Here is a 57,671-nt window from a genome sequence, read left to right on the forward strand (position 1 = left end):
AGACGCTCAGAAGATCCACAAGCAACGACCAATCTTACAAGAGACGCTCGCTACCGCTACACAACCGAGGTGTGAGGCTTAACTAAAGACGGATGGTGGAGGGGTGAGGGTACTATCGTTCACGTAACAGACATTGTGGACTGATGAATAATAAGCTTCTGCCTGAATAACGTGTGTAGCAATTCGATGCCTTATATATTAGGTGGTGCTGGTATTGCCAGCCTCGGACGCACTCAACTCAACTGAGCCCCGCAATGTGAGCAGTCTATGGTTGGCACCTCGCTGGGGGAGATCTCGGCGTGAGGGCGGAGTTCTGCATCACAACTTGGACAGTGAGAAAGACAGACTCGAAGGTGGGCGAGCAGCTCTCGTTGTTCGGTGCTTCGAAGGTTGTCCCAGCCCGGGACGTGTCGCTGGAGGGCAATAAAAAGCCCCACATCGGCATCAACTGCGGCGACTGACGGCCATTCGCCAGCGATCCAGGTACCGTCCATGACGATGACTGGCTCGCCGGTCTCGATAGTGATGTTTGTTTTCTGCGTCTCAAGCATTCTGGCAAGGTATGCAACCCGAGAGGGACCACGGACCTGAGCGATCAGCCGTTGCCACTCAGCATAAAACGGTGGTGTCAGTCGGTGTTCGGCATCAACAACGTCGGCAGCGCGCAGCGACTCCCAAAGCTGGCGACCGCCGAGGCCAGCACCATCGCCGTTGCGGCTCGTGTCCATGCTTAGCCAACGAGGACCGTACTGAAGACTGCGACACCGATGATGGTGATGAGTGATAAAAAGACATATCGCAGCATGCCGGGTACACCCGCGATGGTGTCCCGATAAAATTTTTGGGAGGAGCCCTCTCGTCTCAGTAACGGTGCAAGAAGGCGTCCACGAGGTAATCGGGCCACCAGCGTACACGCTTGGCGGGTATCCGATCGAATATGCGGTCGGTCCATACCTAAGGTAGGTACCATCAGTATATATTGTTTTCCCAACAACACGGGTGGACGGTCTCGAAGGCAAGCCTCGTGCAGCACTATTTTGATACAGCAAGAGCGTGTCATAGAATCAATATCATAGCTTCTCACAGCCCGGTTTGTTCCCTCGCTCGGAGTGTGTGATTGCCACAACCAGTCGAAGACACAGTGCAAGGAACACTTCTGTTCGAGCGTGGACGCGGCCTCGGGCGCGGAAAGTCCCCGAAATATCGTGTGTTAGGCCATCCTACCCGGTATCTCCCACGTCGTTAGCCTATCCAAACGGTTCGGTAGGTCGGGCTTACAAAGTAGGCAGGGTATGTAGTGGGTAGTGAGCGCCGACGTCTTCCGGAGCAGTTCGGGAGCGATTCAGGGGCGCACCAACAAACGACAACCGAATCTACCAATGATCCCACAAGGAAAACTCCTCGCACTCGCGCTCGTCTTCGCGGCCGTCATCGGCCTCGCGGGCACGGGTGCGTTCACGACTGTTGAAGCGGACCGCACAGCTGATGTCGAAGTCGCCGGCGACGCCGAAGCGTTGCTCGGACTTCAGGCGACGGACGACTCTCCATTCGCCGATATGGACGATGAACAGCTCATTCTGACGCTGGATGAGGACGATGCAGAAGATGGCGAAGGATTGAATGTAAGAGCAACAACGTACGGTGCGGATGCATTCACTGTGACCAACCAAGGGAGTGAAGACGGTATCGAAATCGGGTTTGATTTCGAAGAGGGAGATGCTGCTGACAACATCTACTTCGTTGTGGACGATGGTGATGAGGAAGATTCGGGTGACGAACTCGGATTTGAGGAAGGTTTCGATCTTGAGCGTGATTCGGTGGTACCCAAGGGTGATCTTGAGGTAGTTGGTGCTGCTGACGATAGTGAGGACACCGCCACGATTGAACTCGACCCCGGTGAATCGGTCGACATTGGAATCATCTACGAGATCGATGATCCCGATGACGACGATTTCGATGATTTCGATGATTTCGAGGAAGAAGAGGTGTTTGATGACGACTTGGTGACCATCACCGCTGACGGGACTGAATAGAACGGCGACGACTAACGCAACCACGACGGCGCAGGTAACACACCCCCGCCGTGGGGGCTTCCCTGTGTGATTACAGTATGGCTATCGATTACTGATTTCAAATCAGCAGGTAAGATGCCTTCTTCTTCAATGTCGAATAGCACATAGGTAGTATCGAGGGTGTCATAGAACTCTTGTCACACCGTGATGATCGTGCTTCCTGGATTGTCCCCTCGTTCGTAGTTAGTGATCGCAATGACGAGACGTAGACACAAAGACAGGAACACTTGTGCTCGTGCATGGACGCGGCCTCGGGCGCGAACGTGCCCGAGGCCGCAGTCCTTGACTGCATCGTTAGTTCGTTCGACGCCTGTCCGGCGATTGTACGTCTCATCTAACGTCGATTGCTTCAGCTTCACGTTCTTGCTGTGTTCTTTGATACGGTCTTCGACTCTGTACTCAATGTCGAGTGGGTCGTCGGTGTTTCGTGCGTTGTACGGGGCGATTGGCACGACTACCTGCTGGCGGCAGGAGTCGTGCCAATCGAGTGTGTCTTGACATCCTCCCCGCCCTAAACAGTAGTTGCCGAACCTAACTGAGGTTCATTTTGGTTCGCTCTTGAGTTCGCGTATGGTCGAGACAGCTGAGGCAAAACAAGTCTGTCGTGCCGCTTCGATGGTGCTGTTCCCAAAGCTGGAGTTCGGGGTCAAACAGTGCGGGAAGTACACGAGAGAGGATTTTCTCGAAATCCTCTCTCGTATTGCCTTTGATCAGGAGTTTGCAAACACGGGTGGGAAGACGCTCCAACTGGATCGGAAAGAGCAGGTCGACATCACATCCACTGCTCGCAATTCCCTCGCCAAATCGCTGCTGCACCACTTGCGAAACCTCTCGACGGACGCCATCGACGACCAGTTCGATGGCGTCCGGGATCGACTATTCGAAGTTCTTCGCGCACAGCGGCGACTTCCTGCGTTCGTCGATGTCGCAATCGATCTCCATGAATGGCGGTTCTACGGCTCAGCCGACACTGACCACGTGGTAACGAGCTATCCTGATCTGGGAACAAACAGAGCGTTTTGCTTCGCAACGCTCTGTATCGTTGCTCCACGCGCTCGATTTACGCTTGATGTGCTTCCGATGGACGCGAACGGCTTTCGCGCGAAGCGCGATGCCGTTCGCTCTCTCATCGAAACGGCTCGTGAATACGTCTCGATTCGGCATGTCTACCTCGACCGTGGGTTCTATCAAGTTCATGTCGTTTCAGAGCTGGAACAGCTGGGCGTTGATTACATCGTTCGTGCACGCCCGAGTAGTGGGATGAAAAGCCGTCTCAGCGCCGGCGCTGAGACGGTCGCCGATGAGTACACGATGCAGCGAAAGCGTCCGCCGACAGCGACGGTCGATGTGACGGTTTTCGCGGTTCCGCACCGTTCGACCGATGATGAACACGTGTGGTTTGTCACGAGTTTGGATGTAGATTCTTCAACAGCGCAAGCGTACGCGGCGGCGTTCCGCCGCCGCTGGGGAATCGAAACATCCTATCGGCAGATCGGTGACTTCCTCCCGAGAATGTCGTCGCCGACGTTCTCAGTTCGGTTATTCTACTTTCTGTTCGCTGTCGCGCTGTACAATCTGTGGGTGCTCGCAAACATCCTTATTGCTGGGAAGATCCACCCGGAGAAACCGCCAATTTCGACGCGGATCTTTCGGCGACTCATCCTGACAGACTACGGCTAAGCTTGCCTTTCACTCCGACCGGGAAACCGGTAGGTGAGCGTTTTCTCGAGAGGTGTTGCTCGGGAACACCGCTTCAACGGCGTTCCCTCGCATCCTTCGTTTATCCAGCACTGGGAAAAAAGTCACACTCGCTGCGATCTCGGAACTAACTCTGTCGTGGGTGCCTCAACGAGAACTTGGTTCGGCAACTACTGTTCACGTCGGGGAGGATGTCATGTCCAAAAAAGCCGGCTACTAGCGGCGCAGGCGAATCGCCGCTAGGAGAGCGAGCAGCATCGCAAACGACGGGGGTGTCTCCTTGGACAAAAAAGAAGCTAAGAGCCTCAGTTCTCACCTTGAGAGTGAGAAGAATTATCGCAGTCACAGCCGCCTTCACGAAGGAGAGTCCCGACAGTAGAATCAGAGCCACATGCAGGACAGATGACGCGGACATCAATGAGGACATCATAATCGCTATGATCAAGACTACCGGTGGAGGCTGACGAAGAGATAGCAGAGTCGATCACAACAGCAAGACGGCCTTGGAGTTTTTTGATAGCCTCCACCTTTTTTTCGACCGTGTCCGTCGTATGTTCCGGGAGACTTGCCTCACGGTATTCCGTGAGATAGGTGTATATCGCCTGGTGTGTCACAAAATCTCGCAGGAGGTCATCGACACACACGCCTTCACGTTCCAGTCGACGTTTTGCACGCGTCTGTTCGGCTCCGGAGTCGGCGAGAGCAGTATAGATCCCACTGAGTTCGAACTGGGCCGGCGAAACGTTGGCAGCTCTGAGAGCGGCTTCAAGAATGGCATAATTGAACTCATCAGCAAGATCCCGGAGGCTGGTCCGCTCACCAGAAACTCCCGTCCAATCGGCTTCAAGTTGCGCGCCCATCCCGTCAAGATCGTATTTGTCAATAAGACGGGCTACTTTTGTACGTTTGTTATTTGTATTGCCTTTCATACGAACTATAACTAGAGGATCGTTACAAAATTGACGGTGTAAGCACACCCATGTCAATTCTACTTTGTAGGACTGCTACTCGAGGCCCTCGATCAGCGTGTGATCTGCAGAGAGAGGGTCAGCGTCAGCAGGCAGTAACGCTGCGATCAAGTAGTCGGTATACTCCTCAAAGTATTCAATCACGCGGGCAATACGATCAGAATCAATCGCTTCGAGTGAATCGAGAAGAATGAATGGAACCTCCTTGTGGACTTCATGGGCAAGGTAGCCAGCAAGTGCAAAAACGAGTCCTGTCACTTCCCGTTCGCTCTCAGACAGGTGATCGCTGGTATCCTGATAGGCCGTTCCGTCTGCTGTCTGGCGAACAATATGAAGTTCGAATACCGTTTGAGTGACTTTCCGCCGTCCATCACGGACTTGTTTGTCACGACGTTCAATCCAGATTCGTTCAAGATTCTCATATTCAAGCAGAGCAAGTACAGTCTCCATGTGGTCATTAAACGATTCAACCGCAGTCGCCTCAATTTGATCGACACGCGTTCGAAGTTCGACCAAGCGGTCAGAAAGCTCATCATGCTTTGCCATGAGTGATTCTCGCTCGGTGAGTGCCGTTTCACGCTCGCTGATTTCTGTGTCAAGTGACGAAAGAGTCTCTGTAATTCTGTCAATCCGGAGGTCAAGGGAATTAGCCTCCCGGTGGAGCTCAAGTGCCTCATCGTGATCCGCCGTATCAATCGATTCGGCTGTTTGCTCAAGCGCAGCGACCTCGGATTCTTTCTCAGTGATTTGTGAAGCGAGGTTATCAATTCGGTCTTGAGTACTCTCTATTTCGGATTTAACCGTGGAGAGTCGGCGCTGCATCTGTTCGCGTTCGCGAAGGGTAGCCTGAATTTGCGACTGTCGACTGGTGAGATCGTCGATCTCTGCCTGAATGTCGTTTCTGTCAGCAAGTTTGTCCGCCCGGAGATCACGGAGTTGCTCAAGCGTGGATTCAATTTGTGTCGACTGGACGTCGGAACCACAAGTCCAACAAGTAATTGCATCCTCGGCAACGAGCGCCGCTGTTGGATCATCTGTATCTGTAACATCACTTCCGACGCTATCAATCGTGACGCCAGCTCCCTCGGTCATTTCTTTGTTGAACTCAATGATGCTTCCGAGTTGACTGATCGTCTCATCTAACGACTCCTTGCGTTGACGGAGATGATCAATCTGCTGGGCAAGTTCGTCCGGGCTCCCATCTGGTGTGTCGGTATCTGCAAGCGCTTCTGAAAGCTCATCACGCTCATTTTTCAATTGTGCAAGTGTCGATTGTTCAGTTTCAAGATCGAATTCAAACTGCTCTAGTTCTGCGCGAGCGTCCCGTACATCCTGGAATGCTTCTTCTAATTCCTGCTTGCGCGTTCGGCTTTCTTCAGCACCAGTATCAAGCTCCGCAAGTTGGGCCCGAACCGTTTTCAACTGCTCTTTTGCCGAAGCGAGCTCATCACGCTTATTCTTTCGTTTCGCTTCCAAGTCTGGAAGTTCCTGCTCAAGCGTCTCCAACCGCTCAATTTTGGATTCGAGATCATCACGCTCCCGGCGGCACGCTGCAATATCGGCTTCTATGCGATCTGTATCGATAGGGCGCATGATGACATCACGGAGGTTCTCACCGCGAGCCACGGCGCGGCGTGCCTCATTGTTTTCGAGGAGGAAAGCAAAGAGATCAGCAACCGCTGGGTCCTCAAGATAAGGATCGCCACTAAATGTAACACGTCCATTTTCTCGGGAAAGTGTCCGCGTGTACGTGTCCCCGTTGAACTCAATGGTTACTGATCCCTCATCTGCATCCGCTTTGAGAGAACTCCGAGTGCTTCCAAGACCAGTCATCAATGCCTGAAGGAAAGATGTCCGGTTTGTCGCGTTTCGGCCTGTCAAAATCGAAATACCGGGTGACAACGTAACGTCTGTTTCATCGATTCCACCAATATTTCGGACATGTACATGAGCTCGTGGTTTGGATACTTGTGTATTTGTCATAGCCGCATTTAGTTAGTAGTGCGGTTAAAGATACCCCTCGGTGATGGCTTCTATGTGGCTTCAATATGCTAGAGGCGGCGTTTTGCAAATATTAGCCAGGAGAGCAAGTATCGCTGATACACACATACATCACAGCAAAAGTATATGTTATAACCATATATTGATAGTATATAAAATAATAAACATTATTCGATTTTCCCCGTCCGAGGGGCCGGGTTAACATCCTCCACGCGCTGGAGCGCAAGGCTTTCTGCTCGATCCTCGGTAAAATCGTGGGCTTCGGGCCTCCCAATCAATATGAAGACACAGAGGTGGGAAACGACCCCCTGTGATTGGTGCGCCGGCGACACGATGAATCTGGCAGATCAGTACGCCGGCAAGCAGATGTTTGTTTGCTGAACATAAAATAAGTGCCGATTTAACTGAAATAGGTGCTAAATCCCCTTCCTCAAGGAACCGTCGACGGGTCACGCGAAAGCGTACTTGAACCCCGAGGAAACGCGCAGCCTGAATCTCTACTTCGTGGAATCCTCGTCGCCAGACGAAGTCTGGCGGGCAGCCAGAACGCAAGGCGTTCTGGGGACGCCTTTTAAAATAGGGAGGCGGTCAATTATTTGTAGAATCTTGACGGACATACAGACCTTTATGTACCCGATCAAGATAATCAAGTTTTGCGAGCAAAGCTAACCGTGCATTAACGTATGCTCGATCTGCATCAATCAACTCAGCAAGCAGCCCGGCGGTATACCGCCGCCCATCGGACATGACGTCGAGGATCGCCTCGTCTGTCTTGTTGAGGGGGCCAGTCTGTTCCTCATTATCTATTGTCATAGGTAATCACCTCTGCTTGCGTCAGTCCACGCTTGTCACATGGTTATTGTAGACTCAGCGTAATATACTCTCGTACTTGGAGAGGGAGAGTCACCAACCCACGACTAAAGTCGTGGGCTTGTCGGTGGACTCCCGTTCTGGCCAACCCTACTGGGTGGCAGGCGAGTAGCCGCCATTCACGTTCAGCGTCCCCGACTTCAGGGCGAGGTGACGTGTCGCCCCTCCGTGCGGAGACTTTTGCCCCGCACGGAGGCGTCGAAAGCCGATGTTCTTCGCCGCGTTGTAGTCTGCGTGGACTTCGTAACCGCACTTCCGGCAACAGAACTTCGCTTGTGACCGGCGGTTCTCGTCCAGCGTCGTCCCGCATTTTGAACACCGCTTGGACGTGTACGCCGGGTCGACCTGCGTGGCCTCGATCCCTTCCGCTTCGGCTTTGTATGCCACGTAGTCGTACAGGCGTCGGAACGCCCACGCGTGGAACTTCTTTGCGCCGGGCATCCGCTCGCGGATGTCCGTTAACTCCTCGAAGGCGATCTCGTCGCACTCGTGCGCGATGGCTTCGTGGACGATGGCCTTCGAGATGCGGTGGAGGTACTCGTTGACCCACCGTCTCTCGCGGTCGCCCATCCGTTCGATAGTGCGATGGGCCGATTCTGTTCCTGTCCGTTGGAGGTCGCCACGAACGCGCTCGTACTCCCGGCGACGGTGGGTGAGGTAGTCGCCGCTCCAGAACATCCCGGTTGACGTGACGGCGATCTGCTCGATACCGAGGTCGACACCGAGGACTGTGCTGTGCTCGGCGTCGCCTTCGTCCGGTAGCTCGGACTCCACGTCGGCCTTCGTTCCGATGTGGAGGTAAAACGTGTCCGTCGCGTCGCGGTACTGAAGCGTCGCGCCCGTCACTTCGTAGGTGTCGTCGCGGAGGTATTCGGTCTGCGGGTTGTCGCCCTCCGGTGGGAGAACGTACTCGGCTTGGATACGTCCGTTCACCGTGGAGAGGGAGACGTGGTCGTCGTGGAACGTCGCACTCCGTTTGTCGTAGCGCACCGAGGGCGTCGTAAAGTGTGGTTGCGACGCCTTCTTACCGTTCTGCCACCGAGCGACGACGCCCTTGATGGCTTCGGCGGCTCGGTTGCGTGCTGATTGAACGAGATTCGCTTGTAGGCGTGTCTGTTCGCGCACGTCGGAGTACGTCCGGTCGTGGAGTTCCGTCTTGGATGTGGGCTTGTAGTCGTCCTGCCATGCGTCTTGGACGACGTAGTTGCACGCCCACAGATACTCCTCGACCGTTTCGTGGAGGAGGGTCGCATCGCTGTCGTCTACGTCGAGTTTGACGACGACCGTGCGACGCACCTCCGCCATACTTCATATGTAGAAGTATAGATTCATAAATGAAACGGTAACATGGGGGAGTCAGACTGCCGTTTTTCGGTGGTTTTTTGCTCTCATGTCGGCTTCCTCCCACGGCTAAAGCCGTGGGTTTCCGCCTTGAAATTGCTATGACATCCTCCCCGCCGTTCACGGTGGGGTTTCCTCGCGCTGGGGATATCGCTTACCGGCCCACGGAGGCAACTTGCGGGTTCGCATGCTCCTCGTTGGAACAAGAGCGTGATGACTCTGACCACTCGTGGTCGTTCCATTTGAGGCAGACAGGCCGTGCCATCGACCGTGTTACCGCTGTCTGCCGTTGACGAGACGCTCTGCGTCTCGTTCGCCAACCAGAACTCGAAGCGTTCTGGTGACGCCGAAGGAAGGTCTCTGACGCCACGAGGCCGGCGTGCCCCTCGAAGCCACACGGACACGTCAACGTATCACGGTGTCGCGTCGTATCCTCTGTCGAACCGCAGTTCGGACACTCCTGACTCGTCCACGCCTCAGACCGTACTTCCACCGAGATGCCGTATTCCTCAGCGGTACACATCAGTCGATTCACGAACGCTCTGAGAAACCGCCCTGGGTACGTGAACACTCGTATCCGTCTTGTGGATTTGAAGCGGACAGGGATGCGAACGCGGCGTGGAACATCCTTTCTCGCGGCCTCGAAGACGTAGGAGTGGGTCACTCCGAATCAACGTCCCCAGAAATCAGAGATTTCTGGTGTGCAGACGAATCGCTGTGCGATTCGTGAACGCCTGTGGAGACTGCGCTCCCTGTGGATACGTCCGTATCTCCAAAGCGCGTCGTGAAAACAGGAAGCCCCACTCTCAAGGAGCGAGCGGCGAAAGTCGTGAGCGAGTAGGGTGGGGTAGTTCACCTGCAAAGCACCCTTACCTCAGCGGGCGCCGATTTTCAATTAAAGCTCAATATATTGTGATTCCCACGCAACCCGATCCTCAAGTTCGCGTTCTCCACGTTGAGTGAGTACATAATAGTTCGTCCGCTCGTCTTTTTTTCCTTTCTTAATGAGACCCTTGTGGACGAGTGAATCCAGATTTGGGTACAACTGACCAGAGTTGATCTCCTTATGATAGTAGTCCTCAACTTCATTTTTGATAGCCAATCCATGCGGTTCATCAAGACCAGCAACAGTGAAGATTAAATCACGCTGAAATCCCGTCAGGTCGTGCATGCAGCCATATATACTAATAGTAGATAAAAGCATAGTGAATTACCGCGGTCAACCTAACGCTCGAGATATCTCACGCTTCATTGTGAAATGTCAACGATTAAGGAATTGGTCAATAACCTTTGCCTCTGCTGCTCGGAGATGTTGGTGTAGCGTCGACGAAGAGATGTCGAATCGGTCAGCAAGCTGAGCACCGTCGATCTTGCGTGGGTCTTCGTAGTATCCCTCACGGAACGCAGTCTCCATGATCGCCTGCTGTCTGGCTGTCAACCCAGCATCATTTTCTGGTGAGCCCTGACCACCTGAGGACTCAGAGGGATGGTATTTTGCCACGAGCGTGCACGAACCATGTTCTTCGGTGAGTCGCTCACGTACTATGCCAATCATGTCCGAATTAGTCGTCAAAAATCGGATCACGCCACCAGATGGCTGAGCGCGGAGGCCGGTGATGCGCGTGTTTGTCACTGTGGTAATTTCCTGCAGAGTTCCGAGTGCATTCGATTCGTGGTCGGTTATCGAGAGCTCGATCCCATGTTGTTCTTCGGAGAGACGCTCAACTGAGTCGATAACAATACCCGGTGTCTCGATAAGGTACTCACGGAGTTCCGTATCCTCGTACCCGTCGGCAGTTCCTGCAACGTGTACTGCGTCTGAACCGGTCATCGCCACGTAATTGATACTAATCGTTCCTCCCTTGGGGAGTTCCGGAAACAGCGGCGCAGGATCGTGACACTCGATAGAAAACACGACGGGTGACCCATCAGTGGGGGGCATCTCAAGAGCTGAGATACATTTTCCAGCTACATCCGCGACGGCACGGATCGCCCGCCGCTCAGGGCCCCCGAAGCGGTCAACAGTCGTACTCACAAGTTCGACGACGGCATAGACGGTTCCGCTGTGACTCACCGGTGCCGCCAACGACTCGCGATAGCCGAAGTACAACAGCTGGCTTCGCCACTCATCGTACGCCTCGTCCGCTGGCTGCGTGTCACTAACGTGTTCGACCGTGTTTCGCTTGCCGGCGATCACGGCAGGGAACTCTTCATCACGTTCGTACAGCTTCGCCGGACCGCCGACCTCTGAGGCGGTGACGACGTCGAGCAACTCATTGACCGGGTCGTACGTGCTGAGGTGTGCATAGTCTCCGAGATGCTCGCCAAACGCCTGAACCGCATTGAAAACCTCCGACTGCGTCCGTGCACTGACCACCGCCTCGATGGCGTTTATGACCCCCTCCCAGAGGGTTTGGTAGCGGTCAGCAATTTGTTGAGTATTTTCAACGTCACCTGAGAGTTCCTGGAGGGATGACGCCTGCTGAAGCTGTGTTAACGCGGCCGCAATTTGATTGGTGACAGCTTGGAAAAATGCTTCAATTGTTTCATTACGTTCCTCTACCACAGCAATCAACACACTCGTCTTGTCTAATGAGGTGACGAATACAGAACTGGTCGGCACAGCTGTTCCTCCACTTGGCCCAGAGTCGTCGGCCGGCTCCGTCTCCCTCCCCCCTCGGGTTTCGCCGTTCGACCGCGAGTCAATTACCGATGCAGCATCGAGCCACTGGAGTTCGCTCGCGCCGAGCGCCTGCCAAACCGCCGTCTCGCCGGCGGCGACCCGCTCAGGGAGATGGTACGCGTCAGCGTCTCCGGCAACGGCTCGCCGGACCAGAGCACCGTCTTCGGGATCCTGCACATAGATGGCCACCTCATCCGTGGTGACGGCCCCCGCGACGGCGTTGACACAGGCGTTATATGCATCCGTCACGGTTTCAGCCTGAAACACGCTGTTGCTCACGGCATAGAGGTTTTTCAACTTCCGCTGGCGCCGTAGTTCCTCATTGGCGCCGGTCAGATCGGTGATATCGTTGGCAACACCGAGGACTGCCCGTTCCTCGGTATCGACCGGGTCGAACGGGATCTTCCACGTTTCGAGTATCCGCTCGTTGCCGTCGGCATCGGTGAGCGTCTCCTCCGACCGATGTAACCGTGTTCCCGTCTCGAGCACGTGTCGATCATCCTCCGTGAACGCATCGACTTCCTCGGGGTCGGCCGAATAATCCGCATCGGTCGATCCGATCAGGTCCGACACTGTCGTCCCGTACGCATCGGCGACAGCCTCGTTTGCGAGAATGAACTCGCCCTTCGCGTTCTTTGCGAAGATCAGCTGTGGCACCGTGTCGATGATCTGTTTCAGTTGGTTCCGCTCGGATTCTGCCCGCTCTCGTGCGTCTTCCAGCCGCCGCTTCCGGTCGACTAACGCGATCGCAACCTCAAGATATCGGGCGATGATGCCGATGATCTCACGTTCTTCGGTCCTGAGATCGTCTCTCATAGGCGAGCCAACGATCAACACGCCGTCACGCTCCACCGGCACGATGATCTCCGATCCCAACCGCGTGTCCGGGTTGTGCGCGTCCGACCGATCGCCGAGGTTCGGGTAGTAGCGCATTTCGCCCGCATCGAACGCCTCCCATGCAAGGGATTCCCCCGGTGCAAACCGGGGGGGTTCATCGACGATTACGTCGCTGTCGGACGAGACCTTCAGTGGCACCAACCTGTTCTCGTCCTCGGTGAAGCTCCAGTAGCCGATAAGCGATCGGTTGAGGAGATCAGTAATCGCTTCGATTGCCACCTCGATGGCTGCCTCACGGTCCGAAGCCGCCATGAGCGCCCCAACGAGCTTGCGCGTTTCTGCGAGCCGCTCGCGCATACGTTCACGGTCGCTGAGGTCGACGTTCACACAGGCAAGCCCCCCGTCGGGAAGCCGGGCGAGCTCGACACGATGAGTGACAGCTGAACCATCCTTGCGGCGCCCGACCAGTTCCCCCTCCCAGGAACCGACCTCCATGACTACAGGGAGAATATCGGTGCGGATCCGCTCCACTACCTCGTCGTCGTAAAACTGCGTCCAGCTGCCGCCGATCAGCTCATCGGTCCGGTCGTAGCCGAACAAGGAGGCGTGTGCGTCGTTGAGATACGAATAGGTTTCGTCGGCATCAAGCAGTCCGATGCCGGCCGGGGAGATATCTATCGCCGTTGACTGGCGTTCGAGCTGTTCTATGCGCGCCAACCGATCTCGTGCGTCCTGAAACACACCCAGTACATATGTGGTTCCGTTGTGGGTGACCGTCGTTGAGCGGACGTCGACCGGAATCGTAGTTCCGTCGCGCCGGAGAATCGAAACTGAAGGATCCTCATCGGCGTATGTCAGTGTTTCATCACCCTGCTTTACCGATTCGAATCCCTCGCGGTGTTGCTGCTCAGTGTCGGTCGGATGGAGCTCGGTCTGATGAACACCGATAAGCGAGGACCGGCTGCGGCCGAATAACTCGGTCGCGGCCTCGTTGACCGCAACGACAGTCCCCGTCTCCGCTTCCGCTGCGATAATCGCTGTCGGAGCTCGAAGCATGAGCTCGGCATAAAAAGCCTCAGCCCCAGAGCGCCAGTTGGCTGGATGATCATTCACAATTGGTGACTGGTTGAGCCCGCAGGCGTTTTGTTGTATCGAAGGCGGCCACTTGTGGACTATCACATTAGTCAACTACCTCGGGATCAAGCTCCGAGGTATCCACCTTGTATCTTGACGATGACGGCACTGCATCCCCTCCCTGCACGCGCCCCCCGTTCGGTCGACGCTCGCTGAGGAAGGGGGCTTAGCGCCTACTTTCAGCTAATGTGATCACTGATCACGAGTCGAGTGACCTACGGTCTGACATCCCCTGCCAATAAGGGCGTATGAGAATGTCACTTCGGTCACTCTGACCGTAGGCTCCAATATCGGGTAGTCGTCGAAACGTGGGAGTCGAGATCGTCGTCGCTCGCTCGGAATCGAAGATGGTGCGCTTCGTGGTGGAGTCGGTGCGTCGATCCCCTCGGGATATTCTCGATCAGCTCGGAACGTGGGCGTTTCTGGGGCAACCCCACTACGACTTAGTTGTCACAGGCTCTAACGCGAATAGAACACACTCCGGATCACGTCGAAAGTGAGGGTACGGTGGAGCGAAGCGATACGGGAGAGTGGGCTTGTGTCGATCCTTCTGTTGCACAGCGAGCGTAGTCGATCCGCGTCGAACTATCGGGCGTGTCGTCGTACACTCGGAGTCGGCGATCGCGACGGCGACGTGGCACACACGGCGTCGAGCGGTGGCGAGCGCGGTCGCGAGCTGCGAGCGCGACGTGCGATAGCACGGTCGCGAGAGCGGCGGAAGCGAAACGCGCATCGAGCGCGAGTCTCGGTCTGCGCGACGAGCGCGACGGCGTGGGATATTGCGTAGAGCGCGTCGTGCGCTCGTTCAGCGTCTGTCAGCGCGACGTGGCGCTGTGTGTCGAGCGTGAGCTCGGCGTCTCTACGACGCGAAGAGTAGTGCGTGACGCGGCACTCCGCGTTCGGTCATCGAGGATGAAATCCTCGGTCGCGGTGTCGGCGCGATCTCGACTCCATCTCTCGAAGAGAGTCCTGTGCGTGATACGCTACGTTTCGATCGACGTCTCGATCCACGGGCTGTTCTACGCTCATTTTCTTTCCGCGATCGCGACGTCTCACTCTCGGCGTGTCGGCGTTCTTCTCACACTCCTGATACAGCGTTCGCATTGCGATGTTCACTCGGCGTCTGTCTCTCTCAGCGGTGCTCGGTCTGCGTTCGATCGTGTGTGATCTGCTTCGTCTTCGCGACTCCGACTCCGGGGTGCTGTCTCTATTCTGGGCGTGGGGTGCCCCTGATCTCGGAACCCCATCTATGACGCAGATTAGTCATGGGGTGGTAATCGAGTAATAGATGCGGTCAATCGGTGGGGTGGGGTAAATTAGGGGTCATATATGGATGGGTATTGGTTACCACTTGGTAATTTATGGGGGTATATGTAGAGGTATAATCGGCGTAATCTCTGTTGGGCGTCTAAGTTATGGGGCAATATTATAGATGGGTAACTGCTGTTTTTCTTGTTGGGTGGGTAAGTTAGGGAGTCATATTATGTATGGGTAAAGCTCGATTCTATCTGGGGGGCGTAACGGTTATAGGGTGGGGGTGTGAAGGAGAATTTAGTCCCGAGTATGAGCGTGATAACTGACTACAAGCTAAGAGATCCAGACATTCAATTTCTGCTGGCGGTGAAGGAAATATCAGAAAATCCAAATGAATATGAGTTCACTGATCAGGGGAAAACTCCGGCTAATGCTGCGGCCCTCCGACGCGAAACAGGGCTGTCGAAAACGCAGATCGACTACCGGGTGAAACGGGGTGAACGTGGGTTCGCTGAGGACGGGATGAAACTCCTCCGCACCCATGCTCCGATGATCAATGACGAGGGTGGTTACGATCCGCGATCGGTGGAGTTGACGGACAAGGGGGAGCGGGTCGTCGCTGAGATTCGGGATGTTTTGTCGGGCTCATCGGGCGGTGGTGATGGGGGCGGATTGGGGGAGGATGCCGAGGCTATTCGGGAGGAAATTGAGGCGCTCAAGAACGAGGTTTCTGAACTCCGTTCTGAACTTGAAAAGAAATCTGAAGCTCTTGACCAGATTGAGGCGTCAGAAACGGGGGCGCTCTCGTCTGAGTATGTTGATCGGTTGGAAGCGGTGTTGGGTGCGGTCCCGTTCCAACAGATCGCGCTGAAGCACGTCTTGGGTGTAGACATAGATCATCTTGAGGCGGCTGACAAGGACGACCGTGAGATCGAGCGGCTTCGGAAAGAGGTGCTTGCCACCCTCAATGATCAGGGTGGGGACGCTCCAAACGACCCCGACGATCATGCTTCTGATGGGGACTCGATCACTCAGACGATCGACCTCGATCCGTAATTCTCTGCTCCCGTCTCACGCTCTTTCTATTCGGCTCTGCGGGCTGTGTTTGTAACTCTGTAGCTGTGTTGAAAGTAAGTCCGGGTGTGACCGACTCTGCGAGGGTTGTTTTCGTCGATCCAATCGCGGATCTGGTGTCTCTTTTGGCCGGGATATTCTCCCTTTGTAGACGCCATCAGTAGGGGCGTTTTGTGTGCCTGTACCCGCGTCTGATCAGTCGCTCATATCTCCCTCGACGTCCGGGTCGTGATCGAAGTGGAAGCCGGTGTTGGCACCTCTCGGTTCGGCAGCGTTCGCGGTGATTCAGCTTCCCGTGAGCAACACTTCGTCGGTGGGGTCTTGGTCCATCGTCAGCGGTGCCTCTCCATCTTTGGTGTAGTCTTTGAGGGCGGCCCGTAGGAGCGCCTGTTGTTTCTTACTGATCTCGATGTTCCCTCTCGCGGCGGCCTCGATCTGCACCGGAGGGAGCGTGACCTTCGGATGGGCGGCAAGGTTATCGGGCGTCGGGGGTGTCGCGTAGATCGTCTCGTCGGACGTGAGCTCGTGGTCTTCGGGTGGCTGTTCGACGTGAGCGGCGGCCTCCTCCGGTGTCATACCCCCTCCGGTGTCCTCGGTGTCTCCTCCCTGCTCGTCGGTGCTGGTGTCTTCAACCTCCTCCACGACGATCTCCTCGGCGGGAACGGCGCTGGTCGGGAGTGACTGATCGCCTTCTATCAGGTCGTTGAGCGCGGCCCGGATACGGTCGAGTTCCTCCTCGCTCGGAGTGAACACCCCATCTGCGAGCGCGTGGATGGTATCTTCTGACAGCTCCACTCGGGGGTCGTCAGCGAGACGTGCGGGTGTGGGCGGTTCGCGGTATTCGACGGTCGGCTCTGCAAGCTCGGGGGCGTCGTCTCGACCGCTGCCTTCGCTCCCTTCATGTTCCTGTTCGACGTCGGCTTCGCGCTCAGGCTCGTACTCTCCCGTAGACTGGCCTCCATCGGCTTCTGCGCCCTGTTGGACATCTACATCTGCGACTGCTCTCTCGTCTTCCTCGCCGCTCTCAACGGCGTCTGTCTGGGCGCTCTGTTCGTCGGTGTCGCCCTCGACAGGTTCCTCGGGGATGACGATCTGCTCGGAGAGGTCCTCGACGTCTTCGATGGCATCGCCCGCGACCGGCGAGAGGTCCGTGATCGCTTTCATCAGCGCGATGACCGTGTTGGTCCCCGGCTCTTTCTCGCCGGTCGCGATGGCCGTGATCTCCTCAGCGGTGAGGTCGACCCGGCTGTCTTCTGCGATACGGGCAGGCGTCGGTATCTGGTCGGCCTCTACCGGCTCCTCCTCGTGGGCGTCGGCTGGCGTGTCGTTGTGTTCCGCGCTCTCGTCGTTCGCTGGCGGCGTCTCGTCGTGTTCGGTGTCGTCTGCGTCGTCTTGTACCTCTTTGCTGGTGTCGTCTGTATCGGCCTCCTCGTCGCTCTCAGCGGCTTCTGTCTGGACGCCCCCTTCGGGAATGACGATCTCTTCGCGAAGGCGCTCTATTGGGTAGTCGTCGGTGAAACCGGTATTGCTGAGAATGACGTTCCTAATCTTCTGCTCACGCGGCCACGGTAGGCTGAGGTCGCCGGTCACGTAGTCGGCGATCTGTTGGGCCGTCAGTTCAACGCGCTCGTCAGCGGCGATCCGCGACGGCGTGAGCGCGTCGTCGTCAACGGGCGGGCCTTCCATCGGTTCGTCGCCCGACTCGTCGCTGTCGTCGCTCTCGTCGGCGTCCTCCTCTCCTGTACCTTCGTCGCCGTCGTCTTCTGACGCCTCCTCTTCTTCTTCTTCTGTGTCTTCGTCGTCGGTTGTCGCTTCCACGTCGCCGTCTGTGTCGCCGATCTCCCCGACCGAGAGGTTCGACGCGCTGACGCCGAGCTCATCAAAGAGTGGTCGGCACTCGCCACGGTGGTATATCTGCGGCTGGTTGTACTCCTCGTTGTCGCTGTCGGGGAAGATGATGATCTCGAAATTGTCCGTGGTCGGCCACTCATCGAAGCGGGCTTCGGGAATGAACGGCCCACGGAACGGCACCCAGTTTTGGAGGATCCCCTCTTTGTCCGGGTAGTATTTCTTCTCGCCGTCGACGTGGAGGACGTATTCTTCTTCGGATTTGTCGTACTCGTAGTAGGCCGGAACCGCGTACTTGTTGCCCTCGTGTGCTTCTTCGGGCGTGTCAAAGCGGGCAAACTCGATATTCTCCTCTCCGTGTGGTGTCTCGACGGCGGCAACGACGTCTCCGGTGTCTTTCTCTCGATACCAGATGGTCGACCGATTCGTCTCACCGTCGCCATCGAGTTTAGGCCGGAGGGCAATCTGATCTTCACCTACGCGGTAGTCGCCTCCACCGTCGTTGTAATACCGGGGGTGGCCGTCCTCAGTCGGTGACTTCCGGAACGTAACCTCGTCACTAACTACCTCTGCACTTCTGGTGCCACCCTCCGTCTCGTAGATGACCTTCTCGGCGCGTTCCGCCCAGTAGGTGAACCCCCCATGCTTGGCCGACCCGTCTTTCACGGCGAAGACACACTTATCGCCGTTCTCCATCGCTTTCCGGAGGTTATTGAACGTCTGGAACGGGTACTTGATCGTCGACGTCTCCGCTTCGATCGCTACGTCGTCGGGCCCCGCAAAGTTCCACACGCCGGGGTACTTCTCGCGAAGCTCGTCCTGCCGCTCGTTGATCGCATCAAGCGTCTTACTTCGGGAGAGGTTGTCGTCCACGTCGGTCGGGTCGATTGGCACTTCTGCAACCCCGTCCGGCGCTTCTTCTCCTTCCTGTTCGGGAAGCCACGTCTTGTAGCCGATTTGTGTGAACGCGACGTAGGCTTCACCGAGGATCCAGCGGTGGTCGTCGCCCCCGCCGGAGCCGGCGCTTCCCGTATCTTGCTGAAGGACGATCCCCCGGCCTTGCGAGGTGAGCCGGATTGAGGTATCCCCGTCTGAACGCTGTGTCTCGGCATACGCTTCGTTGACCTGCTCGTAGATATTCGACAGCTCTGAGAGGCTATCTACGGCGGCGTCGGGGAGTCTGACCAGTAGCTCTTGTTTCGCGTCTTCAAGCGAAACGTACTCGTTGGGGTCTTTTCCGGCCCTGAGTCGTGCGGCGAAGATGCTCTCAAGGACGGCATCGAGATGGCGTTCCACGACCTCTTTCGCGCTGGTGGGCTGGCTTGCCTGCTGTCGACCGGGGGCGTTGGCGGGGGCATTGCCGGGCTCGGTCGACGGGAGTAGCCCGCCGGGTGAGGTGTCGCGGTCTTCCGCGCCTTTGATGTTCGGATCGTCAGGTGTCGGTGTCTGGTCGACAAGCTGTTGAAGATACATCTGCCTCTCATCTCCATCTGCCATCGCAGCGTATCTGCCGATGCCGGTTTCCCACCGGCCTTGTCCTTCGTTGAACAGAAGGTTTTGGTAGACCTCTTCGTCGCTTCGCCGTCTCCGGCCTAACTTCTTGAGGCTGGCGTCGATCGCCGCTTGGGCCTCGTCTGTCGTTCGGAGAGGCGGGAATGGCGGATAGATATACACGCGGAACGCATCGGAGCGTTCCATGTTCTCGCTGATCGTCGTTCGCATCCACACATGGTAGTTCACCTCCTCGGTGAGATCCTGCGGATCAAGCCCCAACTGCGTGTTGTAGGTTCTCGCGGATTTCTGATCCCCGGGGTTGAACGACATGATCGTATCACAGTTGGTCGTGATCGCTTCCACGACGTTACTCGGGAGTTGGGCGGGGTACTGGTTGGCGAGTGTCATGGACAGCCGGTATGACCGGCTCTCGGAGATCATCGCGGGGATCGTTTCGTCCCCGAGTGCGAGGTTGTCAAACTCGTCACAGAACAGGTAGAAAGGTTCGCGCTCATACTGTGACTTCATCGACCGGGCACGGATATGTGACCAGATACGCCGAATGACGGCCATGCCGAGCATCTGTTTGAGCTCGCGTGGCTGTGAGCCCATCCGGACGATGATGATCTTATTGTTGTCGATCGCCTCGGGGATGTTGATCCCACCGGAACGGAAACCGATCATGCGCCGGGCGACCGGGTTTTGTATCCACGGGAGGAACCGACCGAGCAGCGGCTCAAGGTCGTCTTCGCTCATTTTCGAGATGGTATCGAGATGGGGAGCGACGAACCGGAGGTCTGCCTTGTGTGCCCGGGCGGCGAACTCGTAGCGTGACGCCTCGGATTTAAGCACATAATACATATCGACAAGGTTCATCTCCGGGGCATCATCGGGCGTCTTTGCGTTATACAGGTTCATCGCGGTGATGAGCGAGCCCGCAACGCGGTCCATGCGTGGCCCCCAGTAGTCGTCGCTGGCGGCGAGCATCTTTTTCAAATCATCCACCAGCGAAGCGAGCGCGGCGTCGTATTCGTCGTCGTCGGGATCGAGATTGAGGGTGATGAAATTGAACCCGGAGAGGTAGTCACCGCTGGCTCCGGGCTCGATCCATACCACGTCGTCAAGCCGGTGTTCTGGGATCGTCTGCATCAACCGGAAAGAGTCGTCACCCTTCGGGTCGATGAAGCACAACCCGGCTCCCGATTCAATGAGTTGTCGGGCGTCGTTAGTCAAGAGCGTGGACTTCCCGTAGCCGGTGACGCCGAAGACGGCGCGGTGTCGGAAGAGGTGGTTTTTGTCTATCGAGGCATCTCGACCGTTCCGAGTACCCTTCCCGACGAACAGCGGGGCGTCTGGATGGTCGCGTGGTATGTCTCGGAGGGCTTCTTCGGCCTCGCCGGTCGCATACACTTCGACCCCATCTTGCCCGGGTGGTAACTCATTGGGGTCGATCTCCTCGGGGATACCGAATGATTGGAGTTCTGCGCCGTACCGTTTTTTCCGCTTGACCTCGGTGTAGGCGTACTCAAACTCCTCCATCTCATACACCATGTCGATGACGCCGACGAATTCCCCGTGGATCTGGTGAATATCGTCACGGTCGCCACCGGAGATGTTGTCAATATCGAGTACCTCTTTCCCGCTTTGTAGGCCACTAACCAGTTCTTCGGGTCTGGGGTTCATGTCCGGTGGGACACACACGGGGGTTTTGCTATCTACCGTGATCTGGTCGACATGAAGGAGTACGGACCCTATGTGTTCGCACAGCCGTTTCCGATCTTCAAGGCTGAGATTTTTGCTCCTGATCGCTTCTATCGCCTCATCAATTCGCTGGCGTGTATGCCGGACGTCGATTTTTCGGATGGGCTCACCATCGGGCTCATCGTCGTCTCCGCCGAATATATCGAACATAGGTCGTCGTTAGAGTTACCGGCTGTTTTCGGAGTTCTTCTGCTGGTCGACGTGATCTACCCCATCGTCTGCGGCCCCCCATGACGTCTCGGGCTCATTATCGCCGCTCTCACTACCTGTGCCGCGTCTGGTTATACCGAAGACGTCGATTGTCCCGTCCGAATCGTCCTGTGAGCCCGCTGGCTCGGGCTCCGTTGGGAATGGGCCTTCCTGATAGATACTCTCGACAGGCTCATCGGGCGGTGCACCCGGTTGCGCTTCCGAGCCTTTAACCAACGGATCGGAATCGTCAGCCCCATTCTGTTGATTAAATTGCTCTGCGTCAGTTTCGAGGGCATCGTCTCCTTCGCCTACTGCATCGGCCCCTGACGCAGTTGCACCTTGCTCGGGGCTTTGCCCGTTTTGATTCGCGGTCGGGTCTGACTGCCCGTTCTCTTGTGTACGCAGTGGGTGGCTCCGGGGACTCGTCCTATGTCTGCTGTGGTGTGTTTCATTGCTCGCCTGAGTCGCCCATTGGTTGACTCCCGGGTGCCGGTCGCCGTTGCGTGTTTCCTCACGCTTTTCCTCGTCTCTCCGCCCGGCCTCGGCGGGCACACCGGGGCCAGTCTGCTGTTTCGCCCAATCCACGACCGGCGTGTTGATCTCCTCATTCGGTATGTGGGCGATACTTCCGAGTGCTGAGACGGGTTGGAGAACGGTGGGCGCTCCCGGGCCGAACTTAACGCGACTCAGCCAGCTAATGTCGTGGGTTCGCCCGGCGACTTGCTTGAGGTGATACGGTATATCCTCGGGATCAATCGAGTACGGCTCAAGCCCCTGCTCGGTGAATGAGTTGTAGTATTTCTCAAAGTCGCTCGCGACCGTGTTGCAGCGCCGCTCGGCGATCTCCTGATACGGCGAGATCGCGACGACGCGGATAGTCATGTAGTAGCCTTTCGCGCCGTGGAGTTTGTCGACAATTTTGGCGCTACGCTTCCGTTTCGATCCGGGGTCGCGAAGCTCCCACCCTTGGATGTGGTTGCCGGTGAGCTCGCCTTCTTTGATCTGGGCGGCGGCCTCGGTGACGTTCCGCCCGTAGGGGAGCTTCTTGGTCCAGACGTCGCGTGCGGGCTCGAAGATGGTCTGGACCATGACTCGACAGTCTTCGGCGGTGACGCGGATGCCGTCTGAGGTTTGGTCTTCTTCGACCACCATATCGGAGGTAATGTCGCCGTAGGGGTCGACCTCGAACTCCTCCTCTGAGATTTTGCACTTGATCGGGTAGAAGAACGGCTTTTTTAGCCGCATCCCGGCCATTGCGACGTAATCCCCTTTCTCAAATTTGGGGAACATGTCGTCGGCTTCGGCGATCTGGGAGTTGGGGTAGTTTTTGCGTATCTGCCGCTCGAATTGGTTGGCGTCGACGCGGGTATCGGGTTTGAGGTAGAATTGTAATTTCCCACCGTCATAGACCATTTCGTAGGAGTGTTGGTGGGAGTCGGTCTGGATGAATTTGAATCGGCCAAAGCCAATCTTTCTCTCGCGGGGGTCGTGGACGGTTTCGTATAGGTTGATGCTGGCGTCCATGCCCTCGTTTTCTCGGGGTGGTCGCACGCGGAGGCGTGGCCCGGAGGTTTGTTCGGCAAGTTCGATGCCCTCTTTGTAGGTTTCGTACAGTTCGTCGTCAACTTGGATCGCCGGATAGACGCTCGTCTCTTCAACGAGGGCGTCGGCGATCTTGTTCAGGATTTCCATGTTTATTCTCACCATTTTCCAGGAGTTGATGCTCTATTGGACTCAACACCGACGCTAACAGAAGTCCTAAAATCTGGCGTTCTGTTAATTCAAAATATCTAGGTGTACCGGGTCGTTTATACTGTTTCACTGGTTTCATCATATGAATCACAACTCCTTTTCATACGTTTTCAACCAATGTTTTACAGAAAGAGATACTTAGAACATTTTCCCCGATTATCACAGTTGATTTTTTTCTGAGCGTTAAAGAAACAGAGGTGGCCCTAGGCCTTTTTCTTTATGTATATATGAGAGAAAATTAGACAGTGACTCAGGGATTAGAAATTAATTAAATCCTCAAAAGGTAGAGAATTCTGTCAGCTATTACCGGGAGGATAATACCCACATATTCTCAATTTTAACATTCTCATACGGAATATAGATCTTCGTGTTTTTGTCTTTCTCTCGATAAAAAATAATCTTATACTTCTCTAACAACTGAATATCGTCTTTCGTTTCCTCGACGGCTTGTCCGAGATTCTTTGCAAGTTCAGGGATATCCACATTAGAGTTGTTTAGCAGATGACGAATGATATCTATACGATGTGGGGAAAAGATCTGTTTGAGATGGTTGGGATCCTCAAAGCTGATGACGTGAGGTACCGCATCATCCTGTTCCCAACGCTGGATCCGGTCAAGCATATCTCCCCTATGCTCTTCAGTGGATGAAGACACAATGTGGAGCGTTGGGGGGGAAAGTACCTCCTCTGGACCCGTTTCTCTTTCCAATAAACCCAACCAATCTTCGCATGGTTCTTCGTCTGTCAATTAAATCACCTATATTAGCTGTGCGTTTTTATTTTCTAAGTGTTACCTTTCCTTACGACAAATATTTAGGTGGAATGAGGCGCTTAGCGCCCTTCCACAGTGAACGTCGAAGACACGAGAGCGCAGATGCCTCTGGTCGGCGAGATTCTGAAGCTCCTCGTTGATCGTGCTCCAGGTGGAGTCGGCCTGCTCGCTGATCCACTTGACCGACCGCGGTTCGCGAAGGGTCCCGGCGGCCGCCCGAATCCGGTTGCGGGCACTCATCGACTCAGTCCACGACTGGACGCTATCTCGCGAGGATCCGGACATACGTGGCACCGCTAGTCCTGATTCCGATACGGGAGCGTTGTCACGTCGAACGCATCGTAGTGCCGGTCGTATTTGAGGATGTGATCCACCTCTAAGGCTTCCATATGCGCTGCAACAGTGAAATCGGTGAGCGACGCATCCAGATCCGTCCACTCAACGAACGTTGCTTTGGCGTCAGCAAAAACTTCCGCAGAGACGGATTCGAATTGATAGAGCGTGCTTTCGTCAAGCGTCGTCAGGAATAACGCGGCGTTCCGCATCGACGCTTGCTTTTTCAGCCGGGTAGCGGCCTCGTCGACGATGTGGTCGTTGACGATGAGACGACGATACGGGAGGTCGCCGTCGAGAACGAACGTCATGAACGCCCGCGAAACTGCGTGCATCTGATCCTGGGGGTTGAAGAGCGCGTACAGGAACTTGGGGCCGATGACGACCTGATGACGGACGTGACCTGGGCGAAAGTGCTCTGGCGTGACCGTCCCGATCGGGGTGTCAACTGATTTAGCCATCCGAACTCAGGATTGCGCAGACGGGTCGTCGGCGAGCGTGAACGGTTCGTCGCTACCTTGCCACTCGTCGACGAGATCGTCTTCCTCGCGAGCGTCAGTAGCCGCCGACGATGGGAGCGATTCGTCCTCGAGGTCGTCGAGGACGGTGAACGCCGGGTCGTTGGGATCGGCTTGCTGCTGGCGTTCGATCCACTCTATCAGCGCCTCGTGCCCGGCTTCTTTGAGCGAGAGCCCGTGTTCGCTCGCGAACTCGCGGAAGCGTTCGTATTCGTTCTCGTTCAGTTCCGTTTGAACGTGCTTGGTGTCGTTACTGCTCATGGGGACCCCAGTTGCTACTTCCATCTATTTGCTCATGAAGTATAAGATGTTCGCATGACGTATTTCATGTATCGTACTCAAACGGGAGACGGAGCGGACCCTGGCCCTGACAGTGAATTTCGTACTCAGTCGCCAGCTTCTGAAACTCGTCCCACTCCGGGAGCTGCTCATCATCAACCTCACCGTGCGTCTTGAGGTAGCGGAGCAAGGCGTCGACCTCGCCTTCGAGTCCATACTTCGCCGCCTGCTCTCGGAGGGCCGCCTCGTCGACGTCGACGTCTCGTCCGAGGGGCAGATGGACCATAACGACTTCACGATTCGGCGAAGACATTCGCCAGATGATCGAAGAGCTTGAAGCGAACCTGAAAGCCTGATTCACGCGCCCATACCGATCAGGTCGGCGACAGCAGTTCCGAGGGCGAGCGCAACGATCGCGACGCCGATACCGAGACCGAAGAGTGCGTAGTTCGCGATCGGATTCGACGCCTTTGCGATATCGAAAGTGTACCTCCGATCACGCCACGGCGCCAGTGGGCGGATGCCTGCCGGCGTGAGCGCGTCCGCCACGAGGTGACCGATGACAGTCGAAACGCCGACAACGAAGCCGAACCCGCCAAGGACCAACGCGACGCCGGTCCCAGAACTGGCCCCGAGTACGCCCGCCACGATGCCGAAAACGACGCCGACGAGCAGCGCGAACCACACTGTGTGGGTGGGTCCGCGGTGGGTAATGAACGGGACGCGAAGATCCCAGTCCGGAACCATCGCGGCGGCGACCGCGGCCACGGCACCGGCGACGGCCAACTCCACAGCACCAATGGCAACCGTAAGGAACCCGATCGGGGAATAGGCGATCAGGGACGCGCCGTAGTGACCGGGACGATGCATCGTGTGCCATTCGAGTCGCGGGAGTGAAAAGACCTCTTGCGATGTGTATATCGGCCGGATCACGCCGGACGATCTACCACGGTGATCCGACGGGAGAGAATCAGCACCTGCGTTTTTCCCTCTTCGCGGGATACAAGGAAGCATGAGCCAAGAACCCCCGATCGAGAACGCGCTTTCGCTTGAGGAGTTGAGCGACGTCCTCGCCGAGGCGACGGGGACAACCCGCGAGGAGATCGAACGTGGGGCCGAGGAGTTGGAGATCGCCCCACCGAGTGAGGCGACTGTCGTCGACCGGGACTGAGAGTCGCTCTTCTCGTGATCACCGAACCACCGTTCATACGAGCGGTATGTATCACCTAACAGCGCCCACACCAAGCAGGCTGAGTGTCTGTTTTCGCTAGTCAACCGTAGCTCCGAAGGTTCCTGGATCTGTCCAAGCAGGGCTTGGAACAGGCCGCTCATACATGTGGCACCGTGAGATCGCTGAACCTCTCCGGTGCATCCGTCAATATCACCATCGACTGCTTGTTATAGGGCCTCCCACAGTGCTCGATGAGAGTTCGATGTATTAACCAACAGTTCAGCTTTTCCGGCGACACTGTTGGTTAATCTCGGAGATATAGTGCAGTTCTCAATAGACAAGTACCCGCCGCTCGAGTCGAGATCGCGACGCTCAGATTACTCTTACTCAGGTTGAGATACGGGATCGACGATGTCGTGACATCCTGGACATTCCGCCCAGACGCCCTGCTCCCCGGATGCCTTTTCATAGTGAATGAGCACATGTCTATCCGCGACTGTCTCACCACAGAACGGGCAAGTGCCAAGGGCTGCTTCGGGATTGGGGGTCACCATACGTGGCCTCGCTGTTGTGGGGGAGGGACACGTGTGACACATTGTTGATGCCGGCTCTCCACACCTCAGAGCCTATTTTAGGTCCCTCAGGCTTGTCAATGAAGCCCAGTATAATATAATTCAGGTGACCAGAGTGGAAGTAATGGAGCCGTGGTAGCTACTCTGGGTGATCTGTCGCTTCAAGCGTTGAAGCGTCGATATCTCCCGTTCAGTCTTCCGTTGACGTCGTCACGTCGTCGCACTCATCGCCGCTGGAGTTCTCTTCGGCTCGCTGTTCGCGCTGATCGGGGCAATCATGGAGTTCGTGCTGATCGAGTCGCTTCGGACTGGCGAGGTGTCGCTCCGGCAAGAGTGGAGCCAACGCTGGCGGCAGGGTCTTCGCCTGTTCGGGTTCCGGATCGTCATCGGGCTTCCGATGATCGTATTGTTCGTCGGTTGGGTTGCGTTCCCATCTGGCTGGTTAGGTGCGTGATTTCCTCTTCCGTTTAGATATCAATGGCCAGCAGCGGGATGTGTGTCGTCATCTTGATCGTCCTCAATAGGTTCGTAGTCGGCGTTTCTACCCACCGGGGTGAATCCAGGGACGTAGCTGAAGCGTTTCCCTGGTTCTCCAGAAAACATCCATGGAAACGAGCCCCGAAAATCGCGAGCCCGATATTCTGGACGCCACTCCTGAAGTTCCAGTGTTGGTTTCGCCACTTGTGGGGCGGGCAATTCCGCGCGCTCAAGATCTTTGAGCGTGAGAACCCGCACTTCGAGTTCGCGTGCCAGTTTCTCTGTCCGAGGCGTTAGTTCCGTCGTGTGACAGAGAATAGGCATCGCCCGGCAGGCAAATGCGACTGTACACAGTCGGAACAGCGTCGATGGGGTGATCAGGTTGCTCGTCCAGTCTTTGCACTCCCCGACGACCCAGTCGCTGGGTGTCTGTTGCTTTTCACTTCGCCTTGCGACCACATCAATCTCCAGACTGAAGAGATGTTGGCGTGTATCCGCATGGTACCCCCAGCGTGTAAGTGCTCGTTGGAGTTGGTACTCAAGCCACCGACCCTTATTCTCGCCACGGCCCCCGATATGTGGGTCGACATTGTTGAGACTCACGTCTTCCAGGTCAGCGAGTACTGGACTCTCTGTCGGTACTGCGGGTATGATGTCGCGTATCGCCGTGGCGTACTCAAGAGCTGTTGTGAACTTCTCATCGGGGGCGTCATCGGAGTGGTTCGCCGCCGGTTGCTCAGTCTGGAGTGAGTGAATCAACCAGCACAACTGCCGTTCGATGTGAGTGAGCATCTCCGCGTAGTCGTCCTCCGGATCCGAACTTTGACTCTCCTGTGAGTCAGCGTCGTGGGTTGGTTCAGGAAGAATCTGCTCAGCCTCGTTAATAGGCTTATTAGTGTGAAACAGAAGCCGACGAGCGAACATCCGTTGGTCGGTGGTAAGCGTGTGGTCGGTTTCGAGTGTTTCACGAAACGACTCGATTGTTCCCGTGAGCGAGAAGAAATGGTCGGCGTACCCGTCCGGGAGTGAAGGTGCATTCGATGTCATTCTGTGAGTGGACTCGGCGTAAAGTGCTGCGGTGTCAGGGACGTTTCTGAAAGCGACTGGACAGCTGGCTGTCCCTGTTGCTTGATGTGATGGTAGAGATCCGTTTCATCGATGATACGACACCAGTGGTCGCTGTCGGCCTCTCTGTACCGCAGTTCGCCGTCGACAGCCACAAGGACACCCTGCTCGGTTTTCGCCGTCGCATCGAAAACGAGTGCCGGTGGATCAGGATTGTGCCAGCTGTCACGAATCCACTCAAGCAGCGTATCAATCGTCGGTGGATCAACAGGATTTGGATATCGTGGCTCTGCTGGAGCTCGAATCGCGACAGCGTTGACGCTGTCGCTCCCACAGACTCGCCAGCTCTCACCTGTCCACTCGAGTTCACGGCGGGTCCAGCTGTTGCCGCCACTATTGGGGTCGAAAACGAGTCGCCGTGGTGGGGTAGTAGGCGGATCCCACTGGAGAACACACGAGCCACCGTCAGGGAGTGTTCCGTCAGTTGTTCGGCGGTGGTGCTCGAACAGCACAGCATCGATCTGCGCCCGTGTGCGCCGTAATGTGGCGATAGGGTCTGTAGTCGGCGTGGTTGTTATCTCGTCAGCGTCAGCGACCGCCTCAAGCAGTCGGTGGAAGCGGGAATCGATGTCTCGTAACACTTCGAGCGCGCGCTGGTGACTCGCTGTCATGTGGTTGCCTCAGTGTCCGGCTTGTAGCAGGCTGTCTGCAACCTGCGGATGTATTCTGCGAGTGGTTCGGTTGCGTCAGTTGAGGCGACTGTTTTCGAGCGAGTGTCGTAGTCGACAGCACCGACGTTATCGAGCTTCTTGAGATGTCTCTGTGTGAGCGAAACATAGACTGTTGTACGCTGGTCACTGCTGATCCTACTGGGATCGGTCCCGTTTTCGATCGCGGCGATCTCGACGGCAAGATCGCCTGCAGTAATTGTGTCACTGGTTCGTGATAATGAAAGAAGCACGCGACGCCGACGGCTGTTCGAGAGTGCCTCGAACGCCCTGTCAGGATCCATTGGGATCGCGAGCGATGCCGTCGAGTCTTCATCAATCATACTGTCCTCCCAAGGAGAGTTTCTCGTGCGTGACCGGGAGTCCGCTCCTAGTCCAGTCTGTCTGGTGCACCCGCTCTGTTTTGCTCGGAATAAACCACTCAACGGAATCGACGAATTCCTCAAACACCAATCCGTCTGCGACGCTGTCCAGTCTGAGCATGCCGCCGCGTGATTGGGTTGTGTACTGTCCGGTCTGGTCTGTTAGCGGGTCGTGTTCTGAAGCGGTTTCCCCGGTCTCGATGACCGTCAGATGCCGTCCAGAGGTAGAGTTATCACTCCTGACCCTGTCGTTTTGTCCTGCTGTCATTGGTCGGCAGCACGGGGCTTCCGGTGCCCATACACCGGAGGTCGCTTCTGAGGCCGTGCTAAGTCTCACTACTGTTGGAGCTATCTTCTATATGGGTAGCCCAAACTGTGAGTGATGAATTCGGTAGTTAGAGTAGCTGTTCTGCTTGATAATACTCTCCGAGTAACTCAGTCGTTAAGATCACCTCACTCACCCCTGGTGAGCAAAAATAAATCACAGCAGCAAGCTCACACCAGTCCATTATCTCTGCTCTCTACTCAGCCTTGTCTCAGTACCTCACAAAGCCGGTTAGTTAGAACGTCTGCTTGCAGAAGGTGTGTTCAAAACCCAGCAAGCAGACAGTAAAATCCACGAGGACCAGCTTCTTAACTTCCTCGTCAACCGGCTTGACGAGGAAGTTGCACTCAACCTCGCCAACAACGCTGAAATCGATGCTGAAGACATCTATGAGGTCCTCGTCGGCGCTACCGCCGACGGGACCTCGATCTCGACGCTGTGCAACTCCAGTGAAGACTCCCCATCTGCAAACACGATCCTCTACCATCTGCGGACGAAGTTCGAGCCGGAACGGCTCGAACGAGTCGCAAACACGCTCCTCCGGCGAGATATCGTCGAATTGCTCCCCGAGCAGGTGGAGGTCTGCGCAGACCTCCACCTGCGACCCTACTACGGTGACGAAGACGACACAGACAGCCTCTACCACTCGGTGGCGAAGCGTGGAACCACCGCCTTCCACGCCTACGCCACACTCTACGCGCGTGTGAAGAACAAACGTTACACGCTGGCGGTGCGCCGTCTCGAAGACGGCGATACCGCCAGCAGCGTCCTCGCTGAGTTCCTTGGTGTGCTTGACGGCCTTGACACCGAGGTCAAGGCCGTCTACCTTGATCGCGGATTCTACGACAGCAAGTGTCTCACGCTGCTTCAGGCGCATAACTACGCGTACGTGATACCGATCATCCGATGGGGTGAGACGATTCAGCAAGAGCTCTCGGAGGGGTGGAGCCGTGTCATTCAGCATGATCTGACAGGGAAACTCGACGGTCATAGCTGGACCGTCGAGTTTCCCGTCTACATCGATTGTACGTACCTGAACGGGAAGTATGACGAGAACGGCGTGGCGCGTCACGGCTACGCCGCTGACGCACCGTTCATCAACTCACCACGCGACGCCCGATACCACTACTCGAAACGGTTTGGTATCGAATCGAGCTATCGATTATCCGAGCAAGCGATAGCGACAACAACAACACGAGATCCAACAGTACGGCTGCTGTACGTCGTGGTGAGTCTGCTGTTACAGAACGTCTGGCGGTACCTTCACTACGAATATGTGGCGACGCCCCGCCGAGGCGGGCGTCGCCTCTGGTGGTGGCCGTACAAGGAGTTCGTCAATATGATTCGACGTGCCGCGTGGACGGCCCTCGCGGTTCGTCGGGCCGTCCCCGCGAACCGGCCACCTGACGACCGGTTCCACCGGTAGTCACTGACCGGGGACGCCGCCTTGTGAGTGGCGACGCTGTCGCGTCGGCGGCTAACCGCCGCCGACAACGACATCTCTCCGCCTCTCCGTCTGTAATTCCCCCGTCGAAACCGGCAGTACAACTGCTTCGACACAGAACTCAAGCCGCAGAAACAGCCAGCCGAGGATGCTTTGTGAGGTACTGCGGCTGGCTTCCCAATCGCAGAGCGCGAAGACAGGGTACCAATATCTATCAGCTCGCTGGTAGTCCACTCTCGTCGATCCCCTGCGGAGCCCCTGTTTGGTGTCGATCCCTCGGCTCCGCCCTGAAACCCCCGCTACGCGGCCGACTACCTCTACGTTCAAACTACCGTACCCTAATTGTGTGAATTCGAGTTGAACGTAGAACGGCCTCAGATTCCGTTATAGGGTCTCTAAGTGGTCTTAGCTCCGATAGCTGAACGTAGAAGCAAAATATATTTGACTTGTCTCTATATGAACATAGCCAAAATCCGCTGCCGTCTTGCTATATGAAAACTTATTGGCCGCCATACATAATATATATGATAACGTCCAAAATCCGCCGCCGTCTTGCTATATTACCGTCTCAAAACAGTATTTTGGGGAAATATATGGGGGTTTTAAAGAAGTTGCTGCCGTCCTGCTATATGAGAAAATATATGGGGGTTTTAAAGAAGTCGCCGCCGTCTTGCTATATGACGAATTTCAAAAAGTGGCGTTTCGAACCGATCGGGTCCCGAGATGCTCCTCAAGAAAATATATGGGGTTTTTAAAGAAGTCGCTGCCGTCTTGCTATATGAGAAAATATATGGGGTTTTTAAAGAAGTCACCGCCGTCTTGCTATATGACGAATTTCAAAAAGTGGCGTTTCAAACCGATCGGGTCCCGAGACGGTCCTCTCGAAAATATATGGGGTTTTTAAAGAAGTCACCGCCGTCTTGCTATATGAGAAAATATATGGGGTTTTTAAAGAAGTCACTGCCGTCTTGCTATATGAGTGGTTTTCTCCCTGACTAACACTCGCTATTGTGATAGGTATGTGCTGATAGCTGGAGTGAACGGGTGTTGAGAGGTACGATCTCCCACCTATTTCTATCCTTCACGGTATTTAAATGGGTCGCGAGAATTCTTCTTCAGTTTCGTTTTGCGTAGGAACTGCGAAGGCTCTCTCTAGGATTTTCTCTGGCTTGCGTAGGAACTGCGAAGGCGCTCTCTAGAATTTTCTTTGGCTCGAATAGGAACTGTGAGAAATTCTTGAAGGATCTAGAACCATCTCTGTTGGGTTCTTTGTGTTAACGCTTGGATGAAAAACCGCACGAAATGAACTGCTGCGACAGACCCAGTTTCTACGTTTTCACGACTTGATGCCTACAGGTAGCTCGTCTATCGACTGGTGTTTGTCGCTATTGCTCGATTGGTTTTAGCTCGATGGGAACTCTGGTTCTTGGTCGAGGTCGATCCTGAGACCGCCATCCACGTTGTCTCCGCCGAGACTTTCGTCCCACTCGGGCCGGTACCGTATCGTCTGTTCCGGCATCATGCCTCGATCTTTGAAGAATCCGCTCGCGGCTATCACGGCGGAGTTGTCTTCGTTGTCGATCTTCGTAACGAAGTCTCGGTCAAAGTACTGGTCGAGTGGGATCAGCGCGATCTCATTGTCGTCTTCGTCGTAGGTGAAGAGGACTGCCTCTTTGCCATCGAAGTATTTCCGTCTGAAGAGTGGCGTGAGTCGGTCGACGACGAGCTTGGGGCCTGACGCGAACGGCATGATCCTCGGTTCGATCTTCCTCCATGATCTTCGTCGCGACGATCCTGACGCCGTCGAGCGCCTCTACGAGCTGATCGGACGCCCGCAAGCCGGTCGCACTCTCTGCACTGACTGTTATCGAGGTCGGCGTCGGACTCCGCGGTGAGGCCGACCCATCCCGGACGCAGTGTGCCGACGTCATCGACCTCCTCGAGGTCGTCCCACTTGGCGTCGATGTGGCTGGGGCAGCCCTTGAGATTCAGCGCGCTCTCTACCGTCTCGCTCTTATGGAGAACTGCGGAAACTCCCTACCAAGGGAAAGAACGGAACACATCCACGAATGACGAAGTTACGTGCCCTCGATGAGTCGCTTCAGCTGTTCCGGCGGAACTGCACCCCGAGCGGCGTAGCCCTCATAGACAAACGTCGGAACGCCCGTTACACCGTCCTGCTGTGCTTCAGAAAATTGGTCGCGGAGACGATCGCGAAGCTGCCCGTCTGCGATCGCCGTGCGAATTTCGTCTCCGTCTAATCCGGATACATCCGCAATATCGGCTAAGACATCGACATCGCTGATGTCTCGTCCATCGATCCACAGCGCCTCGAAAATCGCTTCATCGAAGGCGAGCCATTGCTCAGGATACTCTTCGTGTACGTAGAACGAAGCACCTTGTGCCGCGAAGGAATCCACGTCCTCCGGAAGGTCCTCGAGGTCAAGCATCTCAGTAGCGTCGTACTCCTATTTCAATCGGGCGACGTTCTGTCGTACTTGATCGAAGTACGCTTCGTTCTTTCCATCGTCGACCGAGTGATCGATCTCGCCGTCGGGGCCGCGCTTTTGACTCCGAAGATCGAACGGCTGCCAGTCGATTTTGAGGGCACTGTCGCGTGTTTCCTGATACTTCTCTAATGACCGACGACCAAGGTAACAAAATGGACACACGTAATCGGAATATACTGTGATATGACCGCTGTTCTCAACCATCGTGTGTCATATAAGAGTGACCACGGGATAAGAATTCCAGTAAGCAGGAGGTTACGGAGAATAGCCAGGGCGTCATTGAAGACCACAACTCCTCGCAGCAGAGGAGACTCTCCAGCAGATCTACTACACTAGCTCTGACAAAACCGAAAATTCCTCGACCCGTGACGAGCCGTCCTTAGGTTAACCAATAAAATTCACTTGTGTACGCGCTCTGCTAGTTAAAGCGAGTGACTGCTGATGTCCAAGGAGCCACCAACGCCGCCAGCGGAACTCCCGGCAGCGATCGTTACCGCACTCAACGGCTACTCGCCCACCCAGCTCCGGCACGTCGCCAGATACGCGGAGGCACTAGCAGAGTACAAAGCTCGCGAGGCCCGCTTCGAGGAGGAATTAGATGAGAACGATGTCGACGAGGTGCCTGATGACCTCCCAGACGACGTCCCGGCGAAGGCGACGATCACGATCAAGGAGATCAACGACAACCGCTACTACTATTGGCAGTGGCGGGAGGGAGACAAAATCAAATCCAAATATAAAGCGCCAGTGAGTCCCGACAAATAGTGGGGGTGTCTGTGGCTATATACGCAAAACTACACCCCGTGTGCAAAGTGAATTTTTCACCCAGAGAACTCGGATGAGTTGCGACTATTGAGCTGAATATGTATCGGATTCATCTCGAAGCGATACGAGTACGCGCACGCTCTGGTCCACTTCGACGTCGACGACGACACCGAGCGGGCAAAACGCGAAGTCGAGGCCGAAGCCGTCGCGTACGTCGTTAGGCGGTACTGCGGGCTCGACACGAGCGGATCGGCGTTCCACCTCGCTGCGTGGAAATCGGACGATTCCGAGGTCGTTCGCGAGCGGCTGGTCGTCGACGAGAACGCAGAGTCACAGGACGTTCTCGAGCCCCGAACGAAGCGTGCCGTCGCCGAAGCGATGGACGTCTCGCTCCTCTCGAAAGGTGGCCGCTACGAGGTGCAGTCCGCGTCCGGGAACCGGTACGAAGTCGACTTCATCGACGAATCGTGTACCTGTCCCGACTGACAGCAACGTTCATCCGAAGGCGGCTGCAAGCACCTGCGCCGCGTCGATCACGAGATCAAACGGGGCCGCGTTCCCCGACCAGACGGCCGCCTTCCCTCCCCGTAGGTAGTGAGTGAGCTACTCCACGGGACGGATTGTCTCGCCATCCCGACGAATCCGGTCGAACGTTGAGAGATACGCGATCCGGTCGTGAACCTCCTCGTCATCCAGCTCCAGTTCCGCGGCCAGTTCGTCGACGGTCATCGGTTCACCGATTGCCTGGAGGACTTCGAGTCCCCGGTAGTACCTATTCGTGAGCTCTTGGACGCGGCCCTCGATCGGCGTGGTCACTCCGTACCGCTCCTCGAGTTCGACCAGGGCCTCGTTCGCGAACGTGGCAAACTGATCGTCCCCCAGGCGTTCGATCTGGGCTTCGAGTTCAGCCCGGAAGACGTCGTAATCGAGGCCGGCCTGCACGAGCATATTCATGTCCTCGATATCATCATCGCGGCCTGCGATTGCCTTGAACAGGAAGATATCCTCGTTGCTGACCAGCCGAACCGTCAGTCGATCCGTGTCGAGGAACGGCTCGCTGCGCTCTTGCATCCCGTCGGTGAGCACGAGCTTGTTCGCGACCTGCTGGTTGAAGATGTCGAGGCGACACCCGTCGTCGTTCTCGACGCAACTCGTCGCCCCCAGCGCCCGGTAATCTGAATCCAGCGATTGAACCTCCGCATACCCGAGGTCCATCAGGACGGCCCACAGCTGGCCGTACGCGTCGCCATCCGGGACGACCAGGTCGATATCTTTCGTCGCCCCTTTGAGGTCGCGCAGCGACATCGCGCCACCACCGATCAGGTAGACTGTGAGCGGTTCAGATAGCCCGTCCCCGATTCGCTGGAATTCGTTCTCGATGTACTCACGTCCGAATGTTGGTCTCATGGTAGTGGCACCTCGTAGTCAGCCGCCAGCTCCTGGAACTCGTCCCACTCCGGGAGCTGCTCGTCATCAACCTCGCCGTGCGTCTCGAGGTAGCGGACCAAGGCGTCGATTTCGTCTTCGAGGCCATACTTCGCCGCCTGCTCTCGGAGGTCCGCCGCGTCGACGTCGACGTGGCTGAGCAGGAGGAGACAGTACGAGCGGTGGCGGCTGCCGTCGTCAATCAGCAGCGTGTGACAACACAGCTCCGCCGGCGTGACTGCGTCGAGCTCCTCGGAGTAGAAGTAGTAGCGATGGCCGGTAAGCAGGAACTGGAGGTCGAAGGCTGCGAACCGAGCAAGGCCGGTTTCGTGGAACGCCTCCGCGTCGATCTCCGTCTCGGCCTGGGCGAGGAATTCGTCATAGTCCTCCCAGAGAATCGTGCCCTTCGGGGCGACGGCTTCGAGGCGTTGACGATGCAGATGGTGTGCGAGTTCACGGGCGAACTCGTGGAGGCGGTCGAAGTCGGCGTTGAACTCGTAGCGGCCGTCAGCCGTCCCCACGAGCCCACGGTCGCGAAACCGCTTGAGGACCCGGTTGACCGTGTTGCGGTAGTTGTCGCTCCGGTCGGCGATCTCCGAGACGGTTCGCGGCTGGTCGAGGTAGTACAGCACCTCGAGTGCCTTGCCGGTCAGCAGTTCGGGAAAGTCGATATGGGAATGCTGGCGAACGAGATCCTGGTAGAGTTCGACGGCACGAGCATCCGATGGGACGACTCGTTTTCGGCGGCCGTCGCGTTCCGTGTAGACGAGCCCCTTCTCGACGAGGTCGCCGACGGCACGAGAGAGGTAACTCTCGCTGTGATCGAGCTTCGTCGCGAGTTCGGAGATCGTGTCGCCGCGGTCGACCGTGGCGAGGACCTCGAGTTCGATGCGCCGGTGCACGGTGTAACATAGTACGAAACTTGTATATAAAGAAGTTTCGAGTAGTGTTACAGCCAGCAATCGCGAGAACCGTCTCCATCGTCTTAACCAACAAAACTATGGGTTCGTGGGCCGTGTTGGTTAACGCGAGAATAGCCGATGTCCTACAAACCCCCGACCCCACCAACGAACCTCCCGGCGGAGATCGTCAACACGCTCAACGAGTCGGACCCGGAACAGCTCCGAGACGTTGCGACGTACGCTGAAGCGCTCGCCGAGCACAGGGAACGAGAGGCCCGTCTCGAGGAATCGGCAGATCAAGAAGAGGTCGAGGAGCGGCCAGACGATCTCCCGGACGACGTCCCTGCCAAAGCGACAATCACGATCAAGGAGATCAACGATAATCGCTACTACTACTGGCAGTGGCGGGAGGGTGATTCAGTGAAGTCGAAGTACAAGGGTCCGGTCAACCCGAACGAGTAAAACTCGATGATGGAGGACACCCACCCCACGTTTCCGTCGTAACTGGATGTCGGTGGAGGGGGTGACGCTGATTTCGAAGAGACCACACCCCCCGCGTTTCCGTCGTTTCTCCACGACGGCGTAGGGAGAGGCTACGATAGTGCTATGCAGCCACTAATTCTGTTGACTTGGAACAATCTAGAGATGAACTAACTTCTGCAACACATAGATTAAAGTAGTATAGCTGAGAAGCGCTCATTAAGTGTACTTCGACCAAGGAGGGGGCGAAGTACTTCGCCCCCTCAGATGAAACGATCCTTTCCAGCTGCTTCTGTAGGCGGCCAGTATTGGACGGCTAGGCCGCTCTCGTCTTTGGTATCTCGTCGTCGATGTCTTCTTCGAGTCCCCTCCCCACCTGTTCAGTGATTACGACGGAAACGTAGGGTGTGTGGGTTCAGGATTCGACATCGAGGCGACGCTTCCGTCTGCGGGTTTCCTCTCTAACGTCGGAAACGCGGCTATATTGTCAGCAATCCAATTCCGCCGAATTACGGCATTTTTCGGCTGATACCGGACAAGGAACGTCGGAAACGTGGGGTGGCGTTCTCCACTAGATTTATACTCCCCCCGCTCACACCGTGTGATATTCAATGACGCCCGACTCTTCACCCAGTTCTGTCGACGATCCACTCTTTGAATCCGGGCATCGCATCTTCGCGAACAAGGATCTCCTGAAAATTGGCCACGTGCCGGAGGCTGACCGGATCGTCGGTCGCGACGAGGAAATCTCGAAGCTCGCGAAACGTCTCAACGGTGCTGTCCACGGGTACTCCCCGGAGAACGTGATGATCTACGGGAAAACGGGGACCGGCAAATCTCTCGTTTCAAAACACGTCTGTCAACGAGCTCAAAATGCCGCTCAGGATGGCGTCGAGATTGGGACAGCGTATATCGACTGTGCTGAAGACAACACGGAGACTCAGGCGATCTCCTCACTGGCCGCGAAGCTGAACGATGAATCTTCGACTGGAATCTCCGTCCCACATACCGGCCTCAGTACGTCGAAATACTACAAACTCCTCTGGAAGACGCTCGACGCTCAATTTGATTCTGTGATCATCATCCTCGACGAGATCGATCTGATGAACGACGACAGCGTGTTGATGAAGCTCTCGCGCGCTGAGGAGGCGGGGAAAATCGACTGTAGCGTCGGCGTCATCGCGATCAGCAACAAGATCCAGTACGTCGACAACGTGAACGAGCGCGTGAAAAGCAGCTTCCAGCACAAGGAGTTGTTCTTCAAGCCATACGACGCCAACCAGCTCCGGGAGATCATGTTCAACCGCGAGGACGCCTTCCAGGACGACGTCCTTTCCGAGGACGTGATTCCGCTCTCGGCGGCTTTCGCCGCGCAGGAACACGGCGATGCTCGGAAGGCGATCGACATTCTTCGCCACGCCGGGGAGGTCGCCTACGAGGCCGGGGCAGAGCAAGTGACGGAGGAACACGTCCGCCAGGCACAGCAGCACGCCGAAAAGGACCGGTTCAGAGAACTCGTGAACGGCGCACCCACGCAGGCGAAGGCGGCGTTGCTGGCGCTCACGGAGCTGAGTGTCAACAGCAACGATGATGCGTTCCTCACGAGCCGGGTGTACGACCAGTACGAACGCATCTGCAATCATCTCGATATAGATATCCTCTCCGTCCGCCGGTTCCGCGACATCCTGAAAGAGCAAGCCTTCCTCGGGGTTGTCGAAATCGAGAAGATCAACAAGGGAAGTGCGGGCGGCATCCACCTCCAAAACCGACTCATCGAAGATCCCCAGGTCGTCCGCGAAACGATCCTCGAGGACAGCCGGATTCAGGACTGGACTCGCAAGTAGTGACCCCCTACTACTGAGTGGGTGCGGACGACGGAAATCCGGGGTGGGGCGTGAGGAAACGACGGAAACGAGGGGGGTCGAAAATCACGTCGGAAACGTAGGGTTCGATCGAAACGACGGAAACCAGGGGTGGGGTCCACTACGACAGTTCGTTGGTGGCTCCGAACGAGTTCAAAACGGCGTCCCTCTCACCGGAGAGCTCTCGACGAATGTCGGATCGGTCCCATCCGAGCGGTGAAAGCACGCTCTCGATTGCTCTGACCAGCTGTGTCTCGTAGTACGAGGCGTCGTAGGACTCGATCGCTTCGTGGGCGAGGGCGACCCGATCTCGCGAGGATTTCTCGTCGTCGACGACCACGTACTCAATATCCTGGCCCGGGTGGACTGCCAGGTCCTGCTCGCGGGCTCGCTTTAAGGCGGCCACGTTCTGGGTATTCTGTGAGTAGCCTTCCAGCGGTTTGGAGACACGGTTCCGCTCGACGAGCCGCTCTACTGTTATGTTTCCCGTCTGCAGTTCGTCGATTGCTCGTTCGAGCCGTCCGAGCACCGCGTCCGGTGATCGCGTGGCATCGAGCCGGTCGAGACAGTCCCGCTGGACGTCCTCGATGAACGGCGGGGTCGAGCGTTGCCGGGCTTCGATGCCTCTGATCTTGAAGTCGTTGTCGCCAGCGACCTTCCCGAAGTACTTCGTCAACGCCCCGGCGTCGCTCTCGCACTGAGGCACGAACGCCACCCAGTCGTAGTGGGCTTCGTGTTCGAGCCGAATCTCGACGCAGTCGGTGATCTCCGTTGCGAGCGTCTCGAGATCCTCACGGTTTTCGTCGTCGACGTCTGGATCTGGAGTCACCCAGATCGAGTCGACGATCCCATGGACGACGTGCCAGCCGCCAGCTTCCAGCCGATGCTTTGCTTCCAACAAAATTTCGCGAGCGAACGCGTTAATCGCCTCGTGGCATTCGATCCGCCCGAATTTGGCGTTGCTGAACCCCTGATACCCGAAACAGGCGACTAGAATCCACTTCAGGGCCCCTGACCGACCTTCGAGTTCGTCGAGCCGGTCTTGGTCGGGCTTATCGCCCTGCTGTTCTCGACGAATGTCGGCTTTGATTTCGTCGCGCGCCTCGATGATCGGTTCGAGAACGTCGACGAGGTAGCCGCGCTTGTCACAGATCGAGTAGTCGAGTTCGGGAACATCGCTACGGTCGCGATGGCACTCACACCGGATGACGTCCGGTGAGACGTTCCGCGTACAGATGATGTTCGGGTATAACGAGGAGAAGTCGAGTTCGTGGACGTTCTCGTGGATGCCGACCTCGGGGGCGAAGATGAACCCACCGCGGTCGGCGTCGTGGAGCGTTCCCATCGGTTTGTAGAACTCGTGGCGCCAGGAGTTCCACGGGACGAGTACGCCGCGGTCGTGGGCCTCGCAGATCTGAATCGCAGTAAGGACGTTCCCGATCGATGCCCAGGCCAGTTCTTGGACGGGTTTCTTCGAGCGTGAGACGAGATTGAGGACGCCGTCGAGGTTCGTCTCTCCGTAAAAGAACGTATTCGACTCGTCGATGATCGCCCGGCCAGGGACGTTGTACCGTGCCGGCGAATGGCCGACACGTCCGTAACTCGAGTACGTCGACCGACCGGCGAGCTGCTGGTAGTCGACATCGGGCCAGCGACTCAGCGTGAAATCCTCAACGCTGGTGGCCGCGGCCATCTCATAGAGTGTCGGGATAATCTCGCTCGTCGAGCACGCGAGGATATCAGGGTTGGTGTCCTCGAGTGCTGCCTGGACGGTCGTCAGGATCTTTTCCGCCGATCCGGTGACGGTGTCGCCATCGACAGAGAACTCTGTGTACGCGTCGCGACTCGTTTCGGCCACTGGAACACTCAGGCGAAGCGTCGACAACTCAGTAGCCGGTATGGGATCGATCCCGTTCTCGAGGCAGTAGCGGAATTCACGAGAGAGGTCGATGTTAAAACAGGCGAGGTCACCGACCGGATACTCCGATAGCTGGCGGATCTGCCGAGCGAGCGGGACAATTCGGCCGACGTGGTTGACGTCGACTGCCAGAACTGGCTCCTCGGTACGTCGGAACCCGGGCTTCCGGTTGAGACGGTCGACTCCGACCACGTCTGGATGCTGTTCGTAGACCTCACGAAGTGTTGAAAGGTCTGCTGGAGCATCTGGTGACTGATATCCAACGTAGAAGCGCGGGGTGTAGTTCTCGACGACCGTGGCCTCGCTGCCACTGGCTGCTGGTTCCCACTCGAGCACACGTCCATCCTCGAGGAAATCAATTTTGTATGGCATTGGTCTCGGAGAGTTCAGACGACTGGATCGAGCGACTTCATCGAGAAGTCCGATTTCGAGCAGTACCGTTCGGCCAGGTTCATCAGTGCCCGAGTACGCCTGATGTCGGCGAGGTTGTGCAGCACGAGCGGTTCGAACGTGCCGTCGTTTCAGGCCTCGACCGCTTCGGCACTGTCAGTGAACGGATCGAGTTCGTTCAGCCCACTGCCGATGAGTTCCTCGTAGACGCCGGTCAGTGTATCTTCAGTCGTATTGAACCGCTTCTGGAAGACGTCCATTGCATCGACGTATGGGAGAGTTGCGAACGGCCAGTCAACTCCGTGATGACACAGCCGGGTCCGAAGGAACGGCAGGTCAAACCCGCCACGCCAGCGCTCTCCATTGTACGCAGCGATCTTGATATCCCGGGGAGTTAGCTTCGATGTCGAGAACGTCTTGACGGCCTCGAGAAGCTCGAGTTCGCTTTCGTGCGTCGTAAGGGTCACGAGCGTCTCTGTCCTCTCTTCGAGACGGTCTTGGAGGTCGGCTGGACACGGTTTCCCGTCCGTATTGAGTAAGATTCGAGATCCGATGTCCGAATTGAACCCAGCCACTGTCAGCTGGTCATCTGTTTCGAAGCCGGTCGTTTCGATGTCGAAGGCAACGGTCGCGAGTTCTGTCATTGTGATCCCCTCGTCTGGTCGTTCTCGTGTGGTTGGTCAGGCTGATCGCCGAGTGCCCGAACTGCTTCTTCGAGCTCCTCGAGACGATCTTCGTGATCGTCCAGCCGAGCTTCCTGCTCGAGGTCGATACTAAACAGCGCTGGCAGCAGTGAATTCTGGTGATTCAACAGCCCGCTTGCGTCGGCGTGCTCGCGTGCGTAGGCAAACAGCCGGTCGAAGTGTGGCTGGTCACGACGGCGAAGTGCCCGGCGAAAGTCCGTCCATCGTTCTTCGATAGCCCGGAGCGCATCCCGATACGTCGGGTTTGTTCGCCCCATCGTTATCGACCTCCGGCGTTGGCCGCAACCCACGCGTCGAGCATGGGGTCAGCAGCAACCGGGACCGTCTTCCCCTCGATGGTGACACCTGTGCCGATGCCCTCTTGGTTCGGTGTCGATGGCGAGGGCGTTGCCGGTTCCATACCGGTCTGTGTGGCACGGGCCTCGAGCAGCTGGCGCCAGTAAGCAAACGTCGTCTGGTAGTACGCACCACCGTCGACGGGATAGAGACGCGTCTCGAAGTCGTCGCCGAGTATCCGTGGGCCCAGTCGGGTTTGCTTGCACTCCAGGTGGTGGTCAGCAGCCGTCGCGACTGAGGTCGAAAATGTATCGCGCTCGCTTCGGGTGACGAGGACTGGAACGTCGTAGCCGTCTGCGTAGCTCGTTAACCGAGCGAGCGTTCGTGCCTGCAGTGTCTTTGCATGAGCCTCGCCCAGGGTGTCGTCGGCACGGTACTGGGCGTCGACGGCCGGAGCCACGATGAGAGAGGGAGTATGCGAAGGCGAATCCGTACGCTTTGGTGGACGTCCATTCCGCAGTCTATCATCGGTTGTTGAATCCTGAATGGACTGGTTCACTGCCCCCGGAAGATCACACACGGCGCCGTAGTGCTGGTAGGCAGTGAATCCGCGTGCAACGTGGATTCTGTCGAGCAGCCGCTGACTAGGGGCGATACGGGAGAGTGTGGTCGTTGTTGCATGCCCGTTTGCATCGACCCAGAAGGCGGGACCATCGTGCAACAGGAGATGATCAAGCACGAGCGACTGCAAGAGCGGGACGCCGCGGCCACCTTCCACGTCGAGCAGCGTGATGCCGTCATCGAGTGAGGGAAGCAGCATCTCTTCGGTAACCGGGTCGGACTGATCGGCGAGGGAACGATTCCGATCAGCGTCCCGTTTCGGTTTATCCACCGCCATGTGCTTCGGCGCTGGGATATTGGTCATACTCGATTAGATGGGCGCGTTCACGATAAGCCGCGGCGTGGCGTTTCCGAGTTTCAGGGAACGAGTGGATCTGACGGAAAGCCCGCCTCAGATTCTAGGTTTTGTTGGAACTCGACTGTTTCCGGGATTGTTTCCGGAATGGGGGCAGAGTTAAGACGTTGGCTCCTGAACCAACGATTAGAGGATGGGTTCAGATGCAGACGAGCTTGATGGATACGAGCGGGCCAATGTGTACGAGGACGGGACAGTCGTCCGCATCTCCGTCCGACGAACATCGGATGCAGCGTACCCGTCTGGCTGGCGATACACCTTCCACTACGGCTCGCTTTCACCCAGCGAAGAGACACTGGAGGATGGAACGATCTGTCGATACGACAATGCTCACGAAGATACGAAAAGGCACGAATTCCACGTCGCCCTGGACCCTGACCCGGAAATCATTGACTTTCCAGGCATCGAAGCGCTGTACGACCGCTTCTGGAACACCATTCCCAAACCAAAATTCGGCCCTCCAACAGAGGACTGATACCCATGACCGCAACTAACGTACTGCTGGTGACGATCGACGGTGGCACAGATGTCTATGAAGAGGGATTGGAGGCCATCCAGTCCCTGAACGAGGGCGAGGCTGTCAATAAGCCCGCTCAGCTGACCTTGCCCAATGAGGAAGTCTTGGGAGAAATATTCAATGAGCGGACGTATGCGCTCCTCCGGGTGATTCGCGAGGAGGAACCGGCAAGTATTCGTGAGACTGCTCGACTCGTTGGCCGAGACAAAAAGAATGTTCACGAGGAACTGACTCGACTGGAAGCACTTGGTGTGATCCGATTCGAAGATGATGGACACGCGAAACGGCCTTACTTTCCCTACGATAATCTCTTTATTACGCCGTTTCGGGGCGACTCTTCGACATCTGCAGTTGCATGAGACGGTCCGCACGGTTCGCCATTGCTCCGGGGGAGCTGTGGTATTGTCTTTTGATTTTGCTGGTCGTCAGCCGTTGGGAGTAGCTGTTTGACCCTTCGCCTTCGCTACATCGGCGACGCAGCCGCCGAATCAACGAGTGAATATTCACGATCTCGACTTGTGCCCTCCGCCTCGAGGAGGTTGTACTGGGTCATCTTCGAGAGGTACGTCCGAACGGTTCGGAGCGTTCGCGGCTCGTCGACTTCCTCGAGATAGCGCTCGTGGATCTCGCTTGGTCCGAGTGGGCCGTGGTCGCGCACAAGATCATAGACGACTCGCTGATGTGGAGTGAGTGAATCGAGACTCTTCTGCTTGATCTGGGCTCGAGCGTCCTCGGCAGCGTCTATGAGGATATCGTCGGTGATTCGGTCGCAGTTCTTTCGATCGGCCTTGCTGGCCGCTGCCCGCAGGATGCCGATTGCGAGTCGGGCGTCGCCGGCAGCTGCATCGGCGATGCGGTAGAGTTGGTCGTCGCTGGTGACGCCTTTTTCGAGCCCCCACTTCGAACGGGCCCGTAGAATGTCGTAGAGTTGGTTGTCGTGGTACTTGCCCATGCGGATATGCTCGCTGGAGCGCAGGCGGCTTACGAGCCGGTCGTCGACGCGGCTGAAGAGCTCCTCTTCCTTGTTCGCGATACAGACAATCGCGAACTGCGGGAGGTCATGCAGGTCGTAGATGACGCTGGGATCTTCGAGTTGGTCGGCCTCGTCGAGGATGACGACGGTTCGAGGGCCGTCGTGCTGTTGGAGTCGATCGATGAGTTCGTCGTGCGGTGTCGACTGCCGGTGGATGTCGATGGTTGCCCCGAGATCGTCGAGTATCTGGTAGAGTGTCCGGAACCGGGTGTAGTTTCGCCAGCAGTTGACGTAGGTGGTTTCGACGTCGAGGACCTCTTCGCGGAGCTTCTCGGTGACGAATTTCGAAATACAGGTTTTGCCCGCCCCGCTTGGTCCAGTAACGATAGCGGTTTCTGCCGGTTCACCGTTCGTGATCGGCTCGAGGACGCTCGAGAGGTGATTGACCTCGGCGTCGCGATGCTCAACTTCTCGAGGAACGAAGCCGGCACGAAGGACACGAGCATCGCGGATCATCAGTTACTGACAGAGTGGTTTTCCGTCAATTCACAAAAGCGTGACTGGGCCAGTTCCGGAAAGTCCAATTTTTCTCCTCTGTATTTCGTTAGGTCCTCCCCGTGATGCGATTTACTCCTGGAACTCGAGCACTTCCGGAAACTTCCGGAAACGGTTCCATTCGTACAACCGTTGGGGAAGTATCGATGGTGGGATTCCTCCGCGTTCACGCGGAAGAGGAGGCCAATCGGAAAGCTGTAGGACACCCGCCTCTACGTTCGAAGCAATGGCTGGTGGCACTCACTCACGCCCGTCCCTCCCCGACTGGATCCTCGAGTGTTACGACTGTTTGCGCCAGCAACTGTGCGAGCAGTTTGAGGATGCTGCTTCCAGGCCGGTGGGAATCGAACGACCAGCAGCAATCGAGCTTCTACTGACAACCACTGATGTTACTCTCGAGCCAGATGACGCAGAGTACGCGATTGACCGTCTGCTCAACCGTGGATATCTCTACGAAGTCGAGAGCGAATTACGGCTTACCGAGCCCGATGAACAGTGTGCTTGTGAAACGTCGTCACCAGGATGATGTCGAAACATCACTGCCAGCTTTGAAACTCGTGAGTTCGTCAATTCGATCCTCGAGCGCTTCGATCTCTTGACGAAGTTCGTCGGCCTCACTCCCTTCAGTTGCGGCCAACTGGTCTTTCAGTCCTTGCAGGCGTGAATCCTTGACTTCCTCGTCGACCTCTGCCTTGCGGACGTACTCGCGTTCGTCGATCTCGTAGACATCCGACTCGGCGAGTTCGGTTACCTCGAGAGCGTCATCGACTTTCTGGCGGTCGACACCGAGGACACGCTCACGATCAATGCCCGCCGCTTCGAGCGTCTCGAGGACCTCGTCTTCGTCTTTGAGCGAGCGATTGCGACGCGTCGTGCGCGGGACGGAGCCGTAGGGGCCGTTGACAGGCCGGTCGTGGTGGAGCCGTCCCAAGAGGACGTCGGAAACGTCCTGTCGAAGGTCGTTGGCATTGCGCTGGACGTCCGACAACAGGGTATAGAGGTTGACGAGTGTCCCTGTTTCTACCTCTTCGAGTCTGGTGACATCGTGACGCTCGAGTGCGTCGACGAGCAAGAGTGCATCAGCGTAGACGTCCAGATCAGGCTCGGATCGCTCGTCTGGTTCGGCCTCGACGTCGTCTTCGAGGAGTTGGTTCGAAGCCGGGCTGTCGGTCTCGGCGATCACACCGGCGTCTTCATCAACCTCGAATTGGGGATGGAGGCTCAACACGGCCGGAAACGGGTCACCATCCGGTGGGAGCCGCTCGAGGTTGAACCGGCCGTTGCTGTCCCAGATGCGCTGGAACAGGGTTTCGAACTGCTCACGTTGAAGTGGGCGTTTCTCACCGTTCTCGTCGAACTCGATGATAACACGATGTTCCTGCACATCGGTGACGCGGAACTGCCTATGCGAGAGTGGGGTGACGAGCGTTGCACTCTCTGGAAGTTTCTCGAGGGACTCGAGAAGGTTTTCCAGTTGACGGTGAATGTAATAATTTTCCATTTAATGAAAAATAAAACAGTAAAGCGAACCGGACTCTAGACGAGATTGGGACAGGACCAAATAATTGAGCCTGTTTAGACGTTCGAGATCTCTACAGAGGAACCTTCACTAGTAAGTTATAGGGTTCTATCAAGAGTCGCTACTTGTCGAACGTACTAGGGAATGAAGCGAGAAGGCGAATTTGTGTCCAGCAAACTCGCCAGCTTCACCAGACAAGTTGTCTCGCTCGCTCAAAAAAGCCGTCGTTGGAGAGCCGGATCCAGCGTTTCAACCCGGCGAAGGAGGCTACGCTGACTGGCTGATCGTCGCATTGCACGGTCTTCGGGAGTATCTCGATCATCCGTATCGGCGGTTGATGGATGTCCTCTACGAGATGCCACAAATCGTCGGAATTCTTGATATAGAACCGTCTAAGTTGCTCGACTTTTCCACCGTCTGCGCCCGGTATCAGTGACTCAAAATGCCGATCTGGCGCGTCTTACTATGTTTGTCGGCGGAGCTGCACGACACCGGTGAGATCCGAGCGATCGACGCAACCGGCATGGATCGAATCTCGGCCAGCCAGCACTACGCCAAACGAACGAATTACACGTTTCGTGCGATCAAGACGACCGTCTTGGTCGACTGTGTGACTGGTGTAATTCTCGACATAATCTGTTCGATGAAACAACCGCACGACTCCCAGATCGGCTGGCAACTGCTTAAACGAAATCTCGACAAGGTGCATGTTCTCACCGCCGACAAAGGATGCGACTGGTGGCTATTACGCCAGAAATTCCTTTCAGAGGGCGTAAGGCCGGTTATCAAACATCGTGAGTTCGGCTGGAACAGCGTTGCAGGCAATATATTGATTGATGATACAACGTATCATCAACGCTCGAACGTCGAATCGACGTTCTTCGCGCTTTGGCGCAAATACGGCGAGACCGTCCGCTCTCGAACCTGGTTTGGACGGTTCCGAGAACTCGTCCTCAAATGTGCTGTCAGAAACATCGAACTCGCGCTTGACGCCTCAAACGCATGAACCCAGGCATCTAAACAAGGGCAAATAATTACTTATTTCTGGTATAGAGAGCTGGTCAAGTGCTATACCAATCGCCCTTGTGAGATCGTCGATTGGCTCGAAGAAGCAGTTGCTGAGAGCAGCTTGGAGTTGTCTCCAGCACTCCTCGGCAGGATTTAGCTCCGGCGAGTGTGCAGGTAGCGTGACGGTCGACACCTGGAAATACGACGCTCCATCCGATACAATGAGCAACTCATATACAAAATCTTTTTATAATGCAAGAATGAAATGTTTGGCGTGTACAGCGGTGACGTACTCTTCGGCCCGGGCGAAAAAGCAATTACCGTCTTCGGTGATCGCGCCCAAGAGACACGTTCAGTCACATTGGCCGCATAATTCGACGGACAGTCGCGTGCTGCGGGGAAACCACGTGGCACGCGGCTCAACTTGCACGGATTCCTTGGTTTGATCGATACAGACTACTGTGGCGTCCATCTTCCGCCATTTTTTGATTCTTCGCTGAATATTTCTTGCTCGTCAGCATCAGATTCGGCGGTTGTAGGGTGTAGTTTTTGAAAGCTCAATCCGCTTCTTCGAGTAATCGCCGGCAGCTCGGGATTGAGTATTCGACATTGTAGGTTTCCTCAAGATACTGCTGGACGAGCGCCGGCGTCCACGCCGGCGCCTCAAGCCCCACTTCCTCAGGCGATTCGTGGACAGTTTCTTCAAGCTGCTCTTACTCTTTTTCCGAGAGCTTTCGATTCCTATCAGATCTGTGAATACCAGTCTCGGAATGTTCAAGCGACTCATCAGTATCGAGTCGTGTGAGCCAGCTATAGATCGTCCGTCGCTCCATGCCGTACCACTCGGCTGGTTCAATCTGCGTGACGCCGTGTTTGTACGCTATTGCGGCTAAGAGTCGTTGTGTCGCCTTCTTACCATCCACGCTGTCGAGAGCATCTTGCAACTCTTCGACAGAGATCTTGTGGAGGTGATCCACTGTCTGTTACAACACTCAACGAGCAAATAATTCTAACGGATACTATATTGTTCACTTCACCGTGACGATACTCACGGTCGGCAACGCCCACTATTATGCCCTGGGAGCGTTATCGGGGTGTGAGGTCTCTTACCTGGTCGGCGATACTGTCCACAAACTCGCTGATTGCACTCCCATCTCATACCGTTTGACAGGGTTTTCGACGATCGGGGTTCAATACACTGACATGAAATTAGCGCTTTGCACGAGAATTCAGTTAAAATAAAACCTTTCAAAACAATATTTAACTCAATGAAGTTCTCTACCTAAAGAGAAAATCAATTGGACAATTATATACTGCTTCGGCTATGTAGGTTCTTCATGGTCGAAGAACAACTTGCACGAATAGAGGCAAACAACATTGGTGGAATCTCAAACACTGAAGTCGAAATCCCACCTGGGACAACTATTCTTTCGGGAAGAAATGCAACAAACAGAACATCTTTCCTACATGCGATAATGGCTGCAATGGGAAGCTCGAAAGTATCAGTAAAAGGTGACTCCGAAACAGGGTATGTTGAACTTACCATCGGGGACGAAACTCACACGAGAAAACTTAAACGTTTGAATGGCACCATACAGATGAACGGAGATCCCTACCTCCAGGATTCAACTGTAGCAGATCTTTTTTCATTCTTGTTAGAGACTAACGAAGCCCGAAGAGCGGTTGTTCGTAGTGATAATTTGAGAGACCTAATTATGAAACCGATTGATACTGATCAAATAGAACACAAAGTTAAAACTTTAGAAGGGAAACGAGACGAGATAGAAGAGGAACTTGATAAACTTGAGAATTTAAAAAGTGATCTACCCGGATTAGAGGGGCAACGGAACAGCCTCAAAGATCAAATAGAAAATAAGCGTGAGGAACTCGTCGAGAAAGAGTCAGAAATTGAATTGATTGATGCTGATATCCAAAGTTCCCGCAATCAAAAAGAAGAATTAGAAGAACTACTTGGCGACCTCCAAAATCTCAGATCCGAATTGGAAACTGTTCGATCTAATATCGAAATCGAGCAGGAAAGCATTGAATCTCTCAAGAAAGAAAAATCTCACCTGTCGGAAGAATTTGATAAATTATCGGATTCGCCAATGGGTGAATATGAAGAATTAGATGAGAGAATTAGTAAATTAAGGGAAAGAAAACAAAATATTGAAGGAAAAATCAGTAATACCCAGGATGTGGTTGATTTTAACAAAAGAATGTTGGAGGAAGAAAGCCGTGCCTCAATCAAATCATCTAATTCATTCGGTGACGAAACTGAAGCTGTAACCAATCAACTAATCGAGGATGAGCGTGTTAACTGTTGGACTTGTAGAACGGATGTTGCAAAAGAAAAAATTAACGAAACAATCGACGAAATGCAGTCAGTCGTCCAGGACCGCGTAAATAAAGTTTATGAAATTGAGGGATCACTGTCGGACCTTCGCGAAAAACAAAATACTCTCAAACAGCAACAGCAACGCCGAAATGATATAGAACAAAAGTTGGAAAATATTTCCGAAGAAATAGAAGATCGGGAAAATAAAATCGATGAACTACGTGAAAACCGAGAGCAACTCAGTCAGGATGTTGAGACAACAGAGGAAAAAGTGGAAAAATTGGAGTCGGAAGAATTTTCGGAAATCCTTGATCTCCATAAGGAAGCTAATCAACTAGAATTTGAGCTGGGTCAGCTTGAATCAGAACTTGATAATGTAGTTGAGCGTATCTCCGACATTGAAGAACGTCTTGATGAAGAAACAGAGCTCCGGAACCAATTAGACGAGATTAGGGAAGAACTCGAGGAACAGCGAACGCGTATTGAACGTATTGAGCAGGAAGCAGTAGGGGAATTCAACGATCATATGGAGGATGTCCTATCGTTACTCGCGTACGAGAATCTAGAACGGATCTGGCTTGAACGAATTCGAAAAACCGCTCGAGAAGGTCGTCAAACAGTTGAGAAAACAGTTTTTGATTTACATGTTGTTAGAAGGACTGAGTCAGGAACGACTTACGAAGATACTATTGACCACCTTTCTGAGAGTGAGCGTGAGGTGACAGGACTAATATTCGCATTAGCAGGTTACTTAGTCCACAACGTTTATGAAAAGGTACCTTTCATGTTATTAGATTCGTTAGAAGCAATTGATTCGGAACGGCTGGCTGATCTTATAGACTATTTCTCCGATTATCCACAATATTTAGTTGTTGCACTACTACCAGAAGACGCCCAGGCACTGTCAAATCCGGATACCTTTATTTCAGACATATAATAATGCTTGGGTGAAGCCCAATTCAATCACTTTATCTTGCACTCACAATTTTTTTTCTTTAGCAATTCTACAGCTCCATACTGGGTTCCACAGCTTTGACAATATACGTTAATGTCAATAATAACTCGAAACTCTCCGATTGATATTGATCCGTTTTCATTCAATTGTGTAAATGTTGTTTCCACGACTGAAGTAGTTCGAGATTTCAATCGCTGTATTGTCTCAACTGATTTCTCAACACGATTTTCATCTGTCTTCTCGTAAGTTGCATTCCGATACTCCTTCAAATATGATCGTATCGCTTGATATGTGACAAAATCGTTTTCAAGTTGTTCAACATTAATTCCTTCTCGTTCGAGGCGGTTTCGAACTTCCGTCCGCTTTCCACTGCTTACATCTTCGTCAGTTAATAGCCGGTACACATTTGACATCTCCCCATCTAAAACGGGCATTCCTGCTTCATTTACGGATTCTTCCAGGAGACGTTTGTTGAAACGATCTTCCAGTGAGCGTAAACTTTCACGATTTTCATGATTTGCTGTCCATAGTTCTACTAACTTGTCTCCGAAACTCTTTTCAATCTCATATTCGAGCAGTAATTTGGCTACTTTGTTTTTTGGTTTATCTTCTTTTATAGAGTTCGAATTTTGATTTCCATTTTCACGTTTCATAATCTCTGCCCCATACTTGGTCGCATCCCAACTTAAGTATTGGGCTCAAGTGGTCCGGATAACAAATCTAGAATTGTTATTTTAGATATCGGGCTTACAGACTACTTTTATATTGGTATCAGATGTTAGACTTTTTTGCTCTGTAGGATCGCTAGGCTGCGGCGCTACGACTCTGTTATCTCCGTAGAAAGCGAAGAGACGGAGTGTTGTGACTTCGGAATTCTGTCTCTTCACCCGTAATTCGGTGGCGAAAGCTAAAGCAGTTGTCGCTGATCCCGACGAACCCGCCGACCTCGAAGGGGGTGGCGGGTTCGCCGAGTGGGCAATGCTGACACTTCAGGCACTGCGGATCGAACTTGGAAAATCCTACCGCCGGACGATCGATCTCCTCAGCGAAATGCCCAGCATTCTCGAAGAAATCGGGCTCACGCGACTCCCACATTTCACGGTGCTTCGTGACTGGTTCGAGACAATCTTGATGGAGACCTACCGTGCGTTTCTCGGCGAATCAGCCGAGAAACGCACTGGCCACGCGGCGATCGATTCGACTGGCTTCGACCGTGATCAGCCGTCTCGTCACTACGCACAGCGAGCGCACTATCGCGTTCGGTCGCTCAAAGTCACTGCACTCGTGGACGTGAAATCGCTGTACGTCTTCGACGTTCACTGCACCACATCGAAGAAACACGACGCGAAGATTGGCTCGCAGGTCGCGCGGCGCAACGCCGCGGACCTGCGGTCACTGGCTGCTGATCGTGGTTACGACGGAAAGCCGTTCCGCGACGAGCTTCGTGCCGACGGAATTCGCCCGTTGATCAAGCATCAGTCGATCACATCGAGAACCTCACAATCTCCTCCAGTAGGTATTGAATCTGTGTCTGCGGTGGCTGGTTGGCATTCAGCAAGGCAGTGACCGTGAGTTCCATCGATAACCAGTCGCTGTCGGTGGCGATCAGCCGCCGACGCGACAGTGTTGCCACTCACCAACGTTGCCCTGATCCAAGGACAACTACCGGAAGAACCGGCTGTTGAGTGGTTGGTTCGCTGGAACGGCTCGGCGAACTCCGAGTGCTGTCCAGACAGCGCGGAGAACCATCCGGCAAAACTCTACGAACGACCACTCCAAGAGGCGGCGCCCCCCGCGGCGGGGCGCCGCCACGTACATCCAGTGCAGATAACGCCAGACGTTCTGTAACAACAGGCTCACAACAAACAGCAACAGCCGAAATCCGGCGTCACGGGAGCTCGTAAGTGCGAGACTCTGCTTGGCTAATCGGTAGGACGATTCGATGCCGAACCGCTTGCGGTAGTGTTCTCGGGCATCGCGTGGAGTTTCGACAAACGGCGCGTCAGCGGCGTAGCCGTGACGCGCCACCCCATGTTCGTCGTATCTGCCTTGCTGGTAGACACAATCGATGTACACAGGGAACGTCACCTTCCCAGCTAGCTCGTGTTCGATCACACGGCTCCAACCGCTGCTGAGTTCGTCTTGGATTGTCTCACCCCACCTGACAACCGGCATGACGTAGGCGTAATTATAGGCGTACAGCAGTCCTAAACAGGTGCTATTGTAGAATCCTCGATCAAGGTAGACGGCCTTGACGCGCAGGTCAAGGCCGTCAAGCAGTTCGAGGAACTCGTTGAGGAGTTTACCTGAGGTTTCGCCAGCGACCAGCTGGCGAACCGCTAGCGTGTAGCGTTTGTTGCGCACACGTGCGTACAGTGTCGCATATGCGTGAAATGAAGTTGTCCCACGCTTAGCCAGTGAAGAGTATAGCGCATCTGTCTCGTCTTCATCACCGTAGTAGGGATCGAGGTGGAGGTCGGCGACGACCTCCACCGGTCGATCAGGGAGCGTCTCGACGGTATCCTGTTGGAGCAGCGTGTCTCCAACCTGTTCGATGGTATCGAGGTCGAACTGATCGGTAAGGTATCCGCGGACGGTATTGGCGTGTGGAGAGTCTTCGGTCGTTTCGCAGATGTGATTGACCGAGGTCCCGCTGGCGCTGGCGCCAGCGAGGACCTCATAGAGCTTCTCTGATGAGACCTTTACACCGTCTGCGAGTTCTATCGGAAGTTCCTCGTCGAGAGTGTTGACGACAAAATTAAGCAGATGCTCTTCTTCGATCTGATTGTCTGTTTGGGTTTGTTTCACACTACGTCCAAACAGACACTTCCTCTAACCCGATGTGATCGACTGAGGATCGGATCTCCTCCTCGCTCGACCGAGCGCATAACGCCCGAATGAGCAACCGTTGGTACAACCGTCGCTGGATGGTTGAGACTATCTTCTCGTCAATCAAGCGCACGCTCGGCTCCGCCGTGCGTGCGCGAAGCTGGCAGCTCGAATTCCGGGAGATGGTGCTGAAGTGTGCCGTCTATAATCTTCGTCGAACGGTCAGATATCCGTAGAACCGGCCGCTGTGTATCGGTTTCCACCGGATGGCTGAGTAAGTGGAAACGCCGAAATCAAGCGTCGTCTAGCGATCCTACGAAGCAGACTTTTTCTTAATACCGTCACTGTCTAGTTGAGTCAGTTTGAGAAGTGAGCAGGTCGTTGAGTTAATTGGACTAGAACGCTCGCAGACCTGCTCAGCGAGTCCTACGACACGGATTTAGAAGAAGCTTGGGAGAACGAGCGGACGGCGACGCCCGTTAGGGTGTTCGCCGTCCGCCTTCATTCGACCGGTTGTTCACTCCGAGAGACACAAGCGGTTCTTTGCTTGATCGGCGTCGAACGCTCTCACCAAGCAATCTGGCACTGGGTGCATCGGCTAGCTGACAGCGTGCCAGACCCGCCGACGTCCATGAGAACAGAGCTCTCGTGCGGCCCATCAGAACGCTGCGCGTTCTGAGGACGGCACAGCCGTCGCGGGTCGCGGTTGATGAGACCGCTATCAAGATTAACGGCGACTGGTCTTGGGTATACGCTGCAATTAACCTAGACTCACGGCTCATTCTTGATGCCGCAGTATTCAAACGACGAGGCACCGATCCAGATGCTGTGTTCCTGCATCGTTTGACCGAGAAACACGATCTCGATGACACAGTGTTTCTCGTCGATGGCTAGGCTATCTGACGCCCTCGCACGATTAGGATTGAGCGATCAGCTCGACTATGTCGAGAGAAACCTGATCGAAAAGTGGTTTCACACATTGAAGATGCGAGTTGACCGCTTCCACAACTCGTGGGTGGACAGTCGGGCGAGCGTCAGAGAGTGGCTTGAACAATTCGTACACTACTGTAATACACAACGACCGCACCAGTCATTCAACGGACAGACGCCAGCGGAGGTGCTAAACTACTTGACTTCGCACGTTAGACGAACATGCCTTCGATCTGGTGCATTAGCTCGTCGGTACTACGGCTTTGGCTATTGAGTGCCCAGGACAGGAGTTTTTCAACACTTTCGCGGAAGGATCGCTTGATATCGTTACGCAGCGAAATTGCTCGTTCGAGGACCGTTCCAAGGGCGCTGTGTGCAGTACCGAGCTTGAGGAGGCTGTAGGCCAGCATCAGCAGGTGCCAGTGGCGACTGGCACCTGCGGCATGCCGGAGCTCGCAATCTCCAAAACCAAGATCCTGCTTGGTGTCCCTGAAGAACGTCTCCACGCGCCATCGCATCGCGTACAACGCGATGAAATGGCTCGCTGGCGCATCGATTTTGTTCGACACGACGTACTTCACGCTCAGTTCGTCATCCTCGTCGCTAGCTTCTTTCGTCGTGATCAGGAGTTTCACCTCACCAAGACGGCTCACCTCGCGTTTTTGCGTCCAGATGTGGTAGGTTTCGCCGTCGATCGTACGTGGAACGGTGTCGATGCGCTCGACCAGTGCATCGACTCGGATCCGGTCACCACCGTAGAAGACGCGTGCGTCGCTTTTGACGGCTGAAACCCACTCTTTGCCGTAGGTTTCGAGGTGAGTGACGAACTCCTGGGAACAGTAACTCATGTTGAAGAGATAGGTGTCCGCCGGGACACCTATCTCGATGAGTTCATCGACGAGCTCAATAGCCAACTCAACCCGCCGCTGCGCGTCTTTTTCATAGAGACGAAAGCCGAGTGGGTAGGTGGTTTTTTCGTCGGCATAGAGTGCGTAAACCAGATTCTGGCCCCAGATATAGCCGCGAATCGTGTGGTCGTAGAATTTTCCGGCGTTCGGGATGTTCTCGCCGGTTTTGTTCATAAAGGTGTCGTCAATGATGACGACACCGTCACTGCTCCACTTCGTGTCGTTCGTCTGTTGGAGAAGCGCGAGACGTTCTTTGTTGAGCTGGTCTTCGTCCCAGTTGTACTCGGTGAGGAACTTGTTCAGGGCACGCTCACTTTTGGCCGGTAGAACGTGGTTCGAAATCTCTTGGACGGTCTTGTTGCTGGCCGCAACAAGACCTCTGACGTAGGTCTTGGCGTGGTGTTTCTGCCTCGTCGAGAAACACTCCAACTAGTCGATTGGCTCAGTACATGACAGAAACGACGTAACGGGGAACATCAGCTTTCAACGCCGTCTCTACGCGCTCTACCAGCATAAGGTGCGAAGTCAAGAAACTAGACAGTGCCTTGTGCCTGATTCCACAATTCTCCTTATATCACATACGCTGAGCAAACCGCAAAGATTGTTATCGATCAAATCTATCTCATTACCATGGAACACGACAATGTATTAAAATCGGTCGAAACAGCTCTCCAGTTAATAAAATATCTACACCAGGGGGGTGCTAAAACAGTGACTGAACTGTCGAATGAGCTGGAGATGCCTAAAAGTACAGTTCAAGTTTATCTCAATACACTATGTAACGAGAATTTCATTGTGAAAAAAGATGGTAAATACCAAACCGGGTTGAAACATTTGGAATTCGGATTTTCTGCATTATGGGACGAACCAGTCTTCCCAGAAGTTAAATTAGGAGTAGAAGAGTTAGCGAATTCAACTGGTGAATTAGCAGCTTGCTTTGTTGAAGAACAGGGTGAAGGTGTTTATATTTATGGAGCAGAAGGTGATCGTTCCATTCGAACTGATTTATCCATTGGAGATCGATCGGATCTTCATTGTACTGCGAGTGGAAAAGCTATACTAGCGCACGTGCCGAAGGATAAGGCTTCTAATATAGTTCGAGAGAGGGGGTTAGATAAGAAAACAGAAAATACAATCACGGATTTGAATCAACTAGAAGATGAGCTTGAGCGAATACGCGAGAGAGGTTACGCATTTTCTGATCAAGAATCTGTAATAGGTATGCGTGCAGTTGCAGCACCAATTCTGTTACACGAGAAAGTTGTCGGGTCCATTAGTTTAGCTGGTCCTGCGAACAGATTCGTTGGAGACACATTTGAAGAAGAAATTCCTGCAAAAGTAACTGGGACTGCCAACGAATTAGAGTTAAAACTTACATATTCCGAAAGTGGGATTTGAGTCTATTGATCGAGGTGGGCGTGCTGCTGGTGAATAAATAACAAAACTAGTGTTGTTATTTCGATTACCGGGGAACTGTACTGGCCGCGGATTGGTTGACTGTTCCACAGACATCCTAAACTTGTATCTGAAATATGTTGCGTGGTTTCAGGCTTGTGAGTTAGAACTACTTCGTTCGACTTTTAATTCAGGAATTCTCTGATTTGGCAGTTCAAGCATATTGAACAAATGGCTGGCGGCAAAAATATTAAAATTCTATATACTATGATTCGTAAATTTGACTTTTGGACTCTGTACCCCTTATCTTTATTTTGAACTTCTACCTCGTTCTACTGTGGACTCTGTGTGATTCCATAGTCCTGTTATTACAAACCATTATAATGGCGGATAAATTTACACGAAACAATTTTAGAAACCAATTTTCATTTATAATGTGGGTTAATAAATACCTTTGATTGAAAACATCAACTCCTTATTCTGTACTGAACTCGCCTAACGATGTTGAACAC

General features: G+C 55.0%; 41 protein-coding genes and 16 pseudogenes. 21 read left to right on the forward strand and 36 right to left on the reverse strand.

Annotation, left to right across the window (positions count from 1 at the left end; translation table 11 throughout):
* Positions 1-233: 233 nt before the first annotated feature.
* A complete protein-coding gene (locus CHB65_RS16995) occupies positions 234-728 on the reverse strand; it encodes a hypothetical protein (protein WP_143420425.1) in 495 nt (164 codons plus the stop codon).
* A 342-nt stretch (positions 729-1,070) separates the two neighbouring features.
* Positions 1,071-1,196 (reverse strand): annotated as a pseudogene (locus CHB65_RS17000) (IS5/IS1182 family transposase); the annotation flags it as partial.
* Between the two features lie 108 nt (positions 1,197-1,304).
* On the opposite strand from CHB65_RS17000, the gene CHB65_RS13090 reads away from it, so the two are divergent.
* The gene (locus CHB65_RS13090) at positions 1,305-2,033 is read left to right on the forward strand and encodes a hypothetical protein (RefSeq protein ID WP_143420426.1); all 729 of its coding nucleotides are present in this window, start codon (positions 1,305-1,307) and stop codon (positions 2,031-2,033) included.
* Between the two features lie 176 nt (positions 2,034-2,209).
* On the opposite strand, the pseudogene CHB65_RS13095 reads toward CHB65_RS13090, so the two are convergent.
* Positions 2,210-2,566 (reverse strand): annotated as a pseudogene (locus CHB65_RS13095) (transposase); the annotation flags it as partial.
* Positions 2,567-2,642: 76 nt separating this feature from the next.
* Between CHB65_RS13095 and CHB65_RS13100 the strand changes: the two are divergent.
* Positions 2,643-3,752: a transposase gene (locus CHB65_RS13100; RefSeq protein ID WP_089385524.1), complete on the forward strand. Its 1,110-nt coding sequence runs from the start codon at positions 2,643-2,645 to the stop codon at positions 3,750-3,752.
* A gap of 323 nt (positions 3,753-4,075) precedes the next feature.
* On the opposite strand, the gene rdfA (CHB65_RS13105) is transcribed toward CHB65_RS13100, so the two are convergent.
* The 4 genes and pseudogenes from rdfA (CHB65_RS13105) to CHB65_RS13120 form a co-directional block, all read right to left on the reverse strand.
* Entirely contained in the window at positions 4,076-4,699 is a 624-nt protein-coding gene (gene rdfA / locus CHB65_RS13105) for a rod-determining factor RdfA (RefSeq protein ID WP_089385525.1), read from the reverse strand.
* Positions 4,700-4,774: 75 nt separating this feature from the next.
* Positions 4,775-6,721, reverse strand: a complete 1,947-nt coding sequence (locus tag CHB65_RS13110; protein WP_089385526.1) for an archaea-specific SMC-related protein — start codon at positions 6,719-6,721, stop codon at positions 4,775-4,777.
* 978 nt (positions 6,722-7,699) lie between these two features.
* A complete protein-coding gene (locus CHB65_RS13115) occupies positions 7,700-8,914 on the reverse strand; it encodes an RNA-guided endonuclease InsQ/TnpB family protein (protein WP_143420427.1) in 1,215 nt (404 codons plus the stop codon).
* A gap of 190 nt (positions 8,915-9,104) precedes the next feature.
* Positions 9,105-9,494: pseudogene (locus CHB65_RS13120) on the reverse strand (transposase); the annotation flags it as partial.
* Here CHB65_RS13120 and CHB65_RS13125 point away from each other — a divergent pair.
* Positions 9,489-9,791: pseudogene (locus CHB65_RS13125) on the forward strand (zinc ribbon domain-containing protein); the annotation flags it as partial. The pseudogenes CHB65_RS13120 and CHB65_RS13125 sit on opposite strands and share 6 nt — an antisense overlap.
* Before the next feature lie 54 nt (positions 9,792-9,845).
* On the opposite strand, the gene CHB65_RS13130 reads toward CHB65_RS13125, so the two are convergent.
* On the reverse strand, positions 9,846-10,121 hold the full coding sequence (locus CHB65_RS13130) for a PadR family transcriptional regulator (protein WP_089385527.1): 276 nt from the start codon (positions 10,119-10,121) through the stop codon (positions 9,846-9,848).
* Positions 10,122-10,211: 90 nt separating this feature from the next.
* Positions 10,212-13,649, reverse strand: coding sequence for a PAS domain S-box protein (locus CHB65_RS13135; RefSeq protein ID WP_321166753.1), 3,438 nt, complete (start codon positions 13,647-13,649; stop codon positions 10,212-10,214).
* A 1,518-nt stretch (positions 13,650-15,167) separates the two neighbouring features.
* Here CHB65_RS13135 and CHB65_RS13140 point away from each other — a divergent pair.
* Positions 15,168-15,914, forward strand: a complete 747-nt coding sequence (locus tag CHB65_RS13140; RefSeq protein WP_143420428.1) for a dynamitin family protein — start codon at positions 15,168-15,170, stop codon at positions 15,912-15,914.
* 303 nt (positions 15,915-16,217) lie between these two features.
* Here CHB65_RS13140 and CHB65_RS13145 read toward each other — a convergent pair whose 3' ends face one another.
* Positions 16,218-20,957 (reverse strand): type IV secretory system conjugative DNA transfer family protein, encoded by a 4,740-nt coding sequence (locus tag CHB65_RS13145; RefSeq protein ID WP_179213666.1) that lies wholly within the window; start codon positions 20,955-20,957, stop codon positions 16,218-16,220.
* 51 nt (positions 20,958-21,008) lie between these two features.
* On the opposite strand from CHB65_RS13145, the gene CHB65_RS17490 reads away from it, so the two are divergent.
* Positions 21,009-21,269, forward strand: a complete 261-nt coding sequence (locus tag CHB65_RS17490; protein WP_179213667.1) for a hypothetical protein — start codon at positions 21,009-21,011, stop codon at positions 21,267-21,269.
* Here CHB65_RS17490 and CHB65_RS13150 read toward each other — a convergent pair.
* The 7 genes and pseudogenes from CHB65_RS13150 to CHB65_RS13180 form a co-directional block, all read right to left on the reverse strand.
* A complete protein-coding gene (locus tag CHB65_RS13150) occupies positions 21,201-22,919 on the reverse strand; it encodes a prolipoprotein diacylglyceryl transferase (protein WP_143420429.1) in 1,719 nt (572 codons plus the stop codon). The two genes, CHB65_RS17490 and CHB65_RS13150, sit on opposite strands and share 69 nt — an antisense overlap.
* Positions 22,920-23,282: 363 nt before the next feature.
* Positions 23,283-23,726: an HVO_A0114 family putative DNA-binding protein gene (locus CHB65_RS17005; protein ID WP_143420430.1), complete on the reverse strand. Its 444-nt coding sequence runs from the start codon at positions 23,724-23,726 to the stop codon at positions 23,283-23,285.
* Between the two features lie 120 nt (positions 23,727-23,846).
* Positions 23,847-24,035 (reverse strand): annotated as a pseudogene (locus CHB65_RS17965) (DUF7342 family protein); the annotation flags it as partial.
* Positions 24,036-24,046: 11 nt separating this feature from the next.
* Complete coding sequence (locus tag CHB65_RS13165) at positions 24,047-24,544, reverse strand: type II toxin-antitoxin system VapC family toxin (RefSeq protein ID WP_245809978.1); 498 nt, start codon at positions 24,542-24,544, stop codon at positions 24,047-24,049.
* Positions 24,545-24,550: 6 nt separating this feature from the next.
* Complete coding sequence (locus CHB65_RS13170) at positions 24,551-24,862, reverse strand: hypothetical protein (protein ID WP_089385534.1); 312 nt, start codon at positions 24,860-24,862, stop codon at positions 24,551-24,553.
* A 64-nt stretch (positions 24,863-24,926) separates the two neighbouring features.
* A pseudogene (locus CHB65_RS13175) lies at positions 24,927-25,139 on the reverse strand (hypothetical protein); the annotation flags it as partial.
* Between the two features lie 98 nt (positions 25,140-25,237).
* Positions 25,238-25,750, reverse strand: coding sequence for a metal-dependent hydrolase (locus tag CHB65_RS13180; RefSeq protein WP_089385535.1), 513 nt, complete (start codon positions 25,748-25,750; stop codon positions 25,238-25,240).
* Between the two features lie 142 nt (positions 25,751-25,892).
* Here CHB65_RS13180 and CHB65_RS17495 point away from each other — a divergent pair, with 142 nt between their 5' ends.
* Both CHB65_RS17495 and CHB65_RS13185 read left to right on the forward strand, forming a co-directional pair.
* Positions 25,893-26,051 carry a hypothetical protein gene (locus tag CHB65_RS17495; protein ID WP_179213668.1) on the forward strand — a complete coding sequence of 53 codons (159 nt, stop codon included), beginning with the start codon at positions 25,893-25,895 and terminating at the stop codon, positions 26,049-26,051.
* Between the two features lie 16 nt (positions 26,052-26,067).
* Positions 26,068-26,284 (forward strand): annotated as a pseudogene (locus CHB65_RS13185) (IS1595 family transposase); the annotation flags it as partial.
* A gap of 150 nt (positions 26,285-26,434) precedes the next feature.
* Here the strand turns inward: CHB65_RS13185 and CHB65_RS18070 are convergent.
* Positions 26,435-26,647 (reverse strand): DUF7837 family putative zinc-binding protein, encoded by a 213-nt coding sequence (locus CHB65_RS18070; protein WP_449404573.1) that lies wholly within the window; start codon positions 26,645-26,647, stop codon positions 26,435-26,437.
* 202 nt (positions 26,648-26,849) lie between these two features.
* Between CHB65_RS18070 and CHB65_RS17795 the strand changes: the two genes are divergently transcribed.
* Positions 26,850-27,077, forward strand: a complete 228-nt coding sequence (locus CHB65_RS17795; RefSeq protein WP_449404574.1) for a DUF7544 domain-containing protein — start codon at positions 26,850-26,852, stop codon at positions 27,075-27,077.
* A 20-nt stretch (positions 27,078-27,097) separates the two neighbouring features.
* Here the strand turns inward: CHB65_RS17795 and CHB65_RS17500 are convergent, their stop codons facing one another.
* The 4 genes from CHB65_RS17500 to CHB65_RS13210 are packed head-to-tail and all read right to left on the reverse strand — an operon-like array spanning position 27,098 to position 29,523.
* Positions 27,098-28,147, reverse strand: coding sequence for a hypothetical protein (locus CHB65_RS17500; protein WP_179213669.1), 1,050 nt, complete (start codon positions 28,145-28,147; stop codon positions 27,098-27,100).
* Positions 28,144-28,836 carry a hypothetical protein gene (locus tag CHB65_RS17800; protein ID WP_089385536.1) on the reverse strand — a complete coding sequence of 231 codons (693 nt, stop codon included), beginning with the start codon at positions 28,834-28,836 and terminating at the stop codon, positions 28,144-28,146. Before CHB65_RS17800 ends, CHB65_RS17500 begins: the two co-directional genes overlap by 4 nt.
* Positions 28,833-29,216, reverse strand: a complete 384-nt coding sequence (locus CHB65_RS13205) for a DUF7344 domain-containing protein (protein ID WP_245809981.1) — start codon at positions 29,214-29,216, stop codon at positions 28,833-28,835. The genes CHB65_RS17800 and CHB65_RS13205 overlap by 4 nt, the downstream gene beginning before the upstream one ends.
* The gene (locus CHB65_RS13210) at positions 29,209-29,523 is read right to left on the reverse strand and encodes a hypothetical protein (RefSeq protein WP_089385538.1); all 315 of its coding nucleotides are present in this window, start codon (positions 29,521-29,523) and stop codon (positions 29,209-29,211) included. The genes CHB65_RS13205 and CHB65_RS13210 overlap by 8 nt, the downstream gene beginning before the upstream one ends.
* A gap of 316 nt (positions 29,524-29,839) precedes the next feature.
* On the opposite strand from CHB65_RS13210, the gene CHB65_RS13215 reads away from it, so the two are divergent.
* Positions 29,840-31,006 carry an ISH3 family transposase gene (locus CHB65_RS13215; RefSeq protein WP_089385539.1) on the forward strand — a complete coding sequence of 389 codons (1,167 nt, stop codon included), beginning with the start codon at positions 29,840-29,842 and terminating at the stop codon, positions 31,004-31,006.
* 1,420 nt (positions 31,007-32,426) lie between these two features.
* On the opposite strand, the gene CHB65_RS13220 is transcribed toward CHB65_RS13215, so the two are convergent.
* Together CHB65_RS13220 and CHB65_RS13225 are read right to left on the reverse strand one after the other, a co-directional pair.
* The gene (locus tag CHB65_RS13220; RefSeq protein WP_089385540.1) at positions 32,427-32,774 is read right to left on the reverse strand and encodes a hypothetical protein; all 348 of its coding nucleotides are present in this window, start codon (positions 32,772-32,774) and stop codon (positions 32,427-32,429) included.
* Positions 32,775-33,102: 328 nt separating this feature from the next.
* Positions 33,103-33,738, reverse strand: a pseudogene (locus CHB65_RS13225) (DsbA family oxidoreductase).
* A 237-nt stretch (positions 33,739-33,975) separates the two neighbouring features.
* Here CHB65_RS13225 and CHB65_RS13230 point away from each other — a divergent pair.
* Together CHB65_RS13230 and CHB65_RS13240 are read left to right on the forward strand one after the other, a co-directional pair.
* Positions 33,976-34,299: a hypothetical protein gene (locus CHB65_RS13230; protein ID WP_089385541.1), complete on the forward strand. Its 324-nt coding sequence runs from the start codon at positions 33,976-33,978 to the stop codon at positions 34,297-34,299.
* 294 nt (positions 34,300-34,593) lie between these two features.
* Positions 34,594-34,890: pseudogene (locus CHB65_RS13240) on the forward strand (hypothetical protein); the annotation flags it as partial.
* Between the two features lie 12 nt (positions 34,891-34,902).
* Here the strand turns inward: CHB65_RS13240 and CHB65_RS13245 are convergent.
* A complete protein-coding gene (locus tag CHB65_RS13245; protein ID WP_089385542.1) occupies positions 34,903-35,706 on the reverse strand; it encodes a DUF6036 family nucleotidyltransferase in 804 nt (267 codons plus the stop codon).
* A complete protein-coding gene (locus tag CHB65_RS13250) occupies positions 35,703-36,626 on the reverse strand; it encodes a helix-turn-helix transcriptional regulator (protein WP_089385543.1) in 924 nt (307 codons plus the stop codon). Before CHB65_RS13250 ends, CHB65_RS13245 begins: the two co-directional genes overlap by 4 nt.
* Positions 36,627-36,764: 138 nt before the next feature.
* Here CHB65_RS13250 and CHB65_RS13255 point away from each other — a divergent pair, with 138 nt between their 5' ends.
* On the forward strand, positions 36,765-37,088 hold the full coding sequence (locus CHB65_RS13255) for a hypothetical protein (protein ID WP_089385544.1): 324 nt from the start codon (positions 36,765-36,767) through the stop codon (positions 37,086-37,088).
* 629 nt (positions 37,089-37,717) lie between these two features.
* A complete protein-coding gene (gene orc4 / locus CHB65_RS13260; RefSeq protein WP_089385545.1) occupies positions 37,718-38,950 on the forward strand; it encodes a DNA replication protein Orc4 in 1,233 nt (410 codons plus the stop codon).
* 139 nt (positions 38,951-39,089) lie between these two features.
* Here the strand turns inward: orc4 and CHB65_RS13265 are convergent, their stop codons facing one another.
* The 4 genes and pseudogenes from CHB65_RS13265 to CHB65_RS13280 all read right to left on the reverse strand — a co-directional run bounded on the left by CHB65_RS13265 (position 39,090) and on the right by CHB65_RS13280 (position 43,181).
* Positions 39,090-41,258, reverse strand: a complete 2,169-nt coding sequence (locus CHB65_RS13265; RefSeq protein WP_089385546.1) for a type B DNA-directed DNA polymerase — start codon at positions 41,256-41,258, stop codon at positions 39,090-39,092.
* Positions 41,259-41,272: 14 nt separating this feature from the next.
* A pseudogene (locus CHB65_RS13270) lies at positions 41,273-41,920 on the reverse strand (hypothetical protein).
* The gene (locus CHB65_RS13275; RefSeq protein ID WP_089385547.1) at positions 41,917-42,237 is read right to left on the reverse strand and encodes a hypothetical protein; all 321 of its coding nucleotides are present in this window, start codon (positions 42,235-42,237) and stop codon (positions 41,917-41,919) included. The pseudogene CHB65_RS13270 and the gene CHB65_RS13275 overlap by 4 nt, the downstream one beginning before the upstream one ends.
* A 2-nt stretch (positions 42,238-42,239) precedes the next feature.
* Complete coding sequence (locus CHB65_RS13280) at positions 42,240-43,181, reverse strand: hypothetical protein (RefSeq protein ID WP_089385548.1); 942 nt, start codon at positions 43,179-43,181, stop codon at positions 42,240-42,242.
* 184 nt (positions 43,182-43,365) lie between these two features.
* Here CHB65_RS13280 and CHB65_RS13285 point away from each other — a divergent pair, with 184 nt between their 5' ends.
* Both CHB65_RS13285 and CHB65_RS13290 read left to right on the forward strand, forming a co-directional pair.
* A complete protein-coding gene (locus tag CHB65_RS13285) occupies positions 43,366-43,707 on the forward strand; it encodes a toxin-antitoxin system TumE family protein (RefSeq protein WP_089385549.1) in 342 nt (113 codons plus the stop codon).
* Between the two features lie 5 nt (positions 43,708-43,712).
* Positions 43,713-44,108, forward strand: coding sequence for an HVO_A0114 family putative DNA-binding protein (locus CHB65_RS13290; protein ID WP_089385550.1), 396 nt, complete (start codon positions 43,713-43,715; stop codon positions 44,106-44,108).
* 104 nt (positions 44,109-44,212) lie between these two features.
* Here CHB65_RS13290 and CHB65_RS13295 read toward each other — a convergent pair whose 3' ends face one another.
* Positions 44,213-45,238 carry a Cdc6/Cdc18 family protein gene (locus CHB65_RS13295; protein WP_089385551.1) on the reverse strand — a complete coding sequence of 342 codons (1,026 nt, stop codon included), beginning with the start codon at positions 45,236-45,238 and terminating at the stop codon, positions 44,213-44,215.
* 553 nt (positions 45,239-45,791) lie between these two features.
* Positions 45,792-46,768 (reverse strand): annotated as a pseudogene (locus CHB65_RS13305) (hypothetical protein).
* 172 nt (positions 46,769-46,940) lie between these two features.
* On the opposite strand from CHB65_RS13305, the pseudogene CHB65_RS13310 reads away from it, so the two are divergent.
* A pseudogene (locus tag CHB65_RS13310) lies at positions 46,941-47,802 on the forward strand (IS5 family transposase).
* Here CHB65_RS13310 and CHB65_RS13315 read toward each other — a convergent pair.
* A pseudogene (locus CHB65_RS13315) lies at positions 47,791-48,781 on the reverse strand (IS630 family transposase). The pseudogenes CHB65_RS13310 and CHB65_RS13315 sit on opposite strands and share 12 nt — an antisense overlap.
* A gap of 360 nt (positions 48,782-49,141) precedes the next feature.
* Here CHB65_RS13315 and CHB65_RS13320 point away from each other — a divergent pair.
* A complete protein-coding gene (locus tag CHB65_RS13320; RefSeq protein ID WP_089385553.1) occupies positions 49,142-51,079 on the forward strand; it encodes an archaea-specific SMC-related protein in 1,938 nt (645 codons plus the stop codon).
* A gap of 26 nt (positions 51,080-51,105) precedes the next feature.
* Here CHB65_RS13320 and rdfA (CHB65_RS13325) read toward each other — a convergent pair whose 3' ends face one another.
* Positions 51,106-51,750 (reverse strand): rod-determining factor RdfA, encoded by a 645-nt coding sequence (gene rdfA / locus CHB65_RS13325; protein ID WP_089385554.1) that lies wholly within the window; start codon positions 51,748-51,750, stop codon positions 51,106-51,108.
* 208 nt (positions 51,751-51,958) lie between these two features.
* Between rdfA (CHB65_RS13325) and CHB65_RS13330 the strand changes: the two are divergent.
* Positions 51,959-52,576 (forward strand): annotated as a pseudogene (locus CHB65_RS13330) (IS5 family transposase); the annotation flags it as partial.
* A 183-nt stretch (positions 52,577-52,759) separates the two neighbouring features.
* Here the strand turns inward: CHB65_RS13330 and CHB65_RS13335 are convergent.
* On the reverse strand, positions 52,760-53,905 hold the full coding sequence (locus tag CHB65_RS13335) for an ISH3 family transposase (protein ID WP_089385555.1): 1,146 nt from the start codon (positions 53,903-53,905) through the stop codon (positions 52,760-52,762).
* Positions 53,906-53,955: 50 nt separating this feature from the next.
* Here CHB65_RS13335 and CHB65_RS13340 point away from each other — a divergent pair.
* Both CHB65_RS13340 and CHB65_RS13345 read left to right on the forward strand, forming a co-directional pair.
* Positions 53,956-54,162 (forward strand): annotated as a pseudogene (locus tag CHB65_RS13340) (transposase); the annotation flags it as partial.
* Between the two features lie 176 nt (positions 54,163-54,338).
* Positions 54,339-55,043, forward strand: a pseudogene (locus CHB65_RS13345) (IS6 family transposase); the annotation flags it as partial.
* Between the two features lie 25 nt (positions 55,044-55,068).
* Here the strand turns inward: CHB65_RS13345 and CHB65_RS13350 are convergent.
* Entirely contained in the window at positions 55,069-56,193 is a 1,125-nt protein-coding gene (locus CHB65_RS13350; RefSeq protein ID WP_245809982.1) for an IS701 family transposase, read from the reverse strand.
* A gap of 201 nt (positions 56,194-56,394) precedes the next feature.
* Between CHB65_RS13350 and CHB65_RS13355 the strand changes: the two genes are divergently transcribed.
* A complete protein-coding gene (locus CHB65_RS13355) occupies positions 56,395-57,162 on the forward strand; it encodes an IclR family transcriptional regulator (RefSeq protein ID WP_089385556.1) in 768 nt (255 codons plus the stop codon).
* Positions 57,163-57,671 lie beyond the last annotated feature (509 nt).

Origin of the sequence: Halorubrum vacuolatum, from assembly GCF_900188065.1 — an archaeon.
GTDB lineage: Archaea > Halobacteriota > Halobacteria > Halobacteriales > Haloferacaceae > Halorubrum > Halorubrum vacuolatum.

Coding starts and splice junctions, on each gene's coding strand:
- CHB65_RS16995 (WP_143420425.1), bottom strand. CDS start 728: ATGGACACGAGCCGCAACGGCGATGGTGCTGGCCTCGGCGGTCGCCAG.
- CHB65_RS13100 (WP_089385524.1), top strand. CDS start 2,643: ATGGTCGAGACAGCTGAGGCAAAACAAGTCTGTCGTGCCGCTTCGATG.
- rdfA (WP_089385525.1), bottom strand. CDS start 4,699: ATGAAAGGCAATACAAATAACAAACGTACAAAAGTAGCCCGTCTTATT.
- CHB65_RS13110 (WP_089385526.1), bottom strand. CDS start 6,721: ATGACAAATACACAAGTATCCAAACCACGAGCTCATGTACATGTCCGA.
- CHB65_RS13115 (WP_143420427.1), bottom strand. CDS start 8,914: ATGGCGGAGGTGCGTCGCACGGTCGTCGTCAAACTCGACGTAGACGAC.
- CHB65_RS13130 (WP_089385527.1), bottom strand. CDS start 10,121: ATGCACGACCTGACGGGATTTCAGCGTGATTTAATCTTCACTGTTGCT.
- CHB65_RS13140 (WP_143420428.1), top strand. CDS start 15,168: ATGAGCGTGATAACTGACTACAAGCTAAGAGATCCAGACATTCAATTT.
- CHB65_RS13145 (WP_179213666.1), bottom strand. CDS start 20,957: ATGAACCCCAGACCCGAAGAACTGGTTAGTGGCCTACAAAGCGGGAAA.
- CHB65_RS17490 (WP_179213667.1), top strand. CDS start 21,009: ATGAAGGAGTACGGACCCTATGTGTTCGCACAGCCGTTTCCGATCTTC.
- CHB65_RS13150 (WP_143420429.1), bottom strand. CDS start 22,919: ATGGAAATCCTGAACAAGATCGCCGACGCCCTCGTTGAAGAGACGAGC.
- CHB65_RS13165 (WP_245809978.1), bottom strand. CDS start 24,544: ATGGCTAAATCAGTTGACACCCCGATCGGGACGGTCACGCCAGAGCAC.
- CHB65_RS13170 (WP_089385534.1), bottom strand. CDS start 24,862: ATGAGCAGTAACGACACCAAGCACGTTCAAACGGAACTGAACGAGAAC.
- CHB65_RS13180 (WP_089385535.1), bottom strand. CDS start 25,750: ATGCATCGTCCCGGTCACTACGGCGCGTCCCTGATCGCCTATTCCCCG.
- CHB65_RS17495 (WP_179213668.1), top strand. CDS start 25,893: ATGAGCCAAGAACCCCCGATCGAGAACGCGCTTTCGCTTGAGGAGTTG.
- CHB65_RS18070 (WP_449404573.1), bottom strand. CDS start 26,647: ATGTGTCACACGTGTCCCTCCCCCACAACAGCGAGGCCACGTATGGTG.
- CHB65_RS17500 (WP_179213669.1), bottom strand. CDS start 28,147: ATGACATCGAATGCACCTTCACTCCCGGACGGGTACGCCGACCATTTC.
- CHB65_RS17800 (WP_089385536.1), bottom strand. CDS start 28,836: ATGACAGCGAGTCACCAGCGCGCGCTCGAAGTGTTACGAGACATCGAT.
- CHB65_RS13205 (WP_245809981.1), bottom strand. CDS start 29,216: ATGATTGATGAAGACTCGACGGCATCGCTCGCGATCCCAATGGATCCT.
- CHB65_RS13210 (WP_089385538.1), bottom strand. CDS start 29,523: ATGACAGCAGGACAAAACGACAGGGTCAGGAGTGATAACTCTACCTCT.
- CHB65_RS13220 (WP_089385540.1), bottom strand. CDS start 32,774: ATGCCGTTCGCGTCAGGCCCCAAGCTCGTCGTCGACCGACTCACGCCA.
- CHB65_RS13230 (WP_089385541.1), top strand. CDS start 33,976: ATGTCCAAGGAGCCACCAACGCCGCCAGCGGAACTCCCGGCAGCGATC.
- CHB65_RS13245 (WP_089385542.1), bottom strand. CDS start 35,706: ATGAGACCAACATTCGGACGTGAGTACATCGAGAACGAATTCCAGCGA.
- CHB65_RS13255 (WP_089385544.1), top strand. CDS start 36,765: ATGTCCTACAAACCCCCGACCCCACCAACGAACCTCCCGGCGGAGATC.
- orc4 (WP_089385545.1), top strand. CDS start 37,718: ATGACGCCCGACTCTTCACCCAGTTCTGTCGACGATCCACTCTTTGAA.
- CHB65_RS13265 (WP_089385546.1), bottom strand. CDS start 41,258: ATGCCATACAAAATTGATTTCCTCGAGGATGGACGTGTGCTCGAGTGG.
- CHB65_RS13275 (WP_089385547.1), bottom strand. CDS start 42,237: ATGGGGCGAACAAACCCGACGTATCGGGATGCGCTCCGGGCTATCGAA.
- CHB65_RS13280 (WP_089385548.1), bottom strand. CDS start 43,181: ATGACCAATATCCCAGCGCCGAAGCACATGGCGGTGGATAAACCGAAA.
- CHB65_RS13285 (WP_089385549.1), top strand. CDS start 43,366: ATGGGTTCAGATGCAGACGAGCTTGATGGATACGAGCGGGCCAATGTG.
- CHB65_RS13290 (WP_089385550.1), top strand. CDS start 43,713: ATGACCGCAACTAACGTACTGCTGGTGACGATCGACGGTGGCACAGAT.
- CHB65_RS13295 (WP_089385551.1), bottom strand. CDS start 45,238: ATGATCCGCGATGCTCGTGTCCTTCGTGCCGGCTTCGTTCCTCGAGAA.
- CHB65_RS13320 (WP_089385553.1), top strand. CDS start 49,142: ATGGTCGAAGAACAACTTGCACGAATAGAGGCAAACAACATTGGTGGA.
- rdfA (WP_089385554.1), bottom strand. CDS start 51,750: ATGAAACGTGAAAATGGAAATCAAAATTCGAACTCTATAAAAGAAGAT.
- CHB65_RS13355 (WP_089385556.1), top strand. CDS start 56,395: ATGGAACACGACAATGTATTAAAATCGGTCGAAACAGCTCTCCAGTTA.